Annotated in this window: 44 protein-coding genes, 1 tRNA gene and 1 pseudogene; 18 read left to right on the plus strand and 28 right to left on the minus strand. The window is 50.6% G+C overall.

All coding sequences use genetic code 11. The features are described 5' to 3' along the window. Window positions 1-183: 183 nt before the first annotated feature. Complete coding sequence (locus GEI7105_RS38230) at window positions 184-357, minus strand: hypothetical protein (RefSeq protein ID WP_158413163.1); 174 nt, start codon at window positions 355-357, stop codon at window positions 184-186. Between the two features lie 5 nt (window positions 358-362). Between GEI7105_RS38230 and GEI7105_RS0104930 the strand changes: the two genes are divergently transcribed. Beyond that, window positions 363-2,201, plus strand: a complete 1,839-nt coding sequence (locus tag GEI7105_RS0104930; RefSeq protein WP_017659376.1) for a sodium:solute symporter family protein — start codon at window positions 363-365, stop codon at window positions 2,199-2,201. 115 nt (window positions 2,202-2,316) lie between these two features. Here the strand turns inward: GEI7105_RS0104930 and GEI7105_RS0104935 are convergent. The 4 genes and pseudogenes from GEI7105_RS0104935 to psbB form a co-directional block, all read right to left on the minus strand. Then, window positions 2,317-3,288, minus strand: a pseudogene (locus GEI7105_RS0104935) (30S ribosomal protein S1); the annotation flags it as partial. Window positions 3,289-3,570: 282 nt separating this feature from the next. Next, a complete protein-coding gene (nrdR, locus tag GEI7105_RS0104940; RefSeq protein WP_017659378.1) occupies window positions 3,571-4,113 on the minus strand; it encodes a transcriptional regulator NrdR in 543 nt (180 codons plus the stop codon). Between the two features lie 154 nt (window positions 4,114-4,267). Next, complete coding sequence (locus tag GEI7105_RS0104945) at window positions 4,268-4,363, minus strand: photosystem II reaction center protein T (protein WP_017659379.1); 96 nt, start codon at window positions 4,361-4,363, stop codon at window positions 4,268-4,270. Window positions 4,364-4,492: 129 nt separating this feature from the next. Then, window positions 4,493-6,028: a photosystem II chlorophyll-binding protein CP47 gene (gene psbB / locus GEI7105_RS0104950; RefSeq protein ID WP_026097445.1), complete on the minus strand. Its 1,536-nt coding sequence runs from the start codon at window positions 6,026-6,028 to the stop codon at window positions 4,493-4,495. Between psbB and GEI7105_RS38235 the strand changes: the two genes are divergently transcribed. Further along, window positions 6,028-6,189 (plus strand): hypothetical protein, encoded by a 162-nt coding sequence (locus GEI7105_RS38235; protein ID WP_017659381.1) that lies wholly within the window; start codon window positions 6,028-6,030, stop codon window positions 6,187-6,189. The two genes, psbB and GEI7105_RS38235, sit on opposite strands and share 1 nt — an antisense overlap. Window positions 6,190-6,521: 332 nt before the next feature. Here GEI7105_RS38235 and GEI7105_RS0104965 read toward each other — a convergent pair whose 3' ends face one another. Together GEI7105_RS0104965 and GEI7105_RS0104970 are read right to left on the minus strand one after the other, a co-directional pair. Beyond that, window positions 6,522-6,851 carry a hypothetical protein gene (locus GEI7105_RS0104965; protein WP_017659383.1) on the minus strand — a complete coding sequence of 110 codons (330 nt, stop codon included), beginning with the start codon at window positions 6,849-6,851 and terminating at the stop codon, window positions 6,522-6,524. A 60-nt stretch (window positions 6,852-6,911) separates the two neighbouring features. Next, window positions 6,912-7,748, minus strand: coding sequence for a PD-(D/E)XK nuclease family protein (locus GEI7105_RS0104970; RefSeq protein ID WP_071591970.1), 837 nt, complete (start codon window positions 7,746-7,748; stop codon window positions 6,912-6,914). A 44-nt stretch (window positions 7,749-7,792) separates the two neighbouring features. Between GEI7105_RS0104970 and GEI7105_RS0104975 the strand changes: the two genes are divergently transcribed. Then, window positions 7,793-7,866: transfer RNA gene (locus tag GEI7105_RS0104975), tRNA-Pro, on the plus strand. Between the two features lie 142 nt (window positions 7,867-8,008). On the opposite strand, the gene GEI7105_RS40335 is transcribed toward GEI7105_RS0104975, so the two are convergent. Continuing rightward, the gene (locus tag GEI7105_RS40335; RefSeq protein WP_281166973.1) at window positions 8,009-8,143 is read right to left on the minus strand and encodes a hypothetical protein; all 135 of its coding nucleotides are present in this window, start codon (window positions 8,141-8,143) and stop codon (window positions 8,009-8,011) included. Between the two features lie 31 nt (window positions 8,144-8,174). Here GEI7105_RS40335 and GEI7105_RS0104980 point away from each other — a divergent pair, with 31 nt between their 5' ends. Continuing rightward, window positions 8,175-9,941 (plus strand): metallophosphoesterase, encoded by a 1,767-nt coding sequence (locus tag GEI7105_RS0104980; RefSeq protein ID WP_017659385.1) that lies wholly within the window; start codon window positions 8,175-8,177, stop codon window positions 9,939-9,941. A gap of 106 nt (window positions 9,942-10,047) precedes the next feature. On the opposite strand, the gene patX is transcribed toward GEI7105_RS0104980, so the two are convergent. From patX to patD, 8 genes are all read right to left on the minus strand, one after another. After that, entirely contained in the window at window positions 10,048-10,221 is a 174-nt protein-coding gene (gene patX / locus GEI7105_RS38240; protein WP_017659386.1) for a heterocyst-inhibiting protein PatX, read from the minus strand. Between the two features lie 127 nt (window positions 10,222-10,348). Next, entirely contained in the window at window positions 10,349-11,092 is a 744-nt protein-coding gene (locus GEI7105_RS0104990) for a phycocyanobilin:ferredoxin oxidoreductase (RefSeq protein ID WP_017659387.1), read from the minus strand. A gap of 40 nt (window positions 11,093-11,132) precedes the next feature. Next, window positions 11,133-12,092, minus strand: a complete 960-nt coding sequence (locus tag GEI7105_RS0104995) for a glycosyltransferase family 2 protein (protein ID WP_017659388.1) — start codon at window positions 12,090-12,092, stop codon at window positions 11,133-11,135. Between the two features lie 24 nt (window positions 12,093-12,116). Next, the gene (locus GEI7105_RS29110) at window positions 12,117-12,815 is read right to left on the minus strand and encodes a calcium-binding protein (RefSeq protein WP_017659389.1); all 699 of its coding nucleotides are present in this window, start codon (window positions 12,813-12,815) and stop codon (window positions 12,117-12,119) included. Between the two features lie 188 nt (window positions 12,816-13,003). Then, the gene (locus tag GEI7105_RS0105005) at window positions 13,004-14,164 is read right to left on the minus strand and encodes a patatin-like phospholipase family protein (protein ID WP_017659390.1); all 1,161 of its coding nucleotides are present in this window, start codon (window positions 14,162-14,164) and stop codon (window positions 13,004-13,006) included. 577 nt (window positions 14,165-14,741) lie between these two features. Beyond that, window positions 14,742-16,394 carry a dipeptide ABC transporter ATP-binding protein gene (locus GEI7105_RS0105015; protein WP_017659392.1) on the minus strand — a complete coding sequence of 551 codons (1,653 nt, stop codon included), beginning with the start codon at window positions 16,392-16,394 and terminating at the stop codon, window positions 14,742-14,744. 206 nt (window positions 16,395-16,600) lie between these two features. Beyond that, window positions 16,601-17,170: a TFIIB-type zinc ribbon-containing protein gene (locus tag GEI7105_RS0105020; RefSeq protein ID WP_017659393.1), complete on the minus strand. Its 570-nt coding sequence runs from the start codon at window positions 17,168-17,170 to the stop codon at window positions 16,601-16,603. A 90-nt stretch (window positions 17,171-17,260) separates the two neighbouring features. Then, window positions 17,261-17,593, minus strand: coding sequence for a heterocyst frequency control protein PatD (patD, locus tag GEI7105_RS29115; protein ID WP_017659394.1), 333 nt, complete (start codon window positions 17,591-17,593; stop codon window positions 17,261-17,263). Between the two features lie 291 nt (window positions 17,594-17,884). Here patD and GEI7105_RS0105030 point away from each other — a divergent pair, with 291 nt between their 5' ends. Further along, window positions 17,885-20,140 (plus strand): RelA/SpoT family protein, encoded by a 2,256-nt coding sequence (locus GEI7105_RS0105030; RefSeq protein WP_017659395.1) that lies wholly within the window; start codon window positions 17,885-17,887, stop codon window positions 20,138-20,140. Window positions 20,141-20,454: 314 nt separating this feature from the next. Here GEI7105_RS0105030 and GEI7105_RS40340 read toward each other — a convergent pair whose 3' ends face one another. Together GEI7105_RS40340 and GEI7105_RS0105035 are read right to left on the minus strand one after the other, a co-directional pair. Further along, window positions 20,455-20,544: a cytochrome b6/f complex subunit VIII gene (locus tag GEI7105_RS40340; protein WP_063714980.1), complete on the minus strand. Its 90-nt coding sequence runs from the start codon at window positions 20,542-20,544 to the stop codon at window positions 20,455-20,457. Window positions 20,545-20,601: 57 nt separating this feature from the next. After that, window positions 20,602-21,009 carry a hypothetical protein gene (locus tag GEI7105_RS0105035; protein WP_017659396.1) on the minus strand — a complete coding sequence of 136 codons (408 nt, stop codon included), beginning with the start codon at window positions 21,007-21,009 and terminating at the stop codon, window positions 20,602-20,604. 559 nt (window positions 21,010-21,568) lie between these two features. On the opposite strand from GEI7105_RS0105035, the gene GEI7105_RS0105040 reads away from it, so the two are divergent. Genes GEI7105_RS0105040 through GEI7105_RS0105060 form a run of 5 tightly spaced genes read left to right on the plus strand, consistent with a single transcriptional unit; the run spans window position 21,569 to window position 25,052 of the window. Beyond that, a complete protein-coding gene (locus tag GEI7105_RS0105040) occupies window positions 21,569-22,678 on the plus strand; it encodes an RRXRR domain-containing protein (protein WP_445958251.1) in 1,110 nt (369 codons plus the stop codon). A 40-nt stretch (window positions 22,679-22,718) separates the two neighbouring features. Beyond that, window positions 22,719-23,045, plus strand: coding sequence for a hypothetical protein (locus GEI7105_RS0105045; RefSeq protein ID WP_017659398.1), 327 nt, complete (start codon window positions 22,719-22,721; stop codon window positions 23,043-23,045). 6 nt (window positions 23,046-23,051) lie between these two features. Further along, window positions 23,052-23,450, plus strand: coding sequence for a DNA sulfur modification protein DndE (gene dndE / locus GEI7105_RS0105050; protein WP_017659399.1), 399 nt, complete (start codon window positions 23,052-23,054; stop codon window positions 23,448-23,450). Between the two features lie 55 nt (window positions 23,451-23,505). Further along, window positions 23,506-24,024 (plus strand): DUF1499 domain-containing protein, encoded by a 519-nt coding sequence (locus GEI7105_RS0105055; RefSeq protein WP_017659400.1) that lies wholly within the window; start codon window positions 23,506-23,508, stop codon window positions 24,022-24,024. Further along, a complete protein-coding gene (locus tag GEI7105_RS0105060; RefSeq protein ID WP_017659401.1) occupies window positions 24,024-25,052 on the plus strand; it encodes a GDSL-type esterase/lipase family protein in 1,029 nt (342 codons plus the stop codon). Before GEI7105_RS0105055 ends, GEI7105_RS0105060 begins: the two co-directional genes overlap by 1 nt. On the opposite strand, the gene GEI7105_RS29120 is transcribed toward GEI7105_RS0105060, so the two are convergent. Then, window positions 25,029-25,922, minus strand: coding sequence for a GDSL-type esterase/lipase family protein (locus GEI7105_RS29120; RefSeq protein WP_083862321.1), 894 nt, complete (start codon window positions 25,920-25,922; stop codon window positions 25,029-25,031). The genes GEI7105_RS0105060 and GEI7105_RS29120 overlap by 24 nt on opposite strands. 193 nt (window positions 25,923-26,115) lie before the next feature. Here GEI7105_RS29120 and GEI7105_RS0105070 point away from each other — a divergent pair, with 193 nt between their 5' ends. The 3 genes from GEI7105_RS0105070 to GEI7105_RS0105080 all read left to right on the plus strand — a co-directional run bounded on the left by GEI7105_RS0105070 (window position 26,116) and on the right by GEI7105_RS0105080 (window position 28,110). Continuing rightward, entirely contained in the window at window positions 26,116-26,598 is a 483-nt protein-coding gene (locus GEI7105_RS0105070) for a photosystem I reaction center protein subunit XI (RefSeq protein ID WP_017659403.1), read from the plus strand. A 62-nt stretch (window positions 26,599-26,660) separates the two neighbouring features. Continuing rightward, window positions 26,661-26,777 carry a photosystem I reaction center subunit VIII gene (locus tag GEI7105_RS0105075; protein ID WP_017659404.1) on the plus strand — a complete coding sequence of 39 codons (117 nt, stop codon included), beginning with the start codon at window positions 26,661-26,663 and terminating at the stop codon, window positions 26,775-26,777. A gap of 592 nt (window positions 26,778-27,369) precedes the next feature. After that, window positions 27,370-28,110 (plus strand): HAD family hydrolase, encoded by a 741-nt coding sequence (locus GEI7105_RS0105080; protein ID WP_017659405.1) that lies wholly within the window; start codon window positions 27,370-27,372, stop codon window positions 28,108-28,110. On the opposite strand, the gene GEI7105_RS0105085 is transcribed toward GEI7105_RS0105080, so the two are convergent. Next, on the minus strand, window positions 28,107-29,474 hold the full coding sequence (locus GEI7105_RS0105085) for a hypothetical protein (RefSeq protein ID WP_017659406.1): 1,368 nt from the start codon (window positions 29,472-29,474) through the stop codon (window positions 28,107-28,109). The two genes, GEI7105_RS0105080 and GEI7105_RS0105085, sit on opposite strands and share 4 nt — an antisense overlap. A 168-nt stretch (window positions 29,475-29,642) precedes the next feature. Here GEI7105_RS0105085 and GEI7105_RS0105090 point away from each other — a divergent pair, with 168 nt between their 5' ends. From GEI7105_RS0105090 to GEI7105_RS0105105, 4 genes are all read left to right on the plus strand, one after another. Beyond that, complete coding sequence (locus GEI7105_RS0105090; protein ID WP_017659407.1) at window positions 29,643-31,631, plus strand: serine/threonine-protein kinase; 1,989 nt, start codon at window positions 29,643-29,645, stop codon at window positions 31,629-31,631. A gap of 13 nt (window positions 31,632-31,644) precedes the next feature. Then, window positions 31,645-32,691: a DMT family transporter gene (locus tag GEI7105_RS0105095; RefSeq protein ID WP_017659408.1), complete on the plus strand. Its 1,047-nt coding sequence runs from the start codon at window positions 31,645-31,647 to the stop codon at window positions 32,689-32,691. A 236-nt stretch (window positions 32,692-32,927) separates the two neighbouring features. Continuing rightward, entirely contained in the window at window positions 32,928-33,452 is a 525-nt protein-coding gene (locus GEI7105_RS29125) for a hypothetical protein (protein ID WP_144053671.1), read from the plus strand. Window positions 33,453-33,466: 14 nt separating this feature from the next. After that, entirely contained in the window at window positions 33,467-34,258 is a 792-nt protein-coding gene (locus GEI7105_RS0105105) for a YdcF family protein (RefSeq protein ID WP_017659410.1), read from the plus strand. A gap of 168 nt (window positions 34,259-34,426) precedes the next feature. On the opposite strand, the gene GEI7105_RS0105110 is transcribed toward GEI7105_RS0105105, so the two are convergent. From GEI7105_RS0105110 to GEI7105_RS38245, 8 genes are all read right to left on the minus strand, one after another. Then, window positions 34,427-39,460, minus strand: a complete 5,034-nt coding sequence (locus tag GEI7105_RS0105110; RefSeq protein WP_017659411.1) for an RHS repeat-associated core domain-containing protein — start codon at window positions 39,458-39,460, stop codon at window positions 34,427-34,429. A 140-nt stretch (window positions 39,461-39,600) separates the two neighbouring features. Beyond that, window positions 39,601-40,548 carry a hypothetical protein gene (locus tag GEI7105_RS36720; RefSeq protein WP_144053672.1) on the minus strand — a complete coding sequence of 316 codons (948 nt, stop codon included), beginning with the start codon at window positions 40,546-40,548 and terminating at the stop codon, window positions 39,601-39,603. A gap of 205 nt (window positions 40,549-40,753) precedes the next feature. Beyond that, window positions 40,754-41,281 carry a hypothetical protein gene (locus GEI7105_RS0105125; RefSeq protein WP_144053673.1) on the minus strand — a complete coding sequence of 176 codons (528 nt, stop codon included), beginning with the start codon at window positions 41,279-41,281 and terminating at the stop codon, window positions 40,754-40,756. Window positions 41,282-41,728: 447 nt separating this feature from the next. Further along, the gene (locus GEI7105_RS0105135; protein WP_017659416.1) at window positions 41,729-42,664 is read right to left on the minus strand and encodes a hypothetical protein; all 936 of its coding nucleotides are present in this window, start codon (window positions 42,662-42,664) and stop codon (window positions 41,729-41,731) included. A gap of 41 nt (window positions 42,665-42,705) precedes the next feature. After that, entirely contained in the window at window positions 42,706-43,236 is a 531-nt protein-coding gene (locus GEI7105_RS36725) for a hypothetical protein (RefSeq protein ID WP_144053674.1), read from the minus strand. 1,585 nt (window positions 43,237-44,821) lie between these two features. Continuing rightward, a complete protein-coding gene (locus GEI7105_RS0105145) occupies window positions 44,822-46,039 on the minus strand; it encodes a hypothetical protein (protein ID WP_026097447.1) in 1,218 nt (405 codons plus the stop codon). 249 nt (window positions 46,040-46,288) lie between these two features. Beyond that, window positions 46,289-48,826: a CHAT domain-containing protein gene (locus GEI7105_RS0105150; protein WP_071591971.1), complete on the minus strand. Its 2,538-nt coding sequence runs from the start codon at window positions 48,824-48,826 to the stop codon at window positions 46,289-46,291. A gap of 29 nt (window positions 48,827-48,855) precedes the next feature. Continuing rightward, window positions 48,856-49,938, minus strand: a complete 1,083-nt coding sequence (locus GEI7105_RS38245; protein WP_017659420.1) for a calcium-binding protein — start codon at window positions 49,936-49,938, stop codon at window positions 48,856-48,858. Window positions 49,939-50,210: 272 nt separating this feature from the next. On the opposite strand from GEI7105_RS38245, the gene GEI7105_RS0105165 reads away from it, so the two are divergent. After that, on the plus strand, window positions 50,211-51,542 hold the full coding sequence (locus tag GEI7105_RS0105165) for a hypothetical protein (RefSeq protein WP_017659421.1): 1,332 nt from the start codon (window positions 50,211-50,213) through the stop codon (window positions 51,540-51,542). The last annotated feature ends 80 nt before the right edge of the window (window positions 51,543-51,622 follow it).

Raw genomic sequence — 51,622 nt, forward strand, 5'->3', positions numbered from 1 at the left:
TCGCTCGTTGGGTGAACTCGCTCGGCTTCGCTACAGCTATAGGCCTTCTGAGTCCCAATGAGGAAGTTGATGTAATCGATGGCTGTGTATTTTGGAGGATTCATTCCTCTGTTTTACCCTCTCTCCTGCTCAACTGCGTAACTCCTGAAAATTTGAAACGTTGCGGGAGAACGACCGCGATCGCTACTGTAACGTTCCGAAATTCCAAACTCTCCCAACTCCGACGAACAACACGCCAAAAGTTCTGAAGTACGGGCGTCTCGAGCGATCCTGACCGACTTCGAGAAACCCGATCGCCCCGGTTGGCGATCGCAGCGTACTGTAGAATGACAGCCAGTCTTTCAACCCAGTCCACACCGACTATGCAACCGATCGATTGGTTCGTCGTCGCGAGTTACCTCGTCGTGACGATGGCGTTAGGCGTGTACCTCTCCCGCCAAGCCTCCAAAAGCTTAGCGGACTTTTTCGTCTCCGGGCGATCGCTCCCCTGGTGGCTCGTCGGCATCAGCATGGCAGCCACGACGTTTTCGATCGACACCCCATTGCTAATCACCGGCATCGTCGGCAACCGAGGCATCGCCGGGAACTGGTTGTGGTGGAGTTTCGGCATCTCCCACCTTTTGATGATTTATATTTTCGCCAAAATGTGGCGGCGATCGGAAGTCATCACCGATGCCGAACTCACTGAAATTCGCTACGGTGGCAGCACGGCTGCCTGGTTGCGGGGGATCAAAGCCTTTATCTTCGCCGTTCCCATGAACTGCATTGGCATCGGTTACGCCATGCTCGGTATGGTGAAAGTCGTAGACGCCCTCAACATTTGGGAAGGGTTCGGCATCGACGCCACCGACACCGACTTAAAAATTTGGAGTGTCGTCGGCGTGAGCCTCTTCGTCCTCATTTACGCGGGACTCGCCGGATTGTGGGGCGTCGTCGCCACAGACTTCTTTCAATTCATCCTGGCGTTGGTGGGGGCGTTACTCGTAGCAGGAATCGCCCTCGATCGCATCGGCGGAATGGAAACGCTGATCGATCGCGTTCCCCAAGCCACCGATATCGACGTATTGTCGATCGTTCCCGTTCGATTCGGCGGCGACGGAACCGTTCTCGGTTTTAGCCAAGCCGCTGGAATTACCCTCAGTGCCTTTTTGGCCAATATCTTCGTCCAGTGGTGGTCTTGGCGTCGCAGCGACGGGGGCGGAGAGTTCGTCCAACGCTTCGCCGCCGCCAAAGACGAAGCTGGGGCGGAAAAAGCCGCCTGGACGTTCAACGTCATGCACTACGTCGTCCGAACTTGGCCGTGGATTGTCGTCGCTCTCGTCGCCCTAGTCGTGTTCCCCGACTTACCCGATAAAGAACTGGGTTATCCCAAGCTGATGTTGGAATATCTCGGTCCTGGCTTGTTGGGATTAGTCGTCGCCTCGTTGATTGCAGCGTTTATGAGTACCGTTTCGACGTCGATTAACTGGGGGGCGTCGTTCATCACCAACGACTTGTATTTACGGTTCGTCGAACCCGACGCCAGCCAAGCCAAGCTGGTGTTTGTCGGTCGTTTCTCTTCGTTTATCGTGACGATGTTGGGGGCTGTGGCGGCGTTCGTGGCTGAAGATATCGCTCAAGTCTTCGAGTTGATTATCGCCATCGGCACCGGGTCGGGGTTGGTGTTGATGTTGCGTTGGTTTTGGTGGCGCGTCAACGCCGCAGCCGAACTCACGGCGATCGTGGGAAGTTTTATTGTGGGATCTCTGGCCACGTTTGCGGGTCAGTGGGACGTCGATCCCTCGAGTTGGGTGTTTCGCTGGATTGTCGCCCCGATGTCTGATTACGGCTTGCGCGTCATCTTCATTACAGCTTTCGTGAGTCTGTTATGGATTGGGGTGATGTTCGCGACGCCGCCGGAATCTGAAGAGACCCTGGACAATTTCTATCGCCATACGCGTCCGGGGGGCTTGGGTTGGTCGCGACAACAGGCGAATACGGGAATTTCTCCCGCCCAAGATTTACCGACGGATTTAAAGCGGGCGATCGCCGCGAATTTACTGCTGTTCGGGGTATTGTTATCCTCGGGGGGGTTTTTGCTGTTACAGCCACTGATGGGCTGGGGTTGGCTGGTCGTGGCGGTCGTTGGGGGAATCTGGCTGCGTCGATTAAACAAGCGTAAGGCGATCGCGTTACCGAGACCGGGTGTGGAGGAACCGTGAACTCCGCTCCCTCGTTCTCGCTGCCCTCACATACAAAATAAGGAGGGAAACTCCCTCCTCAGCGAAAGCGACTGGTATAGTGTGGCGACCAGTCGCTTCGACGGTATTCGACTTACTCGGTTGCAGAAACCAGTTCGTCTTCGTCGCTGTATTCGCTGTCGGCGTCGGCTTCGCTTCCCCCTTGGGCTTTAGCCAACATTTGCTGGCGGAACTTCTCGGCCATTTCCTCGGCTTTCTCGTAAACGAGTTCTGGGTTTTTCACCATATCGCCGGGTTCGGGTTCGAGTTGTTTGGTCGAGAGGGAAATCCGACCCCGTTCGGCGTCTAGGTCGATAATCATGACCTTCAGTTGGTCGTTGACGTTGAAGACGCTGTGGGGGGTGTCGATGTGATCGTGAGAAATCTCGGAAATGTGCAGCAAGCCGCTGACGCCACCGATATCGATGAACGCCCCGTAAGGCTTGATGCCGCGAACGGTTCCGACGACCACTTCGCCAACTTCGAGACCGTTCATCTTATGCTCGACTAAGGCGCGACGGTGGCTGAGAACCAAGCGATTTCGCTCTTCGTCCACCTCGAGGAATTTCAGGGGCAGGTCTTCGCCCACGAGTTCTTCTTTCGGCTTGCGAGTGCTGATGTGAGAGCCGGGAATGAACCCACGCAGACCTTCAATGCGAACCAAGGCACCGCCTCGGTTGGTGGCGAACACGCCCGAATGCACGGTTGCGTCTTCGGCTTGGAGTTGACGGACTCGTTCCCACGCTCGCATATACTCGATGCGACGAATGGAGAGGGTCAGTTGCCCGTCTTCGTTTTCATCCATCAGGATGAAGAATTCGCGCGTTTCGTTGGCTTGTAACACCTCGTCAGGCGATTCGACACGGTTGATCGACATCTCCTGGAGGGGGATATAGGCAGCGGTTTTCGCACCGATGTCAATCAGAGCGCCCTTCGGCTCTATACTAAATACCGTACCCGCCACGATGTCTCCGGGGCTGAAGTGATAGTCGTACTTGTCGAGTAGGGCGGCAAAATCCTCGTGAGTGAAACCAATATCTCTGTGCGTTGCTACGTTCTGATTGACCATGCGTGTTTTTCCTAGGACTGTATCTCCATAACTGGGGTTTGCCTCCGGCTGATGGGTGTTACAGAGTCGAGCAGGTAGGACGCTAGACGGACTGTAAGATGTTCGAGCGCGGACTAGCCCTCCTTTGACGAAACACCACATCACCTTCTAGTGAAGGCGATCGATATTAACATATCAAATTCTACCCTACTCTATGGGATTTCGCTGTCGTTCCACAGAGGGATTCGATCTATTTTTTGCGATCGCTCGATGATGTTTTCGTCGGTTTCCGTTCGTCTTGGGTTATGGGCGAGCCACGCAGGAGGGAGGTGTTTCGGATTCGGATTCGGCTGAATGAATGTCTGAGGTTTCGCAAGGGGCGTGAAGTTCGAGACGACTCGCGCGCAGGCGATCGAGGGTATCGACGAAGTCGCGAACGCCCTGAAATTTTTGGTAGACGGAAGCGAAGCGCACGTAAGCCACTTCGCTGAGATCTTTGAGGTAACTGAGAACGATTTCTCCGATTTCGTGAGTGGAGACTTGTCGGGTCGGTCGTTGTTGAAGTTTGGCTTCAATTTCGTCTACGATCGCCTCGAGCTGTTCGTGAGCGATCGATGTTTTTTCGCAAGCTCGTACCATACCGCGCAAAAGTTTCGAGCGATCGAAAGATTCGCGTTTTCCATCTCGCTTGATCGTGGTAATCGGGACGAACTCGATACGTTCGTAGGTGGTAAAGCGGCGGCTACAGGCCAAACACTGTCGCCGACGGCGCACGCTTTGACCCGATTCGGTCGATCGAGATTCTAAAACGCGGCTTTCCGTATGTTGGCAGAAAGGACAACGCATAGGATTTGGAGCTAAAAGCCCGAAATTGACAAGTTTTTTTAAACATGATAACAGACGTGCGACTTAAAGAAAGCCACACGTCTGTTCGTGGTTTAGCAAAATTGCATTGGTTTTGCGACACCGAGTCTAGGTTGCGATCGGGTTCGATGCGAGATTATTTACCGATTTTGGGGGTTTCCCGAAAGGCAATAGCAAAGAACAACAACCCGAGTGTTGCCACCAGCAAGAAAATGTAAATCAGACTTTCCATAGTACGTTCGGAAGGGTTTTTTGTTATTTCCAGTGTATCAAGTCGAACGGTCTAACGAACTTGATGTTGTTACTGAGAACACAATTATCGTTAGACCGATTCGCTCGAGAGGATGGTTAAATCCAGAGTCTACGCGGTTTCTTGGTTAACGCGCGTGGTCTTGTCACCCACTTTCTGGAACGCACCCCATTCGACTTGGTCTTCATCGAGGTCGGGATCGATACCGGCGAACACGTCGCGGAACAGCGTCCGAGAACCGTGCCAAATGTGACCGAAGAAGAACAACAGCGCGAAACAAGCGTGTCCGTACGTGAACCAACCGCGCGGACTGGTGCGGAACACGCCGTCAGATTCTAAGGTTTCGCGATCGAACTCGAACGGCTCGCCGAGTTGAGCTTTCCGAGCGTATTTCTTCAACTCAGCCGGATCGGTAATCGTTTGACCGTCGAGTTCGCCACCGTAGAAGGTCGCCGTGACACCCGCTTGCTCGAAGCTATACTTCGATTCAGCTCGACGGAACGGAATGTCAGCTCGGACGACACCGTCTTTATCGGTGAGGACGACGGGGAAGGTCTCGAAGAAGTTCGGAATCCGACGCACGCTCAGCTCGCGACCTTCTTTGTCTTTAAAGACCGGGTGTCCCAACCAGGCTTGTGCCAGACCGTCACCCCGGTTCATCGGACCGGTACGGAACAGACCGCCTTTAGCGGGGTTGTTGCCGACGTAATCGTAGAACGCCAGTTTTTCGGGGATTTGCTCCCAGGCTTGAGAGATGCTCGCACCCGCAGCGACGTTAGATTGAACGCGACGCTGGATTTCTTCTTGGAAGTAACCTTTATCCCACTGGTAGCGGGTCGGGCCGAACAGTTCGATGGGCGTTGCAGCACTGCCGTACCACATGGTTCCCGCCACGACGAAAGCGGCGAAGAATACGGCGGCGATACTGCTGCTGAGAACGGTTTCGATGTTCCCCATCCGTAAGGCTTTGTACAGCCGCTCGGGAGGACGAACCGATAGGTGAAACAAACCAGCAATAATTCCGACAACCCCAGCCGCGATGTGGTGGGCGACGATGCCACCGGCGTTGAAGGGGTTAAAGCCTTCGGGACCCCATGCTGGCGCTACGGGTTGAATGCTTCCCGTTAAGCCGTAGGGGTCGGATACCCACATCCCCGGCCCCCAGAGTCCGGTGAGGTGGAACGCTCCGAAACCGAAGCACAGAAGTCCAGACAGGAACAGGTGAATGCCGAACATTTTCGGCAAGTCCAGAGCCGGTTCCCCGGTGCGGGGGTCTCTGAACAGTTCTAAATCCCAATATACCCAGTGCCAGCAGGCTGCTAGGAATAGCAGACCGGACAGGACGATGTGCGCCAGGGCGACGCCTTCCAACGACCAAAAGCCGGGATCGACACCGGTTTCTCCGGTGATGCTCCAGCCGCTCCACGAGCCGGTCACGCCCAGGCGTGCCATGAAGGGCAATACGAACATCCCTTGACGCCACATGGGGTTGAGTACGGGATCGCTGGGATCGAAGACGGCGAGTTCGTAGAGGGTCATCGATCCCGCCCACCCTGCAACCAGGGCGGTATGCATCAGGTGTACAGCAATCAGCCGACCCGGATCGTTCAGGACGACTGTGTGTACGCGGTACCAAGGTAGTCCCATTGACTACGCTCCTCCTTTATGACGGGTTAGTCAACGCTTGTCTATTTTACGAGTCTGTATCTTACTCTCGCTTCGATCGCGCGACGAGTTTTTTTGAAAACGCGATCGAGGACGGAGCAATTACAGTTGAGTTAGGCGCTGCTTTAATTAAAGATTATTAAAGAAGTGTATCGATTGTGAGAGTCGATCGCAAGGGATTTTAAGAATCGAGAGCCTTTTCTCAATTCCTCTTCTTTCCCAGACCGACCGGCTTTTATGGCGAGCTGTACGACTCTTCATTTATTGTTAATTTTTAATACAATTTGATTGACGGATTTGCTAATTCGTGCAATTGAGTCAAAAAAGAATGGCAATGGCGATCGCGTTTCAAACGCAAAAAACTGAGAGCGATCGTATTCGAGGCTGGCGATCGCTCCCGATCGGTTTGAAGTGACATTTCGATCTCGAACGAGACGGGGGGTTTCGAGAGTAACAGCCGGCCGTCTTCGAGCCGCTAGTTGAGCGATCGCTCGGTCTCGAAGTGGCCTAACTGACAGGTGGCAAACGACGTACACAGGCGATCGATGACTTGTTCGGCGTTCATCAACCGTTTGAGAACCACGTGGCCGATCGTCGAGCCGTTGATATCTGCTTGGGGACGAACTTCAACCATTAACACGGCATTTTCAACTTGATGGAGCCACAATCGCTCGTCTCGTTCGACAATACAAAGGCTTAGGCGTTGGATATCCGGTTGTCTGCGCCACGCCGTCACGTTCCACAATCCCTGAGTTCCCCAAACCCGAGAAATCGTCCATCCTTCAGACAAGAAAAAGTACTTCACCGGTTAACGCTCGCGCTCTCCATCAGTGACAACGATGTCTACCTTAGCCCCAAATGGAACTTAAATGGAAACTTCGGGAATATCTGCCACAGACCAACCCTCCATTGGAGTCGTGTTATCTCGGGGACAGGGACAGTGCGATCGCCGACAAGTCTGTCCGAGCTGCCATCGCGACGGAAACGGCGTTCCGTTTTTATAGGCGTGCCAGTGTTCCTGAAACTGCTCGAGTAACTGCGTCAAGGCTCGCTCGATCTGTTGGTGTTTCTGGCGAGAATAGTCGCACTGTAAATAGGGCAGCTCGTCTCGTCCCTGAGATTCGGCAAACCAGTACGTCATCGAAATCTCTTCTGGCTCGTAATCGCTGGTTTCAGCCAACACGAACGGGTACAGCCGAGTTTGCCAGTGATGCTCGAGCCACGTCGGATCTTGCGGACGGGGATAGGTTTTCCAGTCGAGGATTTGTGCGCTGCGATCGCGACAGGCGAGTAAATCGTACCGAACCACCAGTAACACCCCCTGAAAACTCAACGTCCGCTCGTGTTCGGCTTGACGTCGCTCGGGGGGAACGTCTAACGGATTCGATTCTAGGAGGTCTGGGGCGTTCTTCAAAAAACTTTGCAACCACTGTCCGAGGCGATCGTCTTCTTCGGCGAACGGCTCGATCGGTAATCCCAGTTCTCGCTGCTGCATCAGTAAGTGAAAACGATTGCCCGCCATCTGGGCCTCTCGGTGTTCGGCTTCTAAAGGAGGATCGCGACGTTCGAGAACCTTTTCCTGAAACAGATGCGGACAGGCTTGCCACAAATTGAGGTGGTGTTGAGACATTCGCCAAACTCGTTCTGCATTCGGCTCGCGATGCGATCGCGTGGGAAAGACTTCTGAAAATTTTTCAGACATGGGTTGCCAAAACCGTTCAGTGTGCTATGATAGTAACCTGTCAACGGGGCGTAGCGCAGCTTGGTAGCGCACCACTTTGGGGTAGTGGGGGTCGTGGGTTCAAATCCCGCCGCTCCGATTGCAAAACACAATAAAATATTTCCCCGAAAAGCCTACTCATCTCCAACGAGATCGAGTAGGCTTTTTACAGTGAACAGTAGGGACAGTGGTAGGGTGCGTGACTTGAAAAATAGGGTGTCGCTCATGAGACCGATCGAGCGTCACGCACCGCCAATGTACGCCGCCAACATACAAGGGTGCGTGACTTGAAAAATAGGGTGTCGCTCATGAGACCGATCGAGCGTCACGCACCGCCAATGTATACCGCCAACTGACACACCGCCGAGGAGTTTCATTCCCTCATCTCCCCATCTCCCCATCTCCGCCATGTCGGTCTTACGGTACTATCTTCTCGTCCTTGCCCTGGCGATCGCGGGATTTGCGATAATCCTGTCCGTCACCGTTCGAGAAGCTACCCCCCCGATGACAACGATGTCCGATCGCTCTGTATTTCTCACCGATCCCTTTTTGCAGTTTCCCACGGCGACTTCCGTGCGCGTCGTCTGGTTCACCGAATTTCGAGGCTTGCGCCATACCGTTACAGTGGAAAACCGCACCGAACTCGCCAACACCACCCACCTGACGCGCACGCGGGAAGATAAAGACTCCAAAATCCCCGAGGCGGACACCCTTTCGACGCCAACTCGCCGCGAAATCTGGCGACACGAGGCCGAAATTCGAGGGTTAACCCCAGGAGAACGGATTCCCTATACTGTCAGCAGTCAGCAAGAAGACGGCGAAATCCTCACCAGCAATGAATTTACGCTGTTTGCTGCGCCGGAAACGGGAACGCCACTTAAAATTCTCCTCACCTCCGATCACCAATTGATGCCGATGACAGCGGCGAACTTGCAGAAAGTCGCTGAAACCGTGGGACAAGTTGACGCCGTATTCCACGCAGGGGATCTCGTCAACATTCCCGATCGCGCCTCGGAATGGTTCGACCATAGTAAGGGAAACGCCTTTTTCCCCTGTTTGCAAGGATACGCCAGTTACGACTTGGAGAAAAACGGCATCGTGACGCGGTATCGAGGAGCGGCGATCGTTCAAAACGCGCCGTTGTTTCCCACCGTGGGCAACCACGAAGTCATGGGACGCTACAGTAGCGAAAAGCCCCTACACGCCCAGTTTAACGATCCGGTTCCGCGCCGCGTTGCCAAAGAACGATACGAGGAAAAGGCGATCGGCGACGATCCGCAGTTGCGCCAAGCCTGGGTCAAAGCCAATTCTTTCAACAGCGACACCTACGAAGAAATCTTTTCAATTCCCCACAGCGACCCCGGTGGCAAAACCTACTATGCGACCAGTTTCGGTGACGTGCGCTTGGTGGTGCTGTACGCTACGAACATTTGGCGAAAACCGCAAACCGACGAAACGATTAAAGGACGCTATCAGGAACGTACCGCCGATCTCGACGATCCGGCAAACTGGGGATACGGACAGCATATCTTCGAGGCGATCGAACGGGGAAGTCCTCAGTACGAGTGGTTACAACGGGAACTCAACAGTCCCGAATTTCGATCGGCCAAGTATAAAATCGCGATGTTTCACCATCCCCCCCATAGCCTCGGCGGAAACATCGTCCCAGCCTATACCGATCCCGTTCCGCAGATCGATCGCGACGAGACTGGGAAAATTACCGCCGTTCGCTACGAATATCCCAAGGATAACGACTACTTACAGCGAGACGTGCTGCCTCTGTTAGAAGCGGCGGGGGTTCAGTTGGTGTATTTCGGTCACTCTCACCTGTGGAATCGCTTTGTCAGTCCCGCCGGAACCCATTATCTCGAGTCGTCGAACGTGGGAAACAGCTACGGCGGCTTTTGGAAAACTGAAACCCGCAAAGTTCCGCGAGAGAACGATCCCAATTACCCAGCAACCGGCGATCCCTACGGCTTAGATCCCGTGTTTCCGGCGATCGCCCCCTTGCAAGACGAGACCGGAGAACCACTTCCCTATCTTGCCAGCAACGATATTACTGCGTTTAGCATTTTCGAGACAGAGACGGGGACGATAACGAGTTATTACTTCGACGCGCGAAATCCCGATTCTGAGGTCGTGAAGTTCGATGAATTTAACATCGCATCTCCATAAAAATACGGAAATATCGCATCCATAAAAATATCCGTATTAAAGTCGCTGCTTTAATACGGATACCGAAAAGTCAAGAATTTAATTCAACACGGGTTTAGCTTGAGTTTTATCGACCACTACCCCGGTGCGGGACGGTATCCGTGTTGATAGATTCAGTCGATAAAACTTCGATAGAGTCGAGAATACGAACGTTTGAGGACACCGATTCGATCGCCCGGGCGTTGGCGGCAAAACCCGCTAACAGTAAGCTCGAAAGCAAGATAGAGCTATAGATGCGCATGGTATAGAATCCCTTCGTTGAGTTTCTATTTCCAGTTACGTCTCTATCTCGCTGCGATCCGGAGAAACCTGTTTGACCAATTTAATTTTTTTGAACGAATACGGTTGAACTGACAGGTTAAGTTCGGTTAACCCTCTGGTGGCAGGTCGAACAGTACGGTCGTCATATAACGATCTGCCCAAGCTTCTCCAAACGCTTTTTCTAACACTCGGCGAGTTTTGTCGTTCTGGCGCTGTTTCGTACAGTAATATTGTTGGCCGGCACGAACTCGTGCTTCTTCCTCGGGAGAAACGGGAGTTGTCGCCTTGGCTTGCTGACAGTGAACGGTTAGATAATCCGTGACTCGTTCTAAGAACGTTGTTTCTTCGGCTTCGTCCGCCGGACGCACGAACAAACAGAATTCCGAGAAGATGTCGCCCCAGGGGGGAAGGTCTCGCGGTTGCGCGAATTCGACCGTCGGTAAGGCTTGTAAGGCGTTGCGGTAATCGTCTGAGAGGGTTAAATCGGCAGTGGTGGGAGACAAATCGACGATCGCCGCACTAATTTGTCCGCGTCCCCCCACTAAGTCCGTTCCGAACATCGGTAGTGGATAGTTGGAACGGGGAAACATGACGCAGTGCAAAATGTCTAAGTTGGTGCCGACTTTCGCCAGTTCGAGGTGCATTTTGCGAAATTCGGGGGATTGGTAGCAGCGATTTTCGATGGTGAGTTTTTCGCCTTCGAGTCGTCCTTCCACGTAACCTAAATCTTCGGGAAGTTGGTACGGCGATAGGTCGAGATGTTGGTGCCAGGTGGCTTCGATCGCGTCGGCTAGCTTGCGAATCAGGCGATGTTGTTGCGATCGCAGGGAAGACTCGGGGGCAAGGGTCATCGTTAAAAAAACTTTACAACTAAGGAGGAATTTAATTTTGTTATTTTACCCCGAAGGCGCTCCCCGCCTGTTTCGCCTCGTTATAGGCGGCGTATACGGCTTTGACGTTGTACCAATTCAAAAAAATCCGCGAAATTTCTGAAGCCAATCGATGCTGTCCGCGATCGATCGACTGTTGCAACAGTCCCGCGAGGGTGCGTTCGTTGAGGCGTCCTCCTAGAGATAGAATTCCCCACAGCAGCCAATGGAGCGGTGTCATCTGCACCATTAACCGCACTTCCCAGGTGGGATGTTTTTGATAGAACAACACCCCCGTTCGCGCCCGTTGAATTTCGCGATCGATCGCTGCCGGAAGTCGGTCTAAACTAAAGGGAGGGTTCCAGTGATAGCCGGCCGCTTCGGGACATTTGACCAGTTTCACGCCGAGTTTTTTCAGACGCACGCCTAACTCGAGATCTTCCCAGCCGTACTGACGGAATCTCGTATCGAACGGCCCGGCTTCGTCCAACCACCGACGGGCAATGGCGACGTTTCCTGTGGCGAAATAGGCCGCCGAAAAATCGGTGAGTTTGTAGGGTTCGCTCGTGGGATCGTCGAAATTACTCGTGTTGATGACGGCACCGTAGGTAAACAGGCGATCGTGTCCGAGTTGTTGCTGTCCTCGCTGCAACCCCTCGGCGTGAGATTGTAGAAAGGTGTCGGTCACGACCAAGTCGCTGTCAATAAAAACGATGGTATCGCCGATCGCCCGTTCGAGACCTAAATTTCTCGCCGCCGCCGGACCGGAATTGTCTTGACGAAATCGTTTGATGTGGGGAAATCGTGTTGCGTTGGCAGCTAACCAGTCCCAGGTGTCATCGGTAGAGCCGTCGTCCACCACGATAACTTCGTATCCCTTCACGATCGAATTTTGGGGGAACTGCTGATGTGCGATCGCCTGTAAGCACTTTTGCAAAATTGGCAGGCGGTTGTAGGTGGGGACGACGACGCTAAAAAACATAGGACTATTGTGAAGGGCGATCGCTTAACCGGCGCGGGTGAAGTCAAAGATATCCAGTTGCGAGGGATCGATGCCAATTAGAATAACGCGCACCTGGTTTTCCAATACAGCCACGGCGTTTCCATCTTGTCTGCCGAAGGAAATGCTTTTGAGATCGCCCACCAAACCAATAATATCGACTCCGTCTTCAAAGTCCGTCACGATGTTGTTCGTACCGTCTCCAGGTGCGAAATCAAAGCGATCGAACCCTTCTCCTCCGGTGAGTACGTCGTTGCCTGCACCACCTCGGAGAATGTCGTCGCCGCGATCGCCGAATAGCGAATCGTCGCCATCGTCGCCGATGAGAGAATCGGCATCTTGTCCGCCAAATAGGAAATCAGCCCCGTCTCCCCCAAAGAGAGTATCGTCGCCTTTGTTGCCGAACAGAAAGTCGTTTCCTGCACCGCCGACGACAGAATCCATATCTTGTCCGGCGGCGATCGTGTCGTCGCCACCTCCACCGTCGAGGATATCGTTTCCGGTATTTCCGAATAAAATCCGTTCGGATTCGTCATCGATTAGGAAATCGTTGCCGCTTCCCGCGACGATCGCGTCGATTCCCGGAGAACCGCTGAGGGAATCTGCCTCGTTTGCCGGAAGTTCGCTTAGGCTGAGGGTGTCGCTGTCAGTACCGAGGATTCCGAAGTCGTACTGACTGCCCAGCTCGATCGTTGAAAACGCCATGAACGTCTTACCGTTTTTTGTGACTATGAAAAGGTTCGGTTAAAACCTTTGTCATAGTAGCTGTTGGCTGAGGTTTCGTAAATGTCGGACGTGACGGTCTGAATTCTGGCTCGTTGAGGGCGATCGCGAACCTCAAGATCGGTCGAAGACGAGACAGCGATCGCCCCATCTGTTCGAATCGGCGCATTTCAATCGGGATGGAGAAAATTCTCGAAATCTGCCTTCCGAACTTGCTCGTTGGCGATCGCTTCCCCAATCGTAAGAAAGGCTGGAATTTCCTTGACTGCATCCATGGGTGCCACCGCGTCGGGATCGATCCCCGAAAGTCCCAGCTCGCGAAAACGCTCGAGAGTAAACGCCGTCGAATACCGGTGGTACGTCAGTAAGTTCGAGAGCCTCGCCAAGATTCCCGTGGTATCTGGTGGAAGTTCTTCAGATACTAAATCTTCAACGTTGTGCAACTGAGGCACGGCAATCGCTTCGAGTTCCCGTCCGATCGCTTGGGATTCGGCTTCTGGAGTATGGGCAAACAAGCTCATCAAGAAATTCTGCTGGGCGCTCGCATCTTCCATTAACGTGCTGACGGCATAAATCGCCCAATCGACTAACGTATACCCTTTAGCATTGTTGAATGGGATTTTTCCTTGTCTAAATCCAGTTCCGACAGAAATTAATAAAAGATTGTCTTTTCCCGTTTTCCAGCCAATTCCATAGTCTGGTTTGGTGGCTTCTAGAAAAAGCTGAAACGACGGATTGTTAAACATACTCATGCCGCCGTCGATGAATTCGTAAGGATGGGAATCAATATTGAATTGATGGGGTAGAAAAAACGTGGGTGCGGCGGTACTGGCTCGCACGAAATGCCACAATAAAATATCTTTATTAATATCGTAAAATTTGTTGTTCGGAGAGTTGACAAAAAACCAATTTCGTGCAGTCGTGACGTTTTTGGCAACGACCAACAGCAGCGTTCGCAGGCGATCGGAGCCGAGAGTCGTAGTACCGAGAACCTCTTTTAAATTCCGTTCGAGGGGTTTAGCACTGTATTTCGACCACAGACGGCCGATAAGCCAGTTTCGGGTGAAAATTTCCCGGCCGCGATCGACGTACAAATCGAGCAAGTCGCGAACTTTCATACCCTTGGCCAAACCTGCTGCGAGAATCGCTCCCGTACTGGTTCCTCCGATAAAATCGAAATAGTCACCCAAGCAATTCCAAGGCGTGTCTTTAGGGTCGCACAGAATCGACTCGATTTTCAACAAAATTTGTGCGGCAATAATCCCTCGAATACCGCCACCGTCGATCGAAAGTAGGCGTTTGGGACGGTCTAGATTTTCTCGACGCAACATTTTTGAACTCTCCTTTTTGCTCGAATTTTTTAAATAATTAGGGCTTACAGAAAAAGTATTAACGTTAAAGTTAGGGAAGGGAACAGCGGATCTGGGAATATGGAACAGGGGATCGGAGGCGGAGGAATGCGAGCGGTTCGCAATTTTCTCCCGAATTTTAGCTCCATTATGGCCGACAACTCGGGACTGGTTTTAGATCGATTCCCTTAAAGTCCTTGTTTTATAAAGGTTTCAGTTTTATTCAGCACACCCTAATTAGGACTTACACACTTCAGCGTTAACTACATTCAAGGTAGAGATCGGTGGGCAATGCCCACCCTACATATCGTGTAAATGCGTACGTTCTGGCAATGTTAAAATGCTAGGCTTGTTAAGCATTTTATAGTGTCGATTTTTTGAAATCGACAAGTAACTATTGTGCCACTTCAACACTGAAAAACGAACGAGATAACGACGATCGCGATCGCTACGACGGTTTAAACTTCATTGGGGAATTTAAATTTCGACTCGATTCTAGCCCGAACAGTTCAAATTCCCAGAAATTGTTACGTCTTGTAACTCACAAGAGCGAGTTGACTCAAGCTCGAACCAATAACGGCGCCGAACTCAACAATCGTTGGGTATAAGGATGCTGCGGGTTCGAGAAAATTTCCCGCGTTCGCCCGATTTCGACAATTTGTCCGGCGTTCATCACCGCAATGCGATCGCATAAAAACCGGGCTACCCAGAGATCGTGAGTAATAAACAAATACGTCAAATCGAACTCGTCCTTCAAACGCAGCATCAACTCCAACACCTGCGCCTGAATGTTGGCATCTAACATACTCACTGGCTCGTCACAGACGACCAATTGCGGATGTGTCATTAACGCTCGGGCGATCGCCACCCGTTGCTGTTGTCCCCCCGACAGTTCCCGAGGATACCGCCGAGCAAACTCCTTCACTGGCGTCAATCCTACCCGTTCCAACATCTCCAACACCTGCGTTTTCGCCTGAGACGGCTGGGCGAGGCGATGAACGAGTAGGGGATCGGCGAGACTGTCTCCCACTGTCATCATGGGATTCAAACAAGCGTGGGGATCTTGAAACACCATTTGCATCTGTCGCCGCTGTTGTCGCAACGCCTTCGGCGAGAGTTGCGTTAAATCCCGTCCGAGAAACTCGACCGTTCCCCCCGTAGGTTTTACCAATTGCAGGATCGTGCGCGAGAGGGTGGATTTCCCGCATCCCGATTCCCCCACGAGTCCCAAGATTTCCCCCTGATACAGTTCTAGGGTGACGCCATCGACGGCTTTAATCGTGAGGTCTTCGGATTGAGAAAACAGTCGTTCGAGAAAGTTGCGTTCTAAGGTGTAGTGTTGTTGCAAATTGCGAACGTGCAAGATCGGCGATCGCTGTGGTGCGGGGTCGTCGTGGGCGATGGGTTCGTCGTCGAGGGTTTGCACGTGCAACGCCGCGTTGAGGAGCGATTTCGTATAGGGATGTTGCGGCTGGCGCAGGACATTACGGGTTTTTCCCGTTTCGACGATTTTTCCGCCGTTCATCACGGCGATGCGATCGCAATATTCCCCCACCATGGCCAAATCGTGAGAAATCAGCAACAACGCTAACTCTCGTTCCCGACACAAGCGCATCAATTCCTCGAGAATTTGCGCCGAGATGGTGACATCGAGGCTGGTGGTGGGTTCGTCGGCGACGATGAGTTTGGGATCGAGAAGTAACGCCAGGGCGATCGCCACCCGTTGGCGCATTCCGCCGCTGAATTCGTGGGGATATTGCGACCAGCGATTTTGAGGGATGTTGACCGCCTCGAGGGTTTCGAGAGCTTTGGCTTTCGCCTGTTTGAAGCTCAACCGAGGACGATGGGCTTTGAGGGTTTCGATGCAATGATCGCCGATGGTCATCAGCGGATCGAGGCGCGTCATGGGATCTTGAAAAATGAGGGCGACGGCTTCGCCGCGAAATTTCCGCAAGCGATCGCCCTCGAGATCGAATACCGACTCGCCCCGAAACTGAATCTCGCCACGAACCTGACTCCCTTCAGGAAGCAACCGCATCGCCCCCCGTCCGATAGTAGATTTTCCACATCCCGATTCTCCCACCAGTCCGAGGGTTTCTCCAGGGGAAAGGGTAAACGACACGCCATCGACCGCCCATTGAGGCTCGCCGCTGGAAGACAGTGGATAGGCGATTTGGAGGTTTTCGACGCGAAAGATGGGTTCGGGGTTCATGGGAGAGGAGAGGGGGAGAGGGGGAGAGAGGGAGAGGGGGAGAGAGGGAGAGAGGGAGAGAGGGAGAAACTGTCACCTGAAAACTGTCTTCACTGGTGACTGGTGACTGGTGACTGAAACATTGTTCACTGTTCACTGCTCGCTGTTCACTGTAAAAGGGGAGCAGGGGCGAAATTATCAATTGTCAATTATCGATTTATTGACTGTTATTCGGCTCGCTCGAATTGTTGCATGAGATAGGCGACGCCAAAATCTCCGTTGGGGTGGGTTTTGAGGGTTTCGGCGAGGGCAAAGACTTTTTCGGCGATGTCGGTTCCCAGTTTGTCGATGACAGCATCGCGTTGGAGTTCGACTTGATGTTGTTCCCGCAGTTGCGATTTCCAGGAACTCGAAAATAGGCGATCGATCTGAACGTGTAACCCCAAGTGTTTGAGGATTTCCCATTCTCCGGCGTCGAGCCAGATTCCGGCGTTGAAGGGAGAACGTTCGATGTAAAACGGCGTGGGGGCGTCGACGCGGGCCCGAGTCATAATGCGGCCGCTGTCGGGACAGAGGGCGGCTTTGGCATCGGTTCGAGGGGGGTGGAAATCGATTTCAGAGAGTTGTTGCGACAACTTTTCTAAGTCGAATTCCGGTTGGGGTTGCTGCGATCGCCAGCGTTCGTAATTTTCGCGATCGAGCCAGACGCCCCCGGTTTTCGGACACCGCATCACTGTCAAGCCGGGTTCGAGGGTATCTTCAACGAGGGTCGAGGTTTTGTCTTTCGGACATTGCATAATCGTTGTTGACGGGGATCTCGAGTTCATCGATCTATCATCGCATTGTGCGATCGCGCTTCGATCGCCGTGGGTAATGCTCCAGTTCGCCTACTCGTCTTTTCCCAAAATTACGTTGCAGTAGCGACGCATCGTCGAAAGGCGATCGCGAATTTGCGCTCGACGTTGCGCCTGCGTCGTTTCCTGTCGCGCAGACTGCAAAAACGCCGCATCTGTCGCCAACAACCGCAGTTGCTTGTGAATTTCGGTGGTGTAAGATTGGCTGCGACTGTCGAGATCGGCGAAATCAGTCCCGAGAATCTCGGTTTGAAACCAGCCTTGCAGCCGCGTCACCTCTGGAACTAGAGGCGATCGCGCCTCGTCTAGAGTTTCACAGAGGCGATCGATCTGTCGGACGAGTTTTTGGTAACGATCGCTTGACATAACTAGCACGATATTTGTCTAGATTGCTACAATTAGGGTACTCTAGGCTTTACAAAAATTAAGATATTATAAAAACCGTCTTAAGCAACGCGGCGATCGGCGGATTCATCTCTAAAATCCATAAACATCTCGACGCGATCGACTAGCGATCGATCCCAGTTCGTTTCAATTTTTTCTCACTTTTTTGAAAAAAAGTTTTCAAACTGTATCTTGTAATACAGAAAATATGGAAGACTCATGTATTCATCGAGTCTCCCGAATTTCCCTTACTCGTTCGCCTAACTTGACCCGATGAACGTAGCATCTCCCATTTGTAGCTTCGACCTTTCGATCGACCTCCCCGACTGGCTCGACGCCTGTATACGCGGCGACGATCCCCACGGACTCGTCAGCAACCTATCCCCAGAAGAAATCGACTTGGTCAAACGAGCCTTCGAGTTTGGCTACAGCCTGCACGAAGGGCAGTGTCGAGCGTCAGGAGAACCTTACATCGCCCATCCCGTGGCGGTGGCGGGTTTGCTGCGAGATTTGGGAGGTAACGGCGCTACGATCGCGGCGGGATTTCTCCACGATGTCGTCGAAGATACCGACGTAACGCTCGACGACATCGAAGAACGATTTGGGGAAGAAGTGCGTCATCTCGTCGAAGGCGTCACCAAACTCTCGAAATTTAACTTCTCGAGTAAAACCGAACGCCAAGCCGAGAATTTCCGACGAATGTTCCTGGCTATGGCGCGAGACATCCGCGTAATCGTGGTGAAACTGGCCGATCGCCTCCACAATATGCGGACGTTGCACCACCTTCCCCCTCAAAAACAAAAACGCATCGCCCGCGAAACCCTCGACATTTTCGCCCCTCTGGCCAACCGACTGGGGATCGGACGCTTCAAATGGGAACTCGAAGACCTTTCGTTTAAATATCTCGACCCAGAAGCCTATCAAAACATTCGAGAACTCGTCACAGACAAACGAGCCGATCGCGAATCCCGCATTCAATCGGTCATTTCCGTTTTGCAAGAACGACTCCCGCAAACGGGAATTTCCAAATTCGAGGTGAGCGGACGCCCCAAACACCTCTACGGTATCGCTCACAAAATGCAGCGACAGCGCAAAGAATTTAACGAAATTTACGATATCGCTGCCGTGCGGATCGTCGTCAACACCAACGACGAATGCTATCGCGCCCTAGCAGTGGTTCACGATGCCTTCAACCCGATCCCCGGTCGCTTCAAAGACTATATCGGTTTGCCCAAACCCAACCGCTATCAGTCCTTACATACGGGAGTGATCGGACGAGGCGGACGCCCCATCGAAGTGCAAATCCGCACTTACGAAATGCACCACATCGCCGAATACGGGATCGCCGCTCACTGGAAATATAAAGAATGCGGGTCGGTACAGTCGCAATGGACGGCTGAAGACGAGAAATTTACCTGGCTGCGCCAACTTCTCGAATGGCAAAGCGATCTCAAAGACGCTCAGGAATATCTCGACAGCATTAAAGACAATCTGTTTGAAGACGACGTTTACGTTTTTACGCCCAACGGCGACGTAGTGTCGCTCAAACAAGGGGCGACGCCGATCGATTTTGCCTATCGCATCCATACGGAAGTCGGCAACCACTGCGCGGGGGCGAAAATCGACGGGCGCATCGTTCCTCTGGACTCCAACCTCGAAAACGGCAATATCGTCGAGATTATTACCCAGAAAAACAGCCATCCGAGTTTAGATTGGCTCAACTGCGTAGTGACGCCGAGCGCCCGTAACCGAATTCGTCAGTGGTACAAGCGATCGCACCGAGACGAAAACCTCTCCCGAGGGCGAGAAATGCTGGAAAAAGAACTCGGGAAAAGCGGCTTCGAGGCGTTGCTCAAATCCGACCCCATGCAGGACGTGGCCGAACGCTGCAACTACCACAGCGTCGACGATTTACTGGCAGCGTTGGGTTACGGCGAAGTGACCTTGAATCAAGTGGTGAACCGCTTGCAAGATGCCGTCAAGGCCAGAGAAGAGGTTCCCGAAACCCCGAAAACCCTCCAACAGACGCTGTCGCTCTCAACCGGAAGCGTTCCCGACACCACCACGAGCAAATCTCCTATTGCGGGAATTGAAGGGATGGTGTACCACATCGCCGGATGTTGCAAACCCGTCCCCGGAGAGCCGATAATCGGCGTGGTCACGCGGAGCGATCGCGGCATTTCCATTCACCAACAAAACTGTCCCAACGTAGCGTCGATCCCCGGAGAGCGACTGGTTCCTATCAGTTGGAACAGCCCTCATCAAAACGGACGCGCTCAAACCTATCCAGTGGATATTTCCATCGAGGTTCTCGATCGCGTCGGGGTTCTCAACGATATTCTCTCGCGATTGAAAGACAACAACATCAACGTCCACAGCGCCCAAGTGCGAACCAGCGACGGAAAACCCGCCATTATCGACTTGGGAATCGGCATTCGCGATCGCACGCAACTCGAGCGCACCTTCGCCCAAATCCGCCAAATGAGCGACGTTCTGAACCTGCGGCGTTTGGGGGAAATGCACAAGTGAAGGGAACGGGGAACGGGGAACGGGGAACGGGGAACGGGGAACAGGCGTAGGGTGCGTGACTTGAAAAATCGGGTGTCGAACGTGAGACCGAGAAATCGTCACGCACCGACAATGTACACCGCCAACAGACAAGGGTGCGTGTTTGGCAGTGTAGAGTTGCAGAGGGCAGAGTGTAGAGTGGGAATTCCTCTTTAACTCTTCACTCTACACTCTTAACTCTTCCCTGAAAGAGGCGCACCGCCCCTGTCAAACGAGAAAGCGAGACACCGCAAGGATGCCTCGCTTTCTGGAGATGTCTCCACAGGGCAGACGGTTTAGAAGCCTCGGCGTCCCCAGACCACCAACGAGATCGAAAAGGTGAAGACCACGAGCAAGCCTGCCCAACCAGCACTCAGAATATCCATAGGTTTCGTATCGAATTTAAATTCAGCTTGAATACCAAGCCTTATGATACGGCAAAGTTAGGGGATTTCTGAAATCGACAGGGTGTAGGGATGGGCTTCTCCGTTGCGATCGCCGACGTAGATGTAATAGGTTCCTTGTTGCAGGTAGCCGGACTGTTGCGGCGTGTTGCGGGCGCAGAATCGATCGCTGTTGTCGGGGCCGACGACTAACAACGTGGGATTCCCGCCGCCAGCAATGGAAATTCGCAAATAGGAGAAATCTTCCGTCAATCGTAACTCGTGGTTGGGACGAGCCGCGATCGCCCCGCAATCGTCGCTGGCTTGCGTTCCTCCCGACGTTCCCGCAAGGGTTTCCGTCTCGAAACCCGACCGGAGTTCGATCGTTTCGCCTCGCGCGATACCGGGAACTCCCAAAACGACGCCGAGAGCGACTGCGATCGCGATCGAAAGGGGATGACGTTTCATATTCGATCGACCTCCTCCAAAAATACAACGGTTAGAACTGTCTCAATTCGATAAATTTTCCCAAAGAGAGGAGTTCTACCTTCGTTCTAGTTTGATTGTCTCTCGTTGCCTTGTAAATCTCCCCGAACTTATGCCAGTTATCCGGCGGTCATAACCGGTCGTCCCGCGTCTTCGGGTTCAGCGTTCTCGCCTTGGAGCGGGGCGCTTCCATTCGCTACAATCAGCTAAGGAACCAGCGTTTCGGTTTCGTTCGCGATAGCGGAACGGAGTTCTTTCGCGTTTTACGAAGGCTTGTCAATGACCCGCGATTGACTGCCAGACAGTCCAATCGGGGCTTGAGGGGGGTCATCCCTCATCGTAAGCATTGACTAGACCTCAGAGCAGTTATCTGGAACGGACGGCAGAATACTCCTCTCGTTCTGCCCTCTCCAAACCGAGAAATCCCTCGGTGCTGTCAGACAGGACATCTTGATAGCTGTGGTCGAAGAGGCAAACACTCCCAAAAGGAGAATTATCTTAAATGCGAGTCCCTGTCGTATCAAAAGAAGGTGTTCCTCTGATGCCAACAAAACCCAGTCGGGCGAGACGTTGGCTCAAAGAAGGAAAAGCGGTTCAAAAATGGTCAGATGTCGGAGTGTTTTACGTCCAACTGACCGTTGAGCCGAGCGACACCCAGACCCAAGAAGTCGCGGTTGGAGTAGACCCCGGCAAGCACTTTTCGGGTGTGGCCGTGCAATCAGCCAAAGCTACGCTATTCATGGCACATCTGATTTTGCCGTTCGAGACGGTCAAGAAACGGATGGAGCAGCGACGCACGATGCGGCGTACTAGACGCTCTCGTCGCATCAACCGCAACGTGCCGTTTAAGTTTCGCAATCACCGCTCATCGCGGTTCTCTAATCGCAAGGGACACAAACTGCCGCCGAGTATCCGTGCCAACCGACAACTCGAATTGCGAGTCGTTAGGGAATTGGCGGTGATATTTCCCATTTCTACCATCGTCTGGGAATACGTTCGAGCGGATGTCGATCTAACCAGCGGACGGCGAACGGCTCGTTCGGGGAGGGGTTTTTCTCCCGTGATGGTCGGGCAGCGCTGGGCGATCCAACAAATGGAAGAAATCGCCCCAGTGGTGCAGTTGCAGGGTTGGAAAACTGCCAACCTGAGACGAGAGTTGGGACTGTCCAAGTCTGGCAACAAAGGTGAAGCGACCCCAGAATCCCATGCGGTAGACGGTATCGCCCTGGCCTCGTCTCAGTTCGTTCGATATGAGTCGTTCCACGGAACGAACGTTCGCGGACATCGGTGGAAGGGTAGTGTTTGCATTACTCCCGCACCGTTTCGAGTGATTCGCCGTCCTCCCATCTGTCGGAGACAGTTGCACCTTCTGCAACCTGCCCAGGGTGGCAAACGTCGCAAGTATGGCGGAACCGTCAACCGGAACGGATTCAGAAAAGGTGATTTCGTTCGGGCGTCTAGGGCAGGACGCCAATATTGGGGCTGGGTTTCTGGAGATACCGCTCGTCAAGTATCCGTCAGCGATATTAACTGGAAGCGTCTCGGACAGTTCAGCGCTTCTAAAGTGCAGTTGCTCGCCCCCAACACGAATTTGCTGGTCTCGGGGGCATCGAACCCCACTCGACCAGCGCTTTGTTCCTCCCGCGCTTGAATCGCAGATTTCAAGCGGGGTATCCACAAAGGAGATTTTGATGAACCCACAATCTGACTGGCAACGCAGACTGCAAGAGTTGGAACTCGATATCGATCGCCATCAAAACAACGACAACCTCCCCAACGAGGACCGTCCCAACTCGCTCCAAACCCTGTACCAACAAGCCCGAACCTGGTTTCAAAACCTCCCCCCCATCGGACAGGTGGCGGTGGGGATCGGCGGTATCGTGTTAGGGTTCTCGATTCTACAAACCCTGTTGCGTCTGGTGTCTCTGGCTATCAGCGTCGCCATTCTCGCCGTTCTCGTTTACGGCGGCTATCGCCTGTTTTTCGCCAGTGGTTCCTCTGACGAACCCCAGCCATAACGCCCTATGGAGTATCCCGTCGAACGCTTCAAACTCTCGCAAACCGCCAAAGACCAACTGACGAAACTCAAACGTCAAACTCGGATCGATCGCTGGAACGTATTGTGTCGCTGGGCGTTCTGTCGGTCTCTGGCCGAAGAGAGTCCCCCGTCTCCAGTTCCGATCTCGGGCGACAGCAACGTGGAAATGAGCTGGCGGGTGTTTGGCGGTGAAATGGCCGATGCGTTGGCGATCGCCCTCAAACAACGCTGCTATAACGATGGCTTAGACACCGATCGCGACACCCTCGCCCAACAGTTCGCCCTTCACCTCAACCGAGGAATCGGCTACTTAGCTAGCGATCGCGACGTTCAACAGATCGAAGACTGGCTGACCTGGCTCGACGGCGATCGCCCCGCGACGTAGAAAACTACCAGAGGGAGCGTATACAATCGGAACTGTCGAGTCAGGATTCGAGTTCATGTTCGCCCGTTTGCGCGTCGCCGTCGTTGTCCTGTGCCTGTTGCTGTTCGGAAGCGCGATCGCCCCGGCCGCGATGGCCGTTCCGACCTTCACAGTCTACCCCCCTGTTTACATGGCAAGTCTATTTCACTTTTCCGGCCAGCGTCCCGATAACTTAGGCGTGAAAGGCGATCGCCTCGCCCCTTGTCCGTCTTCGCCCAACTGCGTCTCGAGTCACAGCGACGACTCCGAACATTCGATCGCCCCGTTGACTTACGACACGACGTCCGAAGCAGCGATCGCGCGATTGAAAGACCTCTTACAAACAACCGAAAACGCCGAAATTATCGAAGCGAAACCCAACTATCTCTACGCCGAATTTACCTCGAAACTCATGGGGTTCGTGGACGACGTAGAATTTTTTGCACCCGAGGGTGAGGGGGTCGTCCACGTGCGATCGGCCTCTCGTCTGGGTCAGTCCGATCTCGGTGTTAACCGCCAGCGGATCGAAGACCTCCGAAAACAGTTTGACGGCTGATGTCACGCTCGATTCCCCTGTGGCAGCGACTCCTACAGCTGCTCGACCACCTCGGACAGCGCCCCGAGGCCGTGAGTACGCTACTGTATCTTCTCGTAGCCGTGGGCGGTTGTGCCATTGTCGTTCAGAACCGTTTGTTTCTGCGATCGCGCTCCCCCATCCCTTCGGACTATACCCCGTTTGCGGGGGTGGGTCTGGCACAGCCGACGCCGTCTGCGTCTCCCGTTCCAATTCCGAGACCTTTACCGCCGCCAGAGGTCGCGATCGCCTTCGACGCCACAGAACGCGCGAAATTGGCGGCAGTTGCCGATCGCCGCTGGGACGGGCGACGCTGGTACTTACAGAAATCCGCCGAACTCACCGCCTATCTGTCTGACGAGTTTCTCGAACGTCGGGCAGAAATTGCAGCCGATACGGGTATTTACCCCAACAAATCCGATTACGATCGCTTGAAACTGGCTGAATACCGACAGTTTGTCGAAACGCAGCCGCAAATTCGCCGCGCCATCGTCGGGAGTTCCATCGCCTTGGCAATTCCCGACGAGTTTTTAGGACCGAACGATGTTAATTTGGGGGTTCCCGCCTATCGCCTCGCGGAAATGACCGCCCAAGTCCAACAACTTGCAGATAGCCATCCTCCTGAAGAAATCGTCGTGTTCGGCGCCGCGACGCCGGAACTGCTCAACCACGGACGACCGCAGGAGATTTTCGGCGATGCGCTAGTGTTAATCGAGACGATCCGCCGCAAATACCCCGAAACCCGGTTGGTGTTTGCCTCGGTGTTACCGCGATCGCCTGACGAAGACCTCAACGATCCCCGGATGGCAGATGTGGATAACGCCGCCGTCCATCAGATCGATCGCGAACTCAAAGAAGTCCTCGATCGCTATCCCGACATCGAGTTTCTCGATCTCAATCCCTACTTTACGGACGAGTCGGGGAATCTCAAGCGGGAGTTTTCGACGGACGGACTCCATCCCAACCCTCGGGCGGCGTTAGTGTTGTTAAAGCTGCTCGATCGTCTGTGAGCGTTTTTCGTCGATCGTGATTTGATACTCCACCTGACGGATGAAGTTTTGCCAGACGTCGTAACCGCGATCGCTCAGATGAATGCCGTCGGTGGTCAGTTCCGATCGCATTCGTCCGGCTTCGTCGCTAAAGTGAGGGTACAAATCCAGATAAATCGCGCCGATTTGGTAACTCATCGTCGCCAGTTCTCGGTTGAGCGATCGAATTCGCAGGTTCGACACCGCCTCGTGTCGCGTCGGTAAAATCGACTGCACCACCAACCGAGCTTGCGGGTGGTTTTGGTGCAGTTGCAACAGAATCTCTCGATAGTCCGTCAGAATCTCCTCGTCGCTGCGGTTGCCGATGAGGTCGTTGACGCCCGCCATAATATAAATGCTGTTGGGTCGCGTCCCCTCGAGCAACGAGAGGCGGTTGCGAATTCTGGCGGTATTTTCGCCGCCGATGCTTTGATTGAGCCAGAGGCGATCGTCCTCGAACAGTCCCGGCCGCAACCACAACGACAGCGAATCGCCAATAGTGACGGACAGGCGGTTGTCTCCCTGACCGGCGGCGATCGCTTTGGCTTCCTGACCGAGAAGGGCGACCCATTGCTCGTAAGTGGGGTTTTCCCTAGCACCGATCCAGTCTGGTTGAAAGCTATCGCGAGCTTGACGGGTGTAAAGCGTACCCGATCGCAACGCAGCCAACCGCTGTTGGTACAGTTGGGCAGTCGAGACGGGGACGCGACCGGGAACGACTGCCACCTCGGACTCTGAAGCTTGCGAGACAATTTCCGTCGTCGGGGTTTCAAAATACGGTAGAGACGGGGGGTGAACCTGCGCCAACAGCGGCATCCACCCCAAGACGATCGACACAGAAGCAGGATTCATCGTATCGTTACAACAGAGTACGTCCTTATTTTGCAGGGTCGTGGCGATCGCCTCCGGAGAGTTCGCTCTCCGCGCCGTTCGGTGAACTTTTCTAAAGTTCCTCCGCCATTGTGGGACTAAATTACCCGCCCTTGCCTAAAATGTTAGCTTAAAGTTCTTCGTTAAGAATTTTTAGAGAACAGGAGAAACTCGCATGGCTGATTCCACCAATACTGGGGTGGTCCAAGCATATAAAGGCGACCCTCAACTGGGTCACTTATCAACCCCGATTAGCGATTCTGAATTTACTCGCGCCTTCATCGGCAACCTGCCAGCCTATCGTTCGGGACTGTCGCCGATCCTGCGCGGCCTCGAAATCGGTATGGCTCACGGCTACTTCATCATCGGCCCTTGGGTGAAACTCGGCCCCCTACGGGATTCGGAATTTGCCAACTTGGGCGGTTTGATTTCCGGCGTCACCCTGCTGCTCCTCGCCACGGCTTGTCTGGCCGCTTACGGTCTGGTGTCCTATCAAGGCGAGTCTACCAGCGACGATCCGTTGAAAACCTCTGAAGGCTGGAGCCAGTTCACTGCTGGATTCTTCGTCGGCGGTATGGGAAGCGCTTTCGTGGCGTTCTTCCTGCTGCAAAACTTCGATGTCGTCGATGCGATTTTCCGAGGTCTGGTGAACTACTAGACCTGGGTTCAAACACGCGATCGACTGTTATTTTTGAGTTATTTGAGATAGGAGAGATTCACATGAGCGGCGATTATGCAGCTTCTTATCTGCCTTGGATTCTGATTCCTGTCGTCTGCTGGCTGATGCCGGTCGTGACGATGGGTCTGTTGTTCATCTACATCGAACAAGACGCTTAATACGTTTTCTTGCAGTCAGTTTTTACTGTTTTAAACAGTTGTAAGAGGAGGCTTTTGCTTCCTCTTTTTTTTGCTGTTTTTAGACTTGACGGCAAACCCAGAATCAGGTAGGCTTCCAAACATCTTCACCACAGAGACACAGAGGACACAGGGAGGCTCCTGCCTGGAATCGAACAGCCGCTGTTTGAGGTTCGGTTTCTGTACAACTCCATGTTGGGGGTAAATTTGCGATCGAAAAGTTATAAAATTTAATTACTTTTTAGTAGCTATAGCAACCCTAAATCAGTTGTGTAACAAAATTGAGGCAAAAAGGGAATCGGGAACGGGGAACGGGGAACGGGGAACGGGGAACGGGGAACGGGGAATCAGATTTTTTCGGATGTTTTAATTTTTGAATACTCATTTGGGACTGCTATATCCTAAAATAAGTTAGATAATATTTTTATTATAAAATAATACTTTAATTTCAATGATGTTGAGTACAAAAACGAACGATCTCGAAGGGGTTGGAGTTGAATTGTCAGCCGAAATGTGAAAAACTCTTGTTCGCTAAAACGACCGATCGATTGTAAATTATTAATTTTGGAGATAGATGTTTCGCATTCAATGCCGCGACGTAACCTTTCACGATATCGAGGCAGTGGTATTCGATAAAGACGGTACGCTCGAGGACTCTCAAGAATTCTTGCGAATTTTGGGAATTCAACGGGCCCGACGACTGGACGCGCAAATTCCCGGTGCGGGAGAGTCCACCCTCATCGCATACGGCATCGACGGCGATACTCTCGATCCGACGGGACTTTTGGCCATTGGCAGCCGTCACGAAAACCTCATCGCCGCCGCCGCGTTCGTCGCCGAAACAGGACGGGGCTGGATGGAATCGTTAAAGGTGGCGCAACAAGCGTTTGAAGAGGCCGATCGCACGTTGGGTAAACCGCAATCCTCGCCGCTGTTCGTCGGCTCTCTCGACGTGCTGCAACATTTGGCCGAAGCGGGGTTGAAGCTAGGGATTCTCTCGGCGGATACCACCGAAGGGGTCGAACGGTTCGTGAACGAACACCAGCTCGATCGCTATATTTCCGTCCGCATGGGGGTCGATCGCGGCCCCAGCAAACCCGATCCGGTACTGTTCGCCAACGCTTGCGACGCGTTGGGGGTCAACCCCCAAAACGCTCTGATGGTGGGCGATTCGCCCCTCGATATCGAAATGGCAAGGAAAGCGGGGGCGGCCGGAGCGATCGGCATTTGTTGGGGAACCCCCGAAGCGGCACATCTGGAAGCGGCGGACGTGGCGATCGCTCGACTCGACGACATCCGCGTGTTGTCCCTCTAGCGAATCGTCTTTTCTAACGCCCCTTGTAACGCCTGGGTCAAATCCGCCACTGCTTGACGGCTTCCGCGACGCCCCGAGGTGTAGGTGTCCCAAAAATCCGAGGTAGAGAGGGGATCGCCGACCGTCAAGCGAACTCGTCGATCGCCCAAGGGTTTCAACGGCTGCGATCGCTCGCAAATTTGGTTGAAGGTTTCCTGCACCAAAGCCAGGGTATCGGCGAACCGTTCCACCGTCGGCTTTTCGCGCACGTAACCCCCCGTGACGGCGACGAAATGCTCCACGAGACGCATATGCCACATTCGTAACTGCGATTCCGCCGCGATGCGATCGATCAGTCCCCGTTCGACAGCCGACAGTTGCCCCGGTTGCTTCATCTCCTCGCGATAAATTCGCTCCCATCCCGCCTGTTCGATGCGGCGACAGCGATCGATGGGACTGCCTTTCGTCCGCAAGTGAAAATAGGATTCCGAGACTTGTAACGCCACATCCAACAACGTCTGCAACCGCTCCGAGAGTTCTTCGTTGGACTGGGGCATTTCCCCCTCGTGGGGTAACGGTTGCTGGTAGGTTCGCGCGTAAAACTGCTCCATCAACACCAACAAGCGACCCCCCAAGCGATACAGCCGAGGATAAAGCTGTTCTTCGGGCGAGGCTCGATCGGTGTCTGAACCGTTTACGTCCAAGCCGCAGGCGATTTCCAACGCCTGCAAGCGACGGGCGATCGCCTTCCACGGCGGCGAGACGAACTCGTACTGAATTCCCAGGGGGACGATGGCCACGCGATCGGGTTTTCCTGCTTTCTGCAAATCCTCCATCGCCCAAAACGCTAACTGTGCCACCCCCGGTTCTAAGGGACTGACGATTTCGTTGTGGCCGTTCGTCGCGCCTTCAGGAGCCGCCGCTAGGGGAAAGCGGCCGAAGGCCAGCAGTTCCCGGGCCGATCGCAATCCCACCCAATCGAGCTGACCGCGACGCAGTGACGTTCCCCCTAACTTCGAGAGCGTCCAACCCGTACCTCGTCCCAACCACAGGGGAATGCCGCGATCGTAAATAAAATGGAAGTGCGTCGGCGAGGGAAGTGCAATGTCCCGCTCTCGTGCCGTTTGGGGCAACAAGTCCCAAACCAAAGCAGCCAAACACAGCGGATCGGTGGGCTGTGGGTGTCGAAACGCCAGTATCAACCGCGCTTCTCCGTCGCAAAACTGACGGTATAGCTGCGCCAACTGTTCGACGTTTTCCCCGTGTACCTCTTGAATTCCGGCTTTCCACCGCCGCAGGATCGGGAACGTCAACTGCGCCAACTGCCGAACGCCAGGGTTGAAATCCGGCGGGATAAACTCTAAAGGAGAACTTGCGATCGCCATCGTTGTTTCTAGATTTAAGAGTAATTCCGTCCTAACACGGGGGGCTTCTCTTATTTTCGCGCCTGTGACGACTGTGAAAGTGCTGTTGCACTGCGTGGGAAGCGATACGTCCGCCCGATACAATAAATCCGAACGACCCTTCTATCTTATTTCTCGTTTTTACCCTTTATGCAGCCTCCGCTTTCTCCCGGCACTCTGTTACAAAATCGCTACACCATCGTTCGAACCCTCGGACAAGGGGGGTTCGGGCGTACCTATCTCGCCGAAGATCGCGGACGTTTCAACGAACAGTGTGCGGTGAAGGAGTTCGCCCCCAGTAACACCGAACCCGACACCCTGGAAAAATCTAAGGAACTGTTTCAACGGGAAGCGGAAATTCTCTACCATCTCCATCACCCGCAAATTCCCGAATTTCAGGCTATCTTCGAGGAAAACCAACGGCTGTTTATCGTGCGCGATTACGTGCGAGGACAGACCTATCAAGATCTCTGGCGCGATCGCCGCAGTCGCGGGGAACGTTTTTCTGAAGCCGAAGTCGTGCAACTGTTACGGCAGTTGCTACCCGTTCTCGACTACATTCACAGTCAGGGCGTGATTCACCGGGATCTCTCTCCCGACAACCTCATTCGCCGCGATCGCGACGGTTTGCCCGTTCCGATCGATTTCGGCGTCGTCAAGGAACTCGCGACGCAAATTCAAGGGGTCGATACGGTTCGTCAAGCCACTATCGTCGGAAAAGTCGGTTACTCTCCCAGCGAGCAGTTGCAAGGCGGACGCGCCTATCCTCACAGCGATCTGTACGCTCTCGGGGTAACGGCGATCGTGTTGTTGACCGGACGGGAACCGCAAGATCTCTACGACGATCGCCAGTTTGCGTGGAATTGGCAATCCTTTGCTGCGGTCAGTCCGCAACTGAGCCAGATCCTCAATAAAACGATCGCCGCTCGTCCGGGCGATCGCTACGGAAGCGCCCAGGAAGTCCTCAACGCGTTGGTTGGACTCGATACCGTTTCCTCTCAAGGTGCGTCTCCTCCGGTCGCGCAACCGTCCCAAATGCAAACGGTCGCTGTCGGACGCCGCGTCGAACCCCTTCCCCCAACGCAAGCCGATACGCGTTCGGACTCTTCGTCGAGGGGCGATCGCCCTTCGACTTGGGAAAATCCCGTTGTCATCGCGGTAGCGGTGGTCGTCCTCGCTCTCCTGACGGGATGGAGTTCTTGGACGTTAGTGAACGCTTTCTTTGGGTCGGACGACGACACCCCGAGTCCCACTCCCGAACAACCTCTCGGAGTTCCGAGTCCCACTCCAACGCCGAGTCCGAGTCCCACTCCAACGCCGAGTCCGAGTCCCACTCCAACGCCGAGTCCGAGTCCCACCCCGACGCCGGAAGAGATTACGTTCGATCGCATCCTCAATCTGACTCCAGGGACGACGTTCCAAACTCAAGGGGTTCTCGACGCCAACGGTACGGACAACTACCGCTTTCAAGCTGAAGCCGGGTCGCGATTGAATGCTTTTGTGGAAGGGGAACGGGTCGTGTTGACGGTATTCGACCCTCTCGGCGAACCGGTTGCGGGGCGATCGCAGCGGGTTTTCGGTTGGGAAGGGGAACTCGAAACAGACGGGCAATATACGGTACAACTGAAAACGGTTCGCGGTGTTCCCGATGGCGAGTACGACCTGAATTTGACGCTCACTGCACCGCCGACGCCGACTCCCACACCGACTCCCACACCGACGCCAACTCCCACACCCACACCAACCCCCACACCGACCCCCACGCCGACGCCGACTCCCACACCCACGCCGACGCCGACTCCCACGTCGCCACCATCGCAAGTCGAAATCGAGCGGTTGAATTTTTCAGCGGGACAGAACGACGTTCAAGTGACGGGAACGACTCGCCCTCAAGTGATTCAACGTTATTTGGTTCCGGTTGCTGGCGGACAGATTCTCGGGGTGGAACTGTACCCCATCACTCCTGAAGGAACGGAGGTGAGTTTTACGGTGCGTTTACCGAACGGTCAGCCGATTCCTGAAGCGAGGAACGTGGTCTTTTGGCAGGCGAAAATAGATCGAGGAGGAACCTATCAAATCGACGTGGTCGCACCGCGATCGCATCCGTTTGAGTTGAGTGTGAGCGCCCGAAATCCTTAATTTCAAATAGGTAATGGATAATTTATTCGGTCGAGTCAGCGATGTAATTCGTCGTGTTCCAGGGCGAGCGTATCTGCTATTGGCGGTGCTGATTTTTGCGGCGGCGAATTCGGTCACGCGACGCCTGACTGAGTTAGGGGCGCAAAATTTAATTGACGGTCGAAATCCAATTTCGTTTTGTAACGTTCTGTTTGTCGGAAATCTTTGTGCGTTACTTGTGTTGAGTGTCGTTTATAAAGATCGATTAAACGCGCGATCGCTCGCCGAACTCTCTCGTGAAATTTGGCTGAAATTGTCGGTTGTGGCGGTGTTATCGGGGGCGTTAGCACCTGCTTTGATTTTTATGGCGATCGAGCGAACGTCGGTGAATAACGTTATTCTCGTGGGACGACTCGAACCGCCGTTAGCGTTAGCGCTATCGGTTCTCTTTTTAAAAGAACGACTCAACAAATGGGTAGTTTTGGGGGCGATCGTTTCCTTTGCTGGGGTCGCACTGACGGTCGTTCTCCAACCGCCGACAGACGACGCGATTTCGATGGGAAACATGATGTCGATCGGACGGGGGGAGGTGATGGTGGCGATCGCAGCGGTGGCGTTAGCTATTTCGACGACTATCAGTCAAGCCAATCTCGCTCGCGTTTCGCTGGGACTGTTTACACTCGTGAGAACGGCGGTCGGAACGGCCGTTTTCTTTGCGATCGTGATGGTTCTCTTCGGTTGGTCTCACTTTATGGATATCTTTTCACCCATTTTATGGAGGTGGATGTTCGTTTACGGTGCAGTTATCGTCGTCGGCGGACAACTTTGTTGGTTTCGAGGTCTTAAAACCACTCGCGCGTCAGAAGTTTCCCTCGCTAGCTCGTTTAGTCCGGTTGCAGGAGTTTTGGCTGCGTATTTTATTTTGGGTGAAGTGCCGACTTCCGCTCAGTATATTGGTGGAAGTGCGATTATTTTGGGAATTGCACTCAATCAGTTTGGAGTTTGGAAACAACATCAGGGTGAAGTCCGAGAGCGCTTAAAGAAAGAGCGAGATATGGAAGTTGGCTTCAAGGGAATTTAACTTTAAAAAATCAAGACCAAAATGTGGTTTTAATTGACTTCAGAAAATTCAATTCTTCACCGAGTAATTTCTTGAGTTGAATTCTGTTTCAAATCAAGAAACTCACGAGATCTTAAAAATACAAATCAACTGCAATGAATCGAGAAGACAACAGAGCTTTAGGCCAGATCGATCCAAAACAATATTTAAAGATTCAACCTTTTTTGAATCGAGGTAAGTCTCTAAATTTTACCATATTGGATTTTTGGCAGTGGTCGAGTTCTAATTTGCTGGAAAATACGATTCGCGGCGTTTTAGCTGAATTTATCGTGGCGTCTGCTCTCGATGTTAAAACCCCGGTTCGGGTTGAGTGGGACGATCGAGATGTGGAGTTCGAGGGATTTAAGATAGAAGTTAAAAGTGCGGCATACGTTCAGGCTTGGGAACAGGAGAAGCTCTCAGATATTAAATTTTCAATTCAACCGAAATATCTCGATACAACTCGTCTCAAAGCCGGATGTCCAAACATAGCCCAGCGACGTGCCGATCTGTATGTTTTTTGTGTGTTTTGCGAAACGGATTTCGATCGCATCGAACCTCTGGACGTTTCGCAATGGGAGTTTTACGTTCTCGACACCGCAACGCTCGATCGAGAAGTGGGATCGCAGAAATCGATCGGCTTGAATTCCCTCAAACGCCTCGATCCGACAATTGTGGAGTACGATCGCTTGAAACCCACGGTGCAGGAAATCGTCAGATCGATCGACCGCAACCCTCACTAAGTTGAAGTTCCACCATGTTTTTCTTCCTCTCTAAACTCCTCCCGCTGTTCGTTTATCCGCTGGGATTGAGTCTGCTATTGATGTTAGCGTCTTTGGTATTGCTGTGGAAACGTCCTCGGTGCGCGGCGTTTTCCGTTTTCCTGGCGTTCGTGGTGTTGATGGCGGGGGGGAATGGATGGGTGTGTGCGGGATTGGTGCGATCGCTCGAAAGTCAGCATATTCCCACTGAAGAACTTCCCACCGCTGAGGCGATCGTGGTGTTGGGGGGTGCGACGCGATCGCCCTCGCCGCCGCGTCCCTGGGTGGAAGTCAACGAAGCGGGCGATCGTACCCTCTACGGCGCAAAACTCTATTTAGATGGGAAAGCCGAGTACGTGGTGTTGTCCGGCGGACGCATTAGCTGGCGGGGCGAAGTGGGTTCGGAAGCCGAAGACATGGCGAAAATTGTCGAAGCGATGGGGGTTCCGTCAGAGCAAATTTTGCTCGATCGCACCTCTCTCAACACCCATCAAAATGCCGTCAACGTCAAAGAAATTCTCGAGGAACGGGGAATTCAACGGGTTCTTCTCGTCACCTCTGCGTTGCATATGCCGCGATCGCTGCGGGTGTTTAAGAAGCAGGGAATCGATGCCATCCCCGCCCCGACGGACTTTCTGGTGACAGACGCCAGCCTCGCCGCTATGTCTGACAGTTGGGAGGCGATCGTCCTTAATATTATGCCCGACGCTCAACGACTGGCTCTGACGACTCGCGCCCTCAAGGAATATGTGGGAATTGTCGTGTATGGGTTACGCGGTTGGCTTTAGGGCAATCGATCGTTGATAATGCACAGAGGTCGGGCGTGTGTTGATTAGTGAAGAGTGGAAAGGAAAAAGGGTAGAGTGAGAATTCTTGACTCTGCACTCTACCCCCTTAACTCTTCCCTGAAAGACGCACACCGCCCCTCGAAGGTGGGGGCAATGAAAGAAATGCAATTACGGAAATGGATATTTTTCTCTGAGATTTACAACTAGCCCTTGCTCCGATTGAGTTGAAGTGGATGTAGACAGATTAGAACTCGAACTTGAATTTACACCAGTAACCTTATTTCCATCGGAATTGTTGTTAGCTGAAGCGGGTTTCCATGTTGTGTTACTCAATAAAGCAATACTCGCAGCCAGGGAAGAAACGCCCATACTCACCCCTATAATTCTTCGGGCATAGCCTTTGCCCGGTATTAAGGAAAATCCTAGAAAATCGATAAATGGGCTGCTCCACTCACTTTTCGTAAAAGACCTGCTAAAGGTTAAGTTTGCGACTTCATCAACCTGATGCGATCGAGAATACACTGTACCATCGATATAGGATAATCCTGGGTTGTTGGGATCGTCCACGATGCCCCTTTCGACCCACACTGCATCAGTCAAATTATCACTGCGGCTTAGCGAACGAGATGCATCTCCCGTGTGTTCGATACGAGTGAGGGTGACGGTTTCGCTGGCCGCATCGTAACCCGCGACTATCTTGGAAGCTTCTGCCGTTCGATCGATTAACTTGGAACCCTTGACAGCCATTTTACCGATATCCCATGCCGCAGTTCCTAAGTCAATGCCTATAGAAGCTAGCCCAAAGATACCAGAGGCAAAGCCTAAGTTTTGAATTGTGTCACTTCGGTTAAGCCCTCGGTTTTCATCGTCGATCGCCATAGAATCAGCAGCAATCCCAAGCGTATCGCTCACCAGTCCCAAACTACCTCCCAGCAAAGCCAACCCTGCTGCTCCAAGAATTGCCCCTGCTCCTGTAGCAATACTGGCGATCGCCAATCCGACAACAATGGCGTCGATGATGAACGAAAAGATGTTCAGTCCCAGATCCCACCCCGTACTGAAGTGACCTGAAGGATCCATCAAATTCAACGGATTTCCATGACAGTAAAGATAAGGGTTGATCCCCCCGCCATTGAACGGACTCCAGGTGTCTGCCGATGCGAACAATCCTAAATTTGGGTTGTACGTCCGAGTCCCATTTCCGAGATGATACAGGCCAGTCGAGCGATCCTTGAGTTCGCCGTTAAATCCAATTCTCGAATTACTTTCTGGATTCGCTCCGTATGGAGTATAGGACTGCGTCTTAACCTCTCCTGTCGACTCGTCAAATACTGAGATTGTCGAGTTTTGGGAATTCGCACCTAGAAGTCGTACGTCTCCAGAATCGATTTCAGCAATAGGCATTCCATTGTGAGATACAAAAATTGTGGAGCCATTGTCCTCTCGTTCCAATGCAACCTGCTCTGCGACATAGTGGCGAACGGCTTTTGTGCCACTCGGTTTGTCTGTTGCAAGAAGATGTTCGTAAGGATCGTAACGATAGCGAACTGTTTCTGTGCCATTGTCGATCGCGCGAGCCAATCGCCCGGAAGTCGTATACTCCATTGTACGACCTGCTCCATCATCGATCAGGTTGCCGTCAGCATCGTACCGAAATTGTAATTCGGACGGATAAGAAGGATGTGTGTTTGCGATCTTGCTGACCTGTCGGTTGTCAGCATTTTCATAGAAATAGGTGGCGACGTTGTTACTGCGATCGCTAAAATCTGTGGTAACCGATCGCATATTATCCAGTAAATCGTAGGCGAATACCTGAGTTGTTATCGCGAGTCCGTATTCGTTCTTGGGTAAAAGTGCATCGTGAGTGGCTGTCGCCGTATAACGGAGTAAGCGGTTTTTGACATCGTAGGTAAAGTTTTCGGTGAGCGTCTCGCTCTCGACCCTATGGATACGTTCGGTTATCTTATTTCCCTTATCGTAAGACAGTTGTATGCGGCAATCGTATAGGGTCTGACTGTTACTATTTTTGAGGACAATATGACGTTCGGTTTCGCGACTGAACTCGTCATACGTGACTTCAACAACTTGCTGTTCTCCCGTAGCATTTTCAGTGGTATTGGTCTGCACTCGACCAAAAGCATCGTACTGGGTGGTCGATCTTACGCCGTTCTGTTCTGTGGAGATCGGGCGACCATACGAATCATAGCTATATGTAATTTGGGTCAAGGGAGAATTTTCTGGACCGATGCTAGTGCTGAGTCGAACTCCGGCTAACGTATGAGTAGCACGAGTAGATGTGGTTTCGTTTGGTGTTACTGTTTTATCGGTAAACACCGTCTCGTTTAGCAAACCCGTAGTCGAATATCGATAGGTGTAAGTTGCATTCTCGTTTTCCACACTGATTAGACTACCAGTGGGATAACCACTAAGTGTCTTGTGTGCGAAGTTAAATACGTTGTTCGCTTGAGTTGTACTCCCCGTGTAAGTGGTCACGTTTTGGGGTTGAAGGTTTAACTCTGGAAGGTATTTGAAGTCGATGGTATTTTGGCGCGGTGTCGTAACATTGGTGGGATAATCTTGAGATCCGTTATAAGCGAAGACAGTATTCCGACCCCCAACTGTGCGACCGGCCGTGCGACCTAAACCATCGAACTTTTGTTCGCCCAATGTATAAACTGGAGTGCTGCCTTGTGATAAATCTGCAATACTCAGTTTTTCAATCAGCGCTCCCTGCGACCAATCTGCATATTCTGTTCGATATTCATTTCCGTCAAATTGTACGGCACGAACGACTCGGTCGAACGAATCGTATTCTAAACTTGATGTCTGATTAGTTGTTGTTTGGAAACTTTTTTTGCGACCAAATCCGTCGTACTCAATTGTTGCCGTACTGTAAACGCTGCCATTGCTATACAGACGTTCTACTTTTATGGGTTGTTTGGCTAAATTATAAGTTGTCCGCACTGAAGACAACGAGGAGTCTCCACCGCGATCGAGTTTCAAACCTTCAGTTAGTGTTAAGGCGATCGGATCGAACACACTGGTTTCAATACGCCCATCACTATGCCGAATTTCAGAAATTTTTCCAAAATTATCGTAAATATAATTCTTCGTATTGCTGAAACAAACTTCACCGTTAGAGTAATCCCGATTGACCTCAGTGATTTTCTGTCCGAGGGAATCGTAAGAAGTTTTACTCATCTCGCAAAACGCACCAGTGTCGTCCTGCATTTCCTTCGTTAAAGTACGTCCGAGACCATCAAACCGAACGCGGATACGAACTCCCATTGCATCGGTCGAAATGACTTGACTTTGCGTAATTCCTTCCGATTCTCCTACAAATTTATATTCGTGGGTTTCCTGTGTTTCGTATGGCGTCCCCACTGCGGAAGTGGTTTTAACGACCCGACCTAAAACATCGTACTTCGTATTTGAGATAACGCCATCGATATTGACCTGCTGTAGCACAAGTGCCGTACTATCGCAGACCGTTTGGCTGCTACTAGCGGTCAGTCCGTCGAAACCTGTGACTGTTGAAGCTTTGCGGGTGGCTCCATTTTCTTGAATATAATCTAAGGACTGGATTAAGGTTTTTCCAGATTTAGCTTTAGAAAGTGTTTTGAGCAACCCACAGCGAAAATTATTCGGATCGTTGTAATAGTCATAGGTTTGTAGGATTGCTCCGCCATTAGAGGTTTCGGTATGCTTGACGACAAAATAGTCCCCCGGTACAGATGGCAATCGAGGAATTGAAGTAAAGGTGTACGACATCACCTTATTGGTCTGCGACAAACCTGCAATCGGTGCGGGAACGATTGTTTTTTGTTTGAGATATCGCACAAAATATCCGAATGGTTCTGCCGGACATTTTCCCGATTCTCCAGCCTGGGGATAGTATTCGTATTCTGTCTTAATTCCAGTTCGATCGATTTGCGATCGTATATTTCCGTATTCGTCTGTTGTGAGTTCGGTACAGATCGTTCGACTGTCCCCAGTATCGGTAAATTCATAGGTCGTGCTGACTTTATTCGGTAACCGAAGATTGGCGGGTTGGTTCTCAAAGGATTCTCCCGGTATTTCGTTATAAGTGGTCGTTTCTGTTACTCGAGCATTGCCTCGCTGGGTGACTTCTTCGGTCTGTAAGTGAAATTTATTGAAGGTATTCTTGGTGTAGCTTAGAATGTCTGTATCGTTGTTAGGATTGACGACTCTTTCTTCACCCCAGTAACTATAATTTCCAATAGCGAGGTACAGGTTATCAATTCCTTCTCGATAACCGCCGTTTACTGGATACCCTAAGAAATTACTACCCAAACTGTACTGGTAGGTTTTACGAACGATCGGCTGATCGCCTCCAGGATACACCGTCCATTCACGGACGTTGGGAATATATATCCCTGTATCTACAAGATGACCGTCCCGATTGTACGCGATCGTATCTATATCACCGACCGGAGACACCACCCGCCGAATAACTGAAAAACCGTAAATGTCGTCGTAATTGAGTTGAGTACCAAATTCACTGTAAGATATGACGCTGGGATCGTAGGGAAGACTAATCGTCGTTAAATTTTCATTGGTAAATGCAAAAGTCACTCTTGCTGTTTTACCTTCTGAAGTTAATGTATCGGCGTGTCGAATTTCTCTCCCACTGCTTTGATAGGTTAAACTAAGAAGCGTCGTCCCGTCTGCATTGGTTATTGAAGTCAGGTGGCTGGTAGACAGATCGTAATGGTAATGGAATGTTTCTCCACTTTCCAAAATCCATGTTGTAGTTTGATAGGGAGAGACATCGCTCACTTTTGTTAGAACTTCTACAATGCCATTTTTGTAAAATACTTGAATTTCTTTATCTCCAGACCGAACGGCAACTGTATCTTTAATTTTCTTATCTTTGAATTCGATCGGTCCGCTATTCGGTAGATATTTGGCTTGATAGCTGGTTCCATCGAACAATCGTATCGTATCTGTTTTGTCGTCGTATACACTGTTACAGTTCAATGTCCAGCCTTTACCATAGCCAATGTTAGTGGTACTGAGTGCTGAAAATGTTAAAACTATATCCCGAGTCTGTTTCGGAGCCGATCGCGGATGCAAGGTTGCCAGTTTCAGTGTAAATCCATATTGTCCAGTACGCAGATCGACTTTTCCAGTTAGGTAAGAACTGAAATTAAAGGCATTGGAATAAATATTGGTTGCCATTTCGAGCGATCTCCTAATTTTTACAAAATTATCTCAGTCATGTGTGTTCAAAGAGTAACGCCACTCTCACTCGTATCTTGAGCGAACAGAACTCGATGATTGAATAGCTGTTTCTACCATCGATAGATAGTTTGAGTTCGCTATCCGTTGGTTAGTGAGAGAGTATTGTAGTCACTGTTGGCGGCCGCACGGAGAATAAATTTGTGAGTGCAGCCGTAGTTATCAACAATCGTCCAAGAAAGATTATTGCTATAAGTAGGACTGGTACTTCTACCTGTGATTAAAATACGTAATGCTCTCATGTAAGAACCACTAGAGCTTAAGGGAATATTAGCCCCAGAATTATGACTCGATCCATATATATCTCCCAAAGTCAGCGAGGTAACATCTTTCTTAATTGCTGCACCATCTCTAACAGAGCTATCAATAACTTTAGCAAAACAAAATTCCAGCTTAGAACTCCGATAACCCGCTCCAGAAAAAGATTCTTGTTTGACAGTTAGATTTGGTAGAGTCCAGTAGTAAATATCAACATCGTAAGATTCATCTTTGCTATATTCGTAGTTGAAAGCATCGTCTCTGTTTAGTTGAAGACGATCCACTGTAATTTTGTAGGGTGCTGTCGGAGTAACCTTCAAATATTGATTGTAGCTTGCCATATTGGTGGTATACTTCGTACCCTCAATCATAATCGTCCCCATAAATTGACGTGAAGCGGTGTCGGTTGTCCTCAAATAGCGTACAGCAACATTTGGATTAGAATCATCATAGGTCTGAATCGGATGTGTTTCCTCTGGAGCTTCATCGAGACTCCTTCGCGCAAAAGGCGCTCCAGAGTACGAACCTTCAGTGAATCCATTTTGTTGTGTATCGGAATACCAATTAGGAGGTAAAGGAGCATTTATATTTTCAGACCGTTCAGCGACTCTGATGCTGTTCTTTTCTTCTGGCGTCAAATCTACGTAATTACCATCTACGGTTTTCTGTGCGATGACTGTTACCGATAGTTGTTGATTCCCATTAGAATATAGATGCTGATTAGGCCCGGTAAACTCAATTTTAAAGCTGGTCAATTTTGTGACAGACATAATGAAGTCCTCCTAATTTTACCGTTGTGCTGTTTTGTGGGGCTTTTCCAAAGTTGCTCTGTAAGAAATTGTTGAAGCCATCATAGAGCTGGACTTTGGGTTAAAATTCATGAGGTAGAGAGCCGAACTCGAGAAATACCTTTTTCAATAGAGAATACAAGTCTCGATCCTCCATGCCAATCTCGACAAAAACTAGAGTCAAAACTTAGTTTTTATGGATTTGAAATCCATAATTAGGGCGAGCAATATTTTCAAAAACTTCAACAGTGAATCTGTCAGCATATTCGCGAAAATCTCCAATAACAATTCGATTGTAAAACTCAGCAATTTTGTCATTGACAAAACGAGAAAAAAACTGATTGATATGAGGATACTCTTCTACAAACTTTATGCAAGCACTTCTGAGTGCTGTGGCAAACGACCTCAACTCTGTTTCTGACAAAGGCTCTAAAATAGATAAAGAACCGTCATCATTTACTGTAGAAATATCAGTGAGGCGGTGAGAGGCTTTGGGGATAAAGTAGCCCCCATCAGTAGACGGAAACAACATATCTTGATAAAACTCATTTCCTTGAAAAAAATAGGGCGTTATAAATTGCATGATATATTTTCGATCGCTTGCAATGAATGGAACGCATTCACGATAGCGTTCTAGACAATGAACTTGTCCCACCCAGGGAGAGCCACTAGCATTTTTAAACAGTGCGTCTATTTGATATGGTTCGAGAAACATAATTCACTTTTCCTTCAAGATTGCTTGCGAACGAGGCTATAAGTATTAACTTTACCTACCAGATTCGGAAGATCGATCCATTTTTTCCGTTTTGAGTGTATCTGAAAAATGCAAATCTAAATGTGAATCCATTAGATACAAGTTTTTTGTACTCGATCGATCTGTTGTTAGGGTTCGCTGTCGCTCTACTCAAATTGACCTTTAATTTCCTGTGTTCCCTCAGTGGTGCAGAAAACTTTTCGAGATCGGGGATTGACAAAATACATAAAATATGGATTTGAAGTCGAGCCAGATCCCCGGCATCTCCAAGATGCCGGGGATCTCCGGCAGCCATTTACCGATCTGGGATTTTGCGGGCAACCCTTTAATACGGCGAGATCTTTTCTCACAAGGGTTTCAGGACTTTTTTGCACCAGTAAGCCTGTGTTCCTACCTAGCAGATTGCATTCAAGCATCAGTCAACTTGAGAGTATTATGGTCGTTCTCGGAATAGCAGCGATAGCTATGGACGCATCCATAGGTGTCGGTTATGGTTGTACTGATATATGGCTTCTCACCGGGAGATACATAAGAATAACCATCAGCACGAGAGCGTACTCCGCGAATATAAATACCAGCACTGTAGAGTCGAACATTTCCTGACTGCTGCGTAATAAAGTCATTCACATCGAGTGAAGTCACGTGAGGTTTTATCAGACTATTACAGATAGCCGGAGAACTGCCAGAGAGGTAAAATGGGTAATGCTTGCTAAAAAAGACGTTCAAATAATCTGAGAAACTCTGACGTACAACCTTGAGACCAGAAGGAAGAGTCCAATAGTAAACATCTATGTCGATATGCTGACCTTTAGAAACTTCCTTGTTATAAGCATCATCTCGTTCGAGTTTTAAGTTCGAGACTTGAATTTGATAGGGAGAAGACGGACTGACACTGATGTACTGATTAAAGTCCGGCATATTCGTCGAATATGTGGTTCCTGCAACGACAATCGTTGCCATGAACTGGCGAGAAGCTGTCTCCGTGGTTCTCAGATACCGTATGGCCACATTCGGACTGTTATCGTCAGCTTTGATGAAATCTATGTTTATGGGAATCGGATCGAGACGCTCTTTTACAGAAGAGGTTGCTGAAAAAGCTCCTTCTGCATATTCATTTTTTTCTGTATCGGAATGCCAGCCTGGAGGGAGCGGTGCATTAACATTTTCCGATCGCTCTGTTACTTTAATGCTATTCTTCTCCTCTGGCGTCAGATCCACGTAATTACCATCTACGATTTTTTGGGCGGTTACGGTGACCGATACCTGTTGATTTCCATTGTAGTATAGATGTCGATTAGACCCGGTAAACTCGATTTTAAAACTGGCTAATTTTGTGACAGACATAAGCTCTCCTTGCTTTTCTATGGTGTTCCTTTTCTGTGGCGTTACTTTTGGTGAATTTGAAACCCATAATTGGGCGGTGCGAGATTCTCGAAGACTTCGATCGAAAATTTGTCGGTATAGTCGCTAAAATTCTTGACGATGATTTGGTTGCAAAAATCAGCCATTTTGTCGTTCACGAAACGAGAAAAAAACTGATTGATATGGAGGTACTCTTCAACAAATTGTATGTAAGAACGACAGAGACCTTCTGCAAACGATCTGAGTTCTGTTTCTGATAGAGGGTCTAACATCGACAGATTGCCACTACTTTCATTGACGACAGAAATGTCGGTAAGACGGTGAGCTGATTTAGGAATGAAGTAATCACCATTTTTCATGGGAAACAACATATCCTTGTAAAATTCACTCCCCTGAAAAAAATAGGGCGTTATGAATTGAACGATATATTTTCGATCGCTTGCAATGAATGGGACGCATTCACGATAGCATTCTAGACAGTGAACTTGCCCCACCCAGGGAGAACCACTCGCATTTTTAAACAGTGCATCTATTTGATATTGTTCGAGAAACATAATTGACTTTTCCTTCAAGATTACTGGTGTGATTTACAGAGATGTGTCTAAGTTAAGTGTCTGTGAGTAACTGGCGATCGTTATTAGCTGTTTTTCGCTATATCGGAATGAAAATTTCGATCGCAGCCGTTTAATTCTTGTCAGGGAGAGGGTTCGATCGATCTTTCGAGTTGAATTCTACGATTGGTAGACTTTTAGCTCATAAAATCTCCCAAACTCAAACCTTTCAAGATGTTTAAGACTTTTTTCTAGCTAAGAATCTTACCTTAGTTTGACAAAAGAGAGTTTAGTTTAAAACTAAACTACATCTCTTAAGAGCAAGCTTCACTGAGCTTTTTCGCTTTGAGAAATTGCTGACTTTGCTACGACAAATGTAGCTTTCGGATACAAAAAACTAAACTTCGACAGGTGGATCTCAAAAATGTAAATTTATCAGATCGGAGTCTCTGCATTGAATTGAGCTGTTATTGGGTGGAGCGCGAAACCCAACCTCCCTCAAACTCATAGGTTTACATCCATTGAGATACATTCAGCTTCGATCGCTGAAATACTCAGTATCATGTTATCTGGACATAACATCCAGAAAACCCATTTAGGTGGTAGTTTTCACCACAAGCTTGTTAAATTTTGCTGCCATGCTTTAAGCAGGGTTCAAAATTCAGATTAGATTTTTGTGTTCTACCAGATCGGGATTCGATCTTTACATGATTTTTCAAGTATTTAATCTTTTCGCTGGACTTGTCTAAGGAGAAGATTAACTATAAACTCCATCTGAAAAGACATTTTGTAATTTTAAACTTCTTTTAATAAGATTATACGTTTGAGTAAAATCTTCTCTTGTCAAAAGTTGAAAAATTTTTCGATCTAGAAAATTTGGAAAAACCATATTTGTTACACTTCAAATCTATGCGTGCCAATCTATCATGGCAATTTTTCGATGTCATGAGTAAAAATACTTATTTAGATTTTCATATTGTTTGAGATTGAGAGTCAGCTCGTTATATAAATCATCTGAAAGCTATATTGACTTAGGGTTCAGCTTTGTCTAGCTTCTGATTTTTTACAAATTGTAAATCACTTTATTTTATAAAAAAATAAAATTTTATGTATGAATATAAATATTCTGTTATAAAGCACTTCAAGATGAGTATCTTCAGCAAGATAAGCCAATCAAGTCAATAAGCTGCCAAAAAATGCCTTTTATTGCAAAAGTTTTCAATGGCTTATTTTCTATAGCAATCTCACTTGATTTGTGGGAAGAATCACAAATTGACTTTGAGGTCAGCCACACTTTTCATAGTGTTCACTGAGGTGGGTGATGCTTTCTCAGTTTTCCTTATCGAGCGCTCGACCTCAACGATCGGCAGGGTGCATCTCAAAAATGTAAATTCATCGAATTGGGCGCACTCAATTTCCAGATCCCCGGCATCTCCAAGATGCCGGGGATCTTATACCGGAAGTGCTAATCGGGAATTTTGCCACCCCAAACTGATGTTTTTGCAAAAGTGAGATGCACCCGATCGGCACTCTCTTTTCCCAGTTTTGTCTAAACTTTAGATGAGTACGTCAACCACTTTTCTCGTTTTTACAACGCCAAAGGTTTCGGCGGTTCAATGCAAATGAGACTTGCACCTTCAGGAGCCACTTCTTTCGGTTTTAGCATTTCCCACTGACGAAATGGAATTTTGGCTTTTTTCAACAGTTTTACTTCCCATTCGTAAGATGCATATCGCTCGTTGGTTTCAACGATCGATTCCATTTCTTCTATCACTTGTGGTAATCGCTCAAAAACTGCTTTGCGACCTTCATCAGACACTCCAAAAAATCCCTTTTTAATTTCAGATTTTTCCATCACTGAAGCAGGTAAAGCTTTTACCCAATCATCAAAGCATAAACCCAGAGCTGGTAATTCATCTCGAAACTGTTCAAACACAGTATTTTCCGTCAGAGACGGATTTTTCCATTGATAAATTTTGGTGAGTCGAGATAAGTTGGTGATTCCTTTGAGTTCGGGATGTAAATACATCAAAGGATTAGAAGTTAAAAGAATATCGATATATTTTTCGACACGATCTCGGATTTGCAGTTTACCTTCTTGAAAGCGACGCAGTGCTGTATCGTACTCTCCGAGTTCTAAATAGCATCGGGTTTCCGCCAAGTAAGCAAAACATAGTGTTAAAAGATATTCGTCACTAATTTGGCTTTGACGTTCTAGCTCTTTGTCTGTAAGTTCTGTATAGACGTGTTCGGCTTCGAGAAAACGGTTGATGGCTTGTAGCGCACTGCTGCGTCGATTGCTTTGTTCTGCCATAGAAAAGGCATTTTGTGCCAAGTCTAACGCCGCTCGAAAGTTTGCGTAGAAACTGAGATCGATTTTCTCGTCAATTTTTTCGAGGGATTCTTGAACTTTTTGCAAACGTCCTTCAAGAGCTTTAACTTTTTTGTAAATAACGGCAAAACCCAGAACTGAAACCCCCAGCGTGAGCATACTTCCTGCTGTTGCAAAAGTTACCATATTTTGAAGCTGACTGACTTGGGCGCTAATCGCTCCTAATCGCTGTTGTGTGACAATTGTATTTCCGGCTGCTAAAGCCAGTTTTAGAACGCCTGTCGGTTCGACACCGGACAGCATTTGTAAGCCAGATTGTGGCGTTACGCCTGTTGCATTGGACGCTTCTTTTAGCCACATGACGACTCGTCCAGCGTTGTCTTGAATAACGCCCCCATTGCGAACGAGCGTTTCCTTTATCAGACCTTCAGCGATCTTAGCGGGAATATCGAAGGTTACGTCAAGTGATGCCATGAGTTGTTTTTGTCGGTTGAGGCTGGACTTGAGAGAAACTGACTCTCTCTAATCTCTCGCTGAAAAATCGCGATTTTTACGGAACGGCGACGGTTTTGTAATATTACGTTACAAAAAAGGCGTTTGGAGAATTGAGAAGCGTGAGAGAGTAAGTTTTCTAATTCTCGTTATCTCCTCACTGTATCATTTTCTTGCCTGGTAAGAAGCAAGGCGATCGCCAGAATACCCCCCTTGCAATCTAAGCTCACATTACTGCCAACTTCCAATCAACAAAAACGGCGACCAAACCCCAGGGTGGTTGTTTTCCAAACTATCGATCGCCTTCAATTGCGCCTGACGTAATGCTTCGGCTTTCGTCGTTCCCGGCGTTCCCAATTGGCGGTAAAACTCCTCAACCAAAGGAACTGTCGCCGAATCGTTAATAAACCACAAACTCGCTAACGCACTTTTCGCCCCAGCCCGCACAGCAACCCCCGCAATTCCCAACGCCGAACGATCGTCGCCTGCGGCGGTTTGACAGGCACTCAATACTAACAGTTCTAACGGTGAAAGATTGCCCGCCCCCGAAGTCCGACGCGATCGCAACAACGCATCCATCTCTTCAATGGTGATGCGATCGTCGTACGCCAACAAAAACGTACTGTCAGAATCGACGCCGAACTTCCCATGCGTCGCCATGTGGACGATCGAATAATTCTCCTCGTTCAAGCGATTCTCGAAATTCTCTACTGTAAACTCGTCGTTCAACAGTGCCGTTCCACCGATAATCTCCTGTACGCCTTTCACTTCAGACTCGACACTGTTGAGGGGCGCAAAAGGCGGTACTTCCACCGTCAACCCCACGATGAGGGCGTTTTTGCGCGTTAACTGGCTCTCGGAAGCGGTGGTTAACTGCAAACTCGGCGTCGTCGCCAAAGCATATTTTTCCACGAGGAACGATTCGCCGTCGTACAACGCCGCCACGGGAGTTTTCCGCAACACGCCGTCTTGCACGAAGACTAGGGTTTCTGGGGCGATCGCGGCTAAGTCAGCTTCCAACGGACGTATCAGTAAATCGTACAACCGCGTGGCTTCGGCTAAATATTCGTTGGTTCCCCGTTTTTCGAGGAGGCTGCGGAAGCGGTTGACATCCTCTCGTAATTCCTCGGCTGTGACTGATACGCTGTAGTCTGATAGGGTTCCGTCGGCTTGTTGCAGTAAAATCACAGTGCGATCGGGCAAAATAGCTGTGTAGACGACTGCTGCGTTCGGATCGGCGAGGCGTCCGTCTTCTAAGAGGATCGACTGCGATACTTCTACACATTCGTCACCGAAAAAGTTTTGCAACTCTGCCAGTTTCAGCAGTTCGAGTACGTCGAGAACTTCTTGAAGTTTCTGCTGTTTTTCACCGGGGGTATCGGGGTTTAACAGCAAAGCCACAAGTTCCCGGTAGACGGGATCGACGGAATCGCGAAAGTCGAACTGTACGTCTTGACTGGTGGCGATGATGTCGCTGCGGATGCTTTGTAAGGTGGCGATCGCGTTGCGATAGGCAGTCAGAGATCGAGATAATTGGTTCGTGGCGTTGTAAATGCGTCCGGCTTGCCACTGCCAGCGATAGAGACTGTCGGAAGCGTTCACCTGCTGGGCGGCGAATTGGGCGCGTTGGGTGAGTGCGAGAGCTTTCTCGTATTCTTGGTTATTTTCGTAAGTTTCTCCGAGAGTGCCGAGGGCGAAGGATTCTGCCCGTCGATCGCCAATCTCGCGAGAAACGGCGATCGCCTGTTGCAAAAGCTCGATTTTAAGCGATCGCTCGGTAGTCTCGTCGAGATCGACCGCGAGATCGATGGACGCGAAAGCCTTGTGGCGAGAGTTGGGTTCGCGGGCTAACACCTCGAGAACGCGCGATCGATTGGCTTCGATCTCGCGAGGATCGGGATCTTGAAACTCTTGCAACAGGCGATCGTAATTCAATAACGCTCGAACCTGCGTCATCCCACCAATGGCTTCGCTGGCGGCGACACTTCGATTTACCACCTCTAACATCGCGGCGATATCTACATCGATCGCCGTCTCGAGGCGTTCGGCGTCTTCAAATTCCCCTTCCGAACGCGCGACGCTGGCTTGATAGCGGTAGCGACGAATGCGACTGGCGTAGACATTCCCCAGGTTGTTGAGAGCAGTGGCGACGAAAACGTCCAGTTCGAGGGGTCTAGCGAGTTCTAAACTGGTTTCGTGGGCGTCGATGGCGTCTTCGTATCGTCCCAAAGTCCAGTAGGCGTTACCCAAGCTGCCGTAAATCGCGGCTTGCGTTTCGCGATCGCCGGTGGCTTCGGCTAACGTCAGGGCTTCTTGCAACAGACGGATCGCCCGTTGGTGTTGTCCGAGAGCATCGTAGGCTTGGCTTTGTTCGGTGAGGAGTCGGGCGATTTGTCCTTCGGTATCTGGCTGCGATCGCGCGATCTCGAGGGAGCGTTCCCAGTGGAGTATCGCATCTTGAAGTCGTCCTAATTTGTGGCTGGCGGTGGCGAGATTGCTGTGAAGGATGGTGAGATCTGGGGGACTGAGGGGGAATTCGAGGGCGTCTTCCCAAAGGTCGATCGCCTGTTGGTAATCGCCGATGCGGTAGTGTTCTAAACCGCGATCGACTAAAGTAACGGCAGCATCCGACGGGGTTTCAGAAGAGACGTCAAGCCAAGTCGGACGAGATTCTACAGCAGCTTGCGTCAACGGTGGAACGCTCCACGCCATCAGACAAGCTAATGAGACGAAACCGGACGTGCGAAGCAAGTGGCGAACAAACAACATCGTCAATACAAAACAAATAAGTTGGGTCTTTAGTTGAATTCGATGCGATTTTGCAAGGTTTCTGCACTCACTCCGACCGCAAAACCGAGATAGCGATCGCTTTCCTCCAAGCGTATAGCAGTCACGTTGGATAGGTTAGAAAATAATCCGTCGTCTGAAAAGCGATCGAAATTATTCTCTAATACCGCGCGATCGAGGGAAACGGTTTCAAACCTTAAATCGTCTACCCTCAACCCGTCTGTCAGCAGAATGCGATCGCTCCGTTGAAAATCCACCAACCAATCGGCGTTTTCGGGACGAGTGCGGCGTCCGTCAGCGATCGCGACATCCCCCCGCAATACAAACATATCCGAACCGTCACCTCCTTTGAGTTGGTTCGCCCCGCGATCGCCGGTTAGAGTATCGTCACCGTCACCCCCTTCGAGGCGATCGTTCCCGCCTCCCCCAAAGAGCATATCGTCGTCGTCGTTTCCCAAAACGCGATCGTCGCCGCGATTTCCATTGAGAATATCGTCGCCGTCGTCTCCAAACAAATCGTCGTCGTCTCGTCCCCCGAGAATCGTGTCCTCGTCGTCGCCGCCGTAAATTCGATCCTCGTCGCGGTTTCCAAAAATCAAATCCTCGCCGCTGCGTCCCCGTAACAGATCGTCACCGTCAAACCCCGAAATCGTATCGTCTTCAGAACTTCCCCGAACGTTATCCGAATCGTCGTCTCCTCGAAATCTCCGAGTTGTCGAATCGACAAACCGCACGTTCGGCTCTTCGATGACGATAACATCGCGAATTCCCGTTTCCAGTGCGTCGTCTGAAATTCCCACCCCCGACTCAAAGACGAATCCCGACGGCGAAGAAATGCGCGTAAAGTTGCCTTGAGGGTCGATAACGAGAATATCGGGTTGCGTTCGGCGGACTTCCTCCACCGAACCCACATCGAAGAACAGTTCTGCGTCGCCGAAGGGATTGTCGATAATCGGAGGCGTGACGAGGCTGTTGGTGACAGTGGTACGACTGGGGGGATTGACACCGCCGATATTGACGGTGAGCGCACCGCCGTCTACGGAAACGAAAACATCGCCGCTTCCGAAGGAAAAGCCAGATCTCGATACGCGCATGGTGGGTTGTGGCGAACTCGATACTTTTATTGTAGGAACTGGGATTTGGGATGTGGGGCGATGGGGGTTTCGGGTCGAAGTATGAAAAAATATAACAATTTTAGGAATTTTCCGTAAAATAGTCTAAAAAATACCGAGATATTGAACGGGGTATTTTTTAAGTTTGATAAAACGTCAATTTTTGCAAAAAATTCTTACAGCAATCAACAACTTCACAAAATAAAAGTAATTTTGTTTTATACTGACTCCAGCTATTATCCCAACAATTCAATATGACTGCCTTCGATACAACGCGCCGTCATTTGCTCAAAGGAATTGCACTTGCGACGCTCGGTTATCTTGCCAAAGATTATTTGGCGATCGCTCCGGCTCTCGCTGGAGATTTAGCCTTCAACGACTCAGAAGAATTTGAAGAGACTTATCATATTTTTGTGCCTTACATTCCGGCGAGGCGTGGTGGGAAGCAAAACCTAATTCTCCGTTCGGGGGAAACCGTTGAAATTTCCATTCCACGCCGCACGACGGAAGGGCGACAACTCGTCTTAGAGAAGGCTGGATTAGAGGGAAACGACATTACAATTGTCTGTCATACCCTCTACGATCGCGAAATCCGCATTGCCGATCGCATTTACGAAGAAATCGAGAACACTTCGTTTTTGCAAGACGCCAGTAAATCCAAGTGCAAAATGGTATACGAGCAGATCGAAGAAGCTCGGTATATCAGCGATTTAACCGCTCTCGGATTGCTCGATTACGTCATCGATTCCTCAAAACTGGAAGACGAGGTAAAAGATCGCTATTTGCTGGCGAGTACCAATTCGCGGTTGCTGGGAATTCAACAGGCGATCGATTTCACCCTCGCAACCTCAAGTCTCTCTCAAAAAGAGAAGAAACAGATTTGGGGGACATTTGCTTACGTCCGCGCCAAAGATCCTATTCCCAACTTCAAAACTTTAAAAGATTTAGACTCGATTGTTGCTGCATCTGAACTACCCAGTGAAATCAAGAATTTCTATACTATTTCAAGCGCGAATTCCCGAGGATTGACAGTAAATTTAATCCTCGTTAAAGCCATCTCAGAAAGTTCTCGTTTAACGGAAATTGAAAAAGAAGGATATCTGGCTATTTACCAACTCGTTCGTGACGGAAAACCCATTTCTGAAGAAGTCGCCCCTCTCCTACAAGACCTCGATGAGTTTATTCTCAACGCTGATATTCCCAAAAACGCGAAAGTCGTCTATTCCGTAACTCGTCAAGGTGATGTCAGCGACAGCAAAGACTTATCCGAAAATATTGCCAGCTTCTTGCAAACTGTAAGAGATACCAATACCTTAAAAGAAGACATCCAAGATACTTACACAACAGGAGCGAATCTCGTTCCGCAAACGACACGCTTCCTGTCGAGCATCGGAGCAGAAACCGCCACCGGAGTCAGCTTGAGTAGCTTATCGGGTGCCGCAGCCACCAACGCCACCTTAGCTACCCTCGGCGGCGGTTCCGTTGCAGCAGGAGGTTTGGGAATGCTCGGTGGATTAGCCGTCGCCACAGGCGGTGCAGCACGGGTGCATCCCAGTTATGCAATAAGCAAAAATGCTTACCCTTAAAGAGCAGCATAAGAGCTAAGCTTTGGGCAGTTCATAACGAAACCGGTCAGACCCATGGATGCATCTAAGCAAGCCCGCCT

It is taken from the genome of Baaleninema simplex PCC 7105, assembly GCF_000332355.1.
GTDB classification, from domain to species: Bacteria; Cyanobacteriota; Cyanobacteriia; order Cyanobacteriales; family Geitlerinemataceae; genus Baaleninema; species Baaleninema simplex.

Excerpts from the sequence above, each read along its gene's own strand:
- GEI7105_RS0104930 (WP_017659376.1), top strand. The coding sequence starts at position 363 with ATGCAACCGATCGATTGGTTCGTCGTCGCGAGTTACCTCGTCGTGACG.
- nrdR (WP_017659378.1), bottom strand. The coding sequence starts at position 4,113 with ATGCGTTGTCCTTTCTGCCAACATACGGAAAGCCGCGTTTTAGAATCT.
- GEI7105_RS0104945 (WP_017659379.1), bottom strand. The coding sequence starts at position 4,363 with ATGGAAAGTCTGATTTACATTTTCTTGCTGGTGGCAACACTCGGGTTG.
- psbB (WP_026097445.1), bottom strand. The coding sequence starts at position 6,028 with ATGGGACTACCTTGGTACCGCGTACACACAGTCGTCCTGAACGATCCG.
- GEI7105_RS0104970 (WP_071591970.1), bottom strand. The coding sequence starts at position 7,748 with ATGTCTGAAAAATTTTCAGAAGTCTTTCCCACGCGATCGCATCGCGAG.
- GEI7105_RS40335 (WP_281166973.1), bottom strand. The coding sequence starts at position 8,143 with ATGAAACTCCTCGGCGGTGTGTCAGTTGGCGGTATACATTGGCGGTGC.
- GEI7105_RS0104980 (WP_017659385.1), top strand. The coding sequence starts at position 8,175 with ATGTCGGTCTTACGGTACTATCTTCTCGTCCTTGCCCTGGCGATCGCG.
- patX (WP_017659386.1), bottom strand. The coding sequence starts at position 10,221 with ATGCGCATCTATAGCTCTATCTTGCTTTCGAGCTTACTGTTAGCGGGT.
- GEI7105_RS0104990 (WP_017659387.1), bottom strand. The coding sequence starts at position 11,092 with ATGACCCTTGCCCCCGAGTCTTCCCTGCGATCGCAACAACATCGCCTG.
- GEI7105_RS0104995 (WP_017659388.1), bottom strand. The coding sequence starts at position 12,092 with ATGTTTTTTAGCGTCGTCGTCCCCACCTACAACCGCCTGCCAATTTTG.
- GEI7105_RS29110 (WP_017659389.1), bottom strand. The coding sequence starts at position 12,815 with ATGGCGTTTTCAACGATCGAGCTGGGCAGTCAGTACGACTTCGGAATC.
- GEI7105_RS0105005 (WP_017659390.1), bottom strand. The coding sequence starts at position 14,164 with ATGTTGCGTCGAGAAAATCTAGACCGTCCCAAACGCCTACTTTCGATC.
- GEI7105_RS0105015 (WP_017659392.1), bottom strand. The coding sequence starts at position 16,394 with ATGAACCCCGAACCCATCTTTCGCGTCGAAAACCTCCAAATCGCCTAT.
- GEI7105_RS0105020 (WP_017659393.1), bottom strand. The coding sequence starts at position 17,170 with ATGCAATGTCCGAAAGACAAAACCTCGACCCTCGTTGAAGATACCCTC.
- patD (WP_017659394.1), bottom strand. The coding sequence starts at position 17,593 with ATGTCAAGCGATCGTTACCAAAAACTCGTCCGACAGATCGATCGCCTC.
- GEI7105_RS0105030 (WP_017659395.1), top strand. The coding sequence starts at position 17,885 with ATGAACGTAGCATCTCCCATTTGTAGCTTCGACCTTTCGATCGACCTC.
- GEI7105_RS40340 (WP_063714980.1), bottom strand. The coding sequence starts at position 20,544 with ATGGATATTCTGAGTGCTGGTTGGGCAGGCTTGCTCGTGGTCTTCACC.
- GEI7105_RS0105035 (WP_017659396.1), bottom strand. The coding sequence starts at position 21,009 with ATGAAACGTCATCCCCTTTCGATCGCGATCGCAGTCGCTCTCGGCGTC.
- GEI7105_RS0105040 (WP_445958251.1), top strand. The coding sequence starts at position 21,569 with ATGCCAACAAAACCCAGTCGGGCGAGACGTTGGCTCAAAGAAGGAAAA.
- GEI7105_RS0105045 (WP_017659398.1), top strand. The coding sequence starts at position 22,719 with ATGAACCCACAATCTGACTGGCAACGCAGACTGCAAGAGTTGGAACTC.
- dndE (WP_017659399.1), top strand. The coding sequence starts at position 23,052 with ATGGAGTATCCCGTCGAACGCTTCAAACTCTCGCAAACCGCCAAAGAC.
- GEI7105_RS0105055 (WP_017659400.1), top strand. The coding sequence starts at position 23,506 with ATGTTCGCCCGTTTGCGCGTCGCCGTCGTTGTCCTGTGCCTGTTGCTG.
- GEI7105_RS0105060 (WP_017659401.1), top strand. The coding sequence starts at position 24,024 with ATGTCACGCTCGATTCCCCTGTGGCAGCGACTCCTACAGCTGCTCGAC.
- GEI7105_RS29120 (WP_083862321.1), bottom strand. The coding sequence starts at position 25,922 with ATGAATCCTGCTTCTGTGTCGATCGTCTTGGGGTGGATGCCGCTGTTG.
- GEI7105_RS0105070 (WP_017659403.1), top strand. The coding sequence starts at position 26,116 with ATGGCTGATTCCACCAATACTGGGGTGGTCCAAGCATATAAAGGCGAC.
- GEI7105_RS0105075 (WP_017659404.1), top strand. The coding sequence starts at position 26,661 with ATGAGCGGCGATTATGCAGCTTCTTATCTGCCTTGGATTCTGATTCCT.
- GEI7105_RS0105080 (WP_017659405.1), top strand. The coding sequence starts at position 27,370 with ATGTTTCGCATTCAATGCCGCGACGTAACCTTTCACGATATCGAGGCA.
- GEI7105_RS0105085 (WP_017659406.1), bottom strand. The coding sequence starts at position 29,474 with ATGGCGATCGCAAGTTCTCCTTTAGAGTTTATCCCGCCGGATTTCAAC.
- GEI7105_RS0105090 (WP_017659407.1), top strand. The coding sequence starts at position 29,643 with ATGCAGCCTCCGCTTTCTCCCGGCACTCTGTTACAAAATCGCTACACC.
- GEI7105_RS0105095 (WP_017659408.1), top strand. The coding sequence starts at position 31,645 with ATGGATAATTTATTCGGTCGAGTCAGCGATGTAATTCGTCGTGTTCCA.
- GEI7105_RS0105105 (WP_017659410.1), top strand. The coding sequence starts at position 33,467 with ATGTTTTTCTTCCTCTCTAAACTCCTCCCGCTGTTCGTTTATCCGCTG.
- GEI7105_RS0105110 (WP_017659411.1), bottom strand. The coding sequence starts at position 39,460 with ATGGCAACCAATATTTATTCCAATGCCTTTAATTTCAGTTCTTACCTA.
- GEI7105_RS36720 (WP_144053672.1), bottom strand. The coding sequence starts at position 40,548 with ATGTCTGTCACAAAATTGACCAGCTTTAAAATTGAGTTTACCGGGCCT.
- GEI7105_RS0105125 (WP_144053673.1), bottom strand. The coding sequence starts at position 41,281 with ATGTTTCTCGAACCATATCAAATAGACGCACTGTTTAAAAATGCTAGT.
- GEI7105_RS0105135 (WP_017659416.1), bottom strand. The coding sequence starts at position 42,664 with ATGTCTGTCACAAAATTAGCCAGTTTTAAAATCGAGTTTACCGGGTCT.
- GEI7105_RS36725 (WP_144053674.1), bottom strand. The coding sequence starts at position 43,236 with ATGTTTCTCGAACAATATCAAATAGATGCACTGTTTAAAAATGCGAGT.
- GEI7105_RS0105145 (WP_026097447.1), bottom strand. The coding sequence starts at position 46,039 with ATGGCATCACTTGACGTAACCTTCGATATTCCCGCTAAGATCGCTGAA.
- GEI7105_RS0105150 (WP_071591971.1), bottom strand. The coding sequence starts at position 48,826 with ATGTTGTTTGTTCGCCACTTGCTTCGCACGTCCGGTTTCGTCTCATTA.
- GEI7105_RS38245 (WP_017659420.1), bottom strand. The coding sequence starts at position 49,938 with ATGCGCGTATCGAGATCTGGCTTTTCCTTCGGAAGCGGCGATGTTTTC.
- GEI7105_RS0105165 (WP_017659421.1), top strand. The coding sequence starts at position 50,211 with ATGACTGCCTTCGATACAACGCGCCGTCATTTGCTCAAAGGAATTGCA.